The following is a 57671-nucleotide window of genomic DNA, read 5'->3' as shown; positions in this document are numbered from 1 at the left end:
CGAAGCAATGGGCTTTTCTGCAGAACGCGGCGATACATTAAATGTCGTTAATACGCCATTTATGGACAGCACCGACGGTTCTGGCGAACTCCCGTTCTGGCAAAAACAGGCATTCTTCGATCTCCTGATGGAAGCTGGCCGCTGGCTGCTGGTTCTGATCGTTGCCTGGATTCTGTGGCGTAAGCTGGTTCGTCCGCAATTGCAAAGAAAAGCACAACAGCAAGAAGCGGCACTGGCGGCGGCTGCCCTGTCTCAAGGTGCAGACAGCGATGTTATGGTCAACCTGAGTAGCTCGGAAGTTGAACAGCAGCGGAAATCGCAGCAACGCGTCAATGCAGAAATGCAAAGTAATCGCATACGTGAAATGGCAGAGAACGATCCACGCGTTGTCGCTCTGGTAATTCGTCAATGGATGAGTACTGAACTATGAACCTGACAGGAACAGAAAAAAGCGCCATCTTATTGATGACCATTGGTGAAGACCGTGCGGCAGAAGTGTTTACTCATCTTTCGACGAAAGAAGTACAACACCTTAGTTCTGCAATGGCGAACATGCGACAGGTCTCACAACAGCAGTTGCTCGAAATCCTGAGAGAATTTGAGGCTGATTCAGAGCAATATGCCGCGCTCAGTGTGAATGCGGGTGACTACCTTCGCTCAGTGCTTGTCAAAGCCCTTGGTGAAGAGCGAGCATCTAGCCTGTTGGAAGATATTCTGGAAAGCCGCGACTCTACGAGTGGAATGGAAACACTCAACTTCATGGAGCCGCAGATTGCCGCAGACCTTATTCGCGACGAACATCCACAGATTATCGCAACAATCCTGGTGCACCTGAAGCGTGCTCAAGCTGCAGATATCTTAGCCCTGTTTGACGAACGTCTTCGTCATGACGTTATGCTACGTATCGCGACCTTCGGCGGTGTTCAGCCTTCTGCACTGGCAGAATTGACAGACGTTCTGAATGGCTTGCTGGATGGTCAGAATCTCAAACGCAGCAAAATGGGTGGTGTTCGTACTGCGGCTGAAATTATCAACCTGATGAAAACCCAGCAGGAAGAAGCGGTTATCGATGCAGTACGCGAATTCGATGGCGAACTGGCACAGAAAATCATCGACGAAATGTTCTTGTTCGAAAACCTGGTGGACGTGGACGACCGCAGCATCCAGCGCCTTCTGCAAGAAGTCGAGTCCGAGTCTCTGCTGTTGGCATTGAAAGGTGCCGAAGAGCCTTTACGCGAGAAATTCCTGCGCAATATGTCTCAGCGTGCTGCGGAAATTCTTCGCGACGACCTTGCAACTCGCGGTCCAGTACGTATGTCGCAGGTCGAAAACGAACAGAAAGCCATTCTACTCATTGTCCGTCGACTGGCAGACAGCGGCGAGATGATTATCGGTGGCGGCGAGGATGCTTATGTCTAACGCCCCCAAAAACCTGGCCTGGCAGCCTTGGCAACTCAACGATCTGGCTGAACCCGTTTCAAAGCCCGCTCCGGCCTATCAGGTCAATAATGAGCCTGAATTGTCAGACGTGGAGCGTTTTCCTGAGGAAAACGCCCTTTCTGCCGCAGAGGACGAGCTTGCATCTCTGCGTGAAAGCACGATGCAACAGGCGCGAGAAACGGGTTTTACGCAAGGCCATCAGCAAGGTTATGACGCCGGCTATCAGGAAGGTTTAGCCAAGGGGCAACAGCAGGGTTTGCAGAACGCCTTACAGCAGCAGCAACCGATTATTGAACAGATGCAACAAATGGTCACCGAATTCCAACAGACGCTGGATACACTCGACAGCGTGATCCCAGCTCGCCTGATGCAGTTGGCTTTGACCGCAGCCAAGCAGATTCTGGGGCAACCTCCAGTATGCGATGGTAATGCGCTGCTTGGTCAAATACAGCAATTGATTCAGCAAGAGCCTATGTTCTCAGGGAAAACGCAGCTGCGCGTTCACCCTTCAGACCTGGAACGTGTTGAGCAATATTTGGGCCCGACACTCAGCTTGCATGGTTGGAGATTGCTTGCCGATAGCCAACTTCACCCTGGTGGTTGTAAAGTCAGCGCAGAAGAAGGCGATCTGGATGCCAGCCTGGCGACACGCTGGCATGAGCTTTGCCGTTTAGCCGCACCGGGAGAGCTATAATGACTTCACGCCTCGGACGCTGGCTTTCTTCTCTCGATTCATTTGAGAAGCGCATTGATGACACGCCTTCGGTGCGTCGTTACGGCCGCTTAACCCGGGCGACAGGTTTGGTATTGGAAGCAACAGGGTTACATATGCCACTGGGCGCCACCTGTCTCATTGAACGGCAGAATGGTTCGCAGGTTGAAGAAATCGAAAGCGAAGTTGTCGGTTTCAACGGGCAAAAACTCTTTCTTATGCCGCTGGAAGAAGTTGAAGGTATTACCCCTGGAGCGCGTGTCTACGCCCGCGTCGGCCAGGACAGCAGCAGTCAAGGAAAGCAATTGCCCTTAGGCCCTGAATTACTGGGTCGTGTGCTGGATGGTAGCGCAAAACCGCTGGATGGTTTACCTGCACCAGATACTGGCTATCGTGCCCCCCTGATTACGCCGCCGTTCAACCCATTACAGAGAACGCCAATCGAAAGTGTTCTGGACGTGGGTGTCCGAGCCATCAACGCCTTGCTTACCGTAGGTCGGGGGCAGCGAATGGGCCTGTTTGCAGGTTCAGGGGTGGGTAAAAGTGTGCTGCTGGGGATGATGGCACGCTATACTCAGGCTGACGTCATCGTTGTTGGCCTTATCGGTGAACGTGGCCGAGAAGTAAAAGATTTTATCGAGAATATCCTGGGTACCGAAGGACGAGCACGCTCCGTCGTTATTGCTGCGCCAGCCGATGTTTCTCCATTATTAAGGATGCAGGGTGCCGCGTATGCCACGCGTATTGCTGAAGATTTTCGCGATCGCGGGCATCACGTTCTGCTCATCATGGATTCGCTCACACGCTATGCCATGGCGCAGCGTGAAATTGCGTTAGCCATTGGCGAACCGCCGGCGACCAAGGGGTATCCCCCTTCTGTCTTCGCTAAATTACCCGCGCTAGTAGAGCGCGCAGGTAATGGTATTCATGGAGGTGGTTCAGTCACCGCCTTCTATACTGTTCTAACAGAAGGTGACGACCAGCAGGATCCTATTGCTGACTCCGCTCGTGCCATTCTTGACGGACATATCGTGTTGTCACGTCAATTAGCTGAGTCTGGCCATTATCCGGCAATTGATATTGAAGCATCGATTAGTCGTGCGATGACAGCGCTGATCGATGAAGGGCATTATGCTTCTGTAAGGCAGTTTAAACAGTTACTATCCAGTTACCAACGTAACCGTGATTTAGTCAGTGTTGGTGCCTACGCCGCAGGCAGCGACCCTATGCTTGACAGAGCAATTCGGCTTTACCCGCACCTGGAAGCCTTTTTGCAGCAGGGTATGTTTGAACAAAGTAACTATGACGAGTCCTGCCAGGCGTTGCACACTATTTTCCCTCGTAACGAGTAGGAGAGCAGATGAAAACCCAGTCACCGCTGGTTACACTACGCGAACTGGCGCAGAAGGACGTTGAGAAAGCCGCAGGCCAGTTGGGGCAAGTGCGTCAGGCACATCAACAGGCCGAGCAGCAGCTCAATATGCTGTTAAACTATCAGGATGACTATCGTCAAAAATTGAACTCGACGATGTCCTCTGGTATGGCGAATAATAGCTGGCAAAATTATCAGCAGTTCATCCGAACGCTGGACAGTGCAATTGAGCAACATAGACAACAGCTCTCGCAGTGGACATCACGTTTAGATTTAGCAATGAAGACCTGGCAAGAAAAACAGCAGCGCTTGAACGCATTTGAAAAACTGCAGGATCGCGAACTGACAAGACAGCTTGCCAAAGAGAATAAAATAGAACAAAAACAAATGGATGAATTTGCCCAACGGGCCTCACAGAGGAAAACAGAATCATGAATCTGTCCGCATTACCTATAGCTACCACTGCCAGTGATACAAGCAGTTCTTCTGCTTCATTACTGACACAGGGTGAGCTGCCAAAAGATTTTGTTGATCTGTTGAGCAAACGCATATCACAAGTAGCCGATACTTCGGGTAAAAAAACGCTCGATAAAGTAGACGAAGAAGCCCTGTTAAGCGCATTAGGGAAAGATAATGCTTCGCTTAACCGTGACGATTTAAATGCCCTGCTTTCTTCTTTCAGTTCTCTTACGGGAGCAACGATTACAGCAGGTAAGCAAAACCCAGAAATTGTAGGGCAGGCGAAGTTTAAGAATCTGGATAAAGAAGAGAGTGGCAGCAAGACAGATGACGCTATAGCCATGCAGGCACTGCTTGCCATGTTGCAGACAACGCCGCTTTCTACACAACCTGCCGCTGATAATATTGCAGCGAACGCCGTAAACGCAGGGTTAACGATTCCAGGACTCATTGACACTAAACGCCAGAATGAGGCATCCGCATCAGTACTAAACAATACGGGTGAAAGTGCTAAAGGCACACTGGCAAAATTGCTCGATGCTTCAGTGACCTCAGATAAAGATGCAGGCATATCACGCGATCTGCATCATGCAGCCAAGCAAACCTCATCAACCACAAGCGAGTCTGCTGATGAGGCTGCAAAATTTGCGCTAACGACGCCAAATTCCCTTGCGGGCGATCGCAATGTGTCTGAATCAGTCTCTGCATTGGGCAACAGCGCGTCTCAAACAACGCCACCGGTCGCACAGGCTATGCATATTCAGCCGGCATCAGTGGGCACAACCACGCCAGCCCCTCAGGCAGCAAGTGCTCAACTGAACGCGCCATTTGGTTCACCGCAATGGCAAGACACATTGGGCCAGCAAATCATTATGTTCAGCCGTAATGGTCAACAGACCGCAGAATTACGTTTGAACCCACAGGAATTGGGTGCCCTGCACATCAGTCTAAAAATCGATGATAACCAGGCTCAAATTCATCTGGCTTCAGCAAACAGCCAGGTTCGTTCAGCCCTGGAAGCTGCGTTGCCTCACCTACGTAATGCGATGGCAGAGAGCGGAATTAACCTTGGCCAGAGCAGCGTAGGCAGTGATTCTTCTGCCTGGCAGCAGCAAATGGCGGGTAATAACAACGATGGCAATAACCGTGGCCCGTCTTACCAACAACAATTTGGCCATTCATCAGAAAGCACAAGTGAATTATTAGACGTACCAGAACAGTTAAGATCAATGGCATCATCCGTCAACGGCGTTGATATCTTTGCCTGAAAGTGAAGTAAACGAATAAGTTAGCACGATTTTCCCTGCCTATTCTCTGTATTGAACATTGCAATAGGCAGGATAATCATCGACATTACGCATTTATTTATTGCTGGTTTCATCCGGCAGTAAATATCGATAAGTAACGGGAACTATCTTTGGCTATGTCTGATATGCAAGTTCGACCAGGACGTAAACGGTCTATTTGGCTAATACTACTGATTATCGTTGCTCTCGCTGCAACTGGTGCTGCGGGCGCCGCCTGGTGGCTATTAAATCAGAAAAACGCAGCAACGGCTGAGCAGGAAGCACCGCCGCCGCCAGAGCCTGTTTTCATGCCACTGGATACTTTTACCGTTAATCTCGTCAATGCAGATAATGACCCTGACCGCGTGCTGTATGTGGGATTCACGCTGCGTTTACCAGATGAAGCCACGCGTACACGGTTTACTAATTATCTGCCAGAAGTTCGCAGCAGACTGTTATTACTACTTTCTCGTCAGGACGCGATTGCGCTTGCCAATGAGCAAGGTAAACAGAAGCTGATAGAGCAAATTAAGCAAGTGCTAAGCCCACCATTAGTTCCTGGTCAACCTAACCAGGTCGTTACTGATGTTCTGTTCACGGCCTTTATACTGCGGTAACCATTATGGGCGATAGCATTCTTTCACAAGCAGAAATTGATGCATTATTAAATGGCGACAGCGGCGATAGCGACGCTGATGCGAATGCGTCGTCAAAAGCGGATGGGGGCGTCAAGCCCTATGATCCGAATACTCAACGACGTGTTATCCGCGAGCGTTTACAGGCATTAGAAATCATTAATGAGCGTTTTGCGCGTCAATTCCGTATGGGATTGTTTAACCTGTTACGCCGTAGTCCTGATATCACTGTAGGTGCAATCAAGATCCAGCCTTATCATGAGTTTGCCAGGAACCTTCCCGTACCGACAAACCTGAATCTGATTCACTTAAAACCGCTACGTGGTACCGCATTATTTGTATTTTCACCAAGCCTGGTATTTATCGCCGTAGATAACCTATTCGGCGGTGATGGACGCTTCCCGACAAAAGTTGAAGGGCGTGAATTTACCCACACAGAGCAGCGTGTCGTTAAGCGTATGTTGCGCCTTGCTCTGGAGGCTTATGGTGAAGCCTGGAATGCGATTTACAAACTTGACATCGAATACGTGCGTTCAGAAATGCAGGTCAAGTTTACCAACATCACGACGTCACCTAATGATATCGTCGTGACGACACCGTTTCATGTTGAGATCGGTTCGCTGACTGGTGAATTTAACATCTGTATTCCTTTTTCAATGATCGAGCCGCTGCGTGAACTGCTCGCGAATCCGCCATTGGAAAACTCGCGTCAGGAAGATCAGAGCTGGCGGGACACCTTAGCCAAGCAGGTACAGCATTCCGAATTGGAATTAGTTGCAAGCTTTGTTGATATTCCGCTGCGACTCTCCAAGATTCTGAAGCTACAGCCCGGTGATGTCTTACCGATCGACAAACCTGACAAAATCGTTGCTCATGTTGACGGCGTGCCCGTGCTGACCAGCCAATATGGCACATTAAACGGGCAATATGCCCTACGTGTTGAACATTTGATTAACCCTATATTGAATTCTCTGGATAACGAGGAACAGCCCCATGAGTGACACCAAGAAACCGTCCGACGACAAGGAATCAGTGGACGATCTGTGGGCTGATGCATTTAACGAGCAGCAGGCTGCAGAAAAACCGGCCGCGACAACGGAAGGCATTTTTAAGTCGCTAGACGGGCATGACCCGCTGGGTGCTCTGCAGGATATCGACCTGATTTTGGATATTCCTGTCAAACTCACCGTTGAGCTTGGCCGGACCAAAATGACGATCAAAGAGTTACTGCGGTTGACTCAGGGCTCCGTTGTTGCACTTGATGGCTTAGCAGGTGAACCGTTGGATATCCTGATCAATGGCTATCTGATCGCTCAGGGCGAGGTTGTTGTTGTATCTGACAAGTACGGTGTCCGTATTACAGATATCATTACGCCATCCGAACGTATGCGCCGCCTGAGTCGTTAATGGCAATAGCCTCGATATCATCTCCGGCCCCAGTAGCAAGTCAGCAGTCAACACTTGTTACTGAGCCACCACTTACCGGCAGCATGTTACTGACACAGGTTGGTAGCGTGCTAGCTGGTATTTTATTATTTATTCTGCTGATTGCCTGGCTGGCTCGCAAACTCGGTTTTGCTCCCCAAGCCAAGCAAAACAAGTTGTTAAAAGTCGTATCCAGTTGCCCTGTCGGGCAGCGTGAACGTGTCGTTATTGTAGAAGTTGATAATACCTGGCTGGTGTTAGGTGTTACGGCTCAGCAAATCACGCCGCTGCATACACTTCCAGCACAACCAACCAACGACAGTTCCTCAACTGGTGACATCAAGCCGGTAGATTTCAATCAACTGTTAAAGAAAGTTTTAAAGCGTCCGGAAAAATCGGAATGAGTGCCTTGCCTAATTATTTTCGTATCACCGCCCTGCTTCGCACACTGCGCTACGGTTTAGCCATCGGTTTATTATTCATGGCGCCATCGGTATGGGCACAGCTTCCCGGTATTGTGACGCAACCTCTACCTAACGGTGGACAGAGCTGGACGCTATCCGTACAGACGCTGGTTTTACTCACGTCATTAACGTTTATTCCTGCTGCATTATTAATGATGACCAGCTTCACCCGAATCATCATTGTACTGAGCTTGTTACGTAACGCGCTGGGTACCCCAACCGCACCACCGAACCAGGTATTACTCGGATTAACGCTTTTCCTGACATTTTTTGTCATGTCGCCCGTATTAAACCGCGTTTATGACGAAGCTTATCTTCCCTTCAGTCAGGATCAAATCAGTATGGAAGTCGCCATCGAACGTGGCGCAGAACCCGTGCGTGAGTTCATGCTGCGGCAAACCCGGGAAACCGATCTGGCGTTATTTACCCGACTGGCAGAAATCCCAGAGATTCAGGGACCTGAAGCGGTGCCCATGCGTGTACTTCTCCCCGCATTTGTGACAAGTGAGCTAAAAACTGCTTTCCAAATTGGTTTCACCGTGTTTATCCCTTTCCTCATCATTGACCTCGTTGTTGCCAGCGTATTGATGGCGCTAGGGATGATGATGGTTCCTCCGGCAACTATTTCATTGCCTTTTAAACTCATGCTTTTCGTATTAGTCGATGGCTGGCAGCTGCTACTCGGTTCATTAGCCCAGAGTTTTTATAGTTAGACGAATAGAGGAATGCGACTATGACACCAGAATCGGTGATGGCGCTTGGCTATGAGGCAATGAAGGTAGCATTGGCGTTGGCGGCGCCTCCGTTGATGGCAGCACTACTCAGCGGGCTGCTTATTAGTCTCCTGCAGGCAGCAACTCAGATAAACGAAATGACACTATCGTTTATCCCTAAGATCCTAACGGTCTTCTTCACCTTAGTGATCGCTGGCCCTTGGATGTTAAACCTCATGCTGGACTATATGCGTACGCTATTCGGCCAGTTACCTAACATTATTGGGTAAGCATGCTGACGTTTAACAGTTGGGACATGATGAATTGGGTTAGCCAGTTTTTTTGGCCCTTTGTCAGAATTCTTGCGCTGATCAGTACCGCACCTGTCTTTAACGAAAGAGCGATTGGTAATCGGGTAAAGATCGGTCTGGGCGCGCTGATTACCCTACTCGTTGCGCCTTATTTACCGTTAAACACTACGCCTATTTTTTCCGTCGCAGGTGTATGGCTCTTAATACAGCAAATACTTATCGGCGTTACGCTCGGTCTGTCAATGCAGTTAGCATTTGCCGCTATTCGCCACGCTGGCGAACTCATTGGCTTACAAATGGGACTCGCTTTTGCGACCTTCTTTGATCCCACTGGCGGCCCGAATATGCAGGTAGTCGCCCGTTTCCTGAATATTCTCGCAATCCTACTGTTCTTAACCTTTGATGGGCACCTCTGGATGATTTCGCTATTAGCAGATAGTTTCTATACTCTGCCCATCAGCGCCAACCCTATTAACAGCCATGCATTTCTCGCTCTTGCGCGTGCCGGCGGGTTAATTTTTATTAATGGATTGATGCTAGCGCTGCCAATCATAACCCTATTGCTAACCATTAACCTGGCATTAGGTATGCTTAACCGCGTCGCCCCCCAACTCTCGGTATTTGTCGTTGGCTTTCCGATTACCCTCACGGTGGGAATCATGACGCTAGGTTTATTACTTCCACTGGTCCCCCCCTTCGCGGAGCATTTATTCAGCGAAGTATTCGATTTACTCGCTGATATTCTCACTCAGCTAGCAAGTTCTTAGCCGTTCCCTATATAAACCCGTAGTGGTCGAAGTGAGGCCAATACGGATACCAGGCGCATATATTTATTCCCCATTTAACATCCTTACAGTTTGCTACTGTAGTTCGTCGGATGGCTATATGAAGCTGTAATTTTTGCCAGATCACGCCAGAAAGTGCATCAGGCTGCGATGTACTAAAACAGTCCATGCACTAAAACAATAGGTGTTATATAAAAGAGAATGTCAGAGGGAATTGAGGATGTTGGGGGAATAAAAAATGGCATGTCATCCATTCAATATAATGAAAGGAGTGACACGCCTAAAAAATACGCCCGGTTTAAGCGTATTCAAACCGTAAAGTAGTATAGAAAAATATCGTCTATGACTACTATCTCATCTGGAATAACGACATTCCTTGCATATTCTGGAAAGCCGTATAAGAGGCCTGCAAAGAAGACTGCTGCATGATGTAGGATGAAATCGCCTCATACCAGTCAGTATCTTGTAATTGCGACAGCGCTGTCTTATTCGCTACATCACGGTCTTTACCCACTGCATCGAGATTATCAATCTCATTGAGCTGGATACCCAACTCTGCACGAACGGCTGAAATATTATTAAATGAATTGTTTAAACCGCGGTTTGCAGTTTCTAACGCCGCTGCAACACTGGCTTTTGTTGTATCATTCGCACCATCGAGCGGGGTTTCAAGCGCTTTAATTGCAATGTCTAGTGTTTCAAATAAGTCGGACTGAATACTACCATCCGGCTCTTTCTTAGCATCGCCCGTCACGCCATTGAAGACCGTAGAGCCAACATGGCTAACCGTCATATCTCGAGCCGCATCGACACGCTGTGAAATGGCCTGATATCCACCCTTATATTCAATGCCCGCGGCACCTTCAACAAAGGGGACCTTATCCGTTTCATAGCCAGAAAAAATATAGTTACCATTACCATCAGTACTGTTAGCCATATTCAGCAATTCGGCTTTCATACCGCGAAGGGCAGTCGCGACCGATTTCCGGTCATCATCATTCAACACACCGCCACCTTTGATGACTTCGGTCAATGCGCTGCTAATGGTGTTAGTACTTTTACTCAGAATAGATTCTTCCAGAGACATACTTTGCTTGGCAAAGGTACGCGCCAGCGTGTACTGACCATTCTCCGACTGTGCCTGACCAAGCATAATCGCACTGGCCGCTGCTATCGGATCATCTGATGGATTTACAACGCGCTTGCCGCTTGACAGCTGCTCACCCGTTTTTTGCCACGTGGCCTGACCATTAATAATGCCTTGCATATTCTGCTGGTACATCATGCTAGTACTTAAGCGCATGGTATCAATTCCTCTTTCTTAAATGGTCAAACTAGCTACGGGCCGCTAAAAGGGCATCAAATATGGATTGTGCTGTTTTGATGACCTGAGCATTTGCCATGTAGTATTGCTGATAACGCATCAGATCGCCGTATTCTTCATCCAGGTTCACACCGGATACGGACTGTTGTTCTGCTGTCAGTTGCTTAACAACGTTTTGCTGAGATGTATTATTTATCTTCAGAGTACTGGTTTGGTTACCAATCGCACCGACCAGGCTGGCGTATGCCCCAGAGACGCTGGCCTTTCCACCCACAATTTTCTCATTTTGTAGGGCAAGCAGAGCCTTGGCGTTGGTATTATCACTCACACCGCCAAACACGGGATTACCACTTCCATCCAAAACTGGGGCACCATTTTCATCAAGCTTAACGGATGCCGCCGCAATTTTATTAGGATCGGAAACAGCCACTGCCATATCGATAATGACATCATTAACTGGCTTAAGCAGGAAGCTGTCATTCGTTGCAGGTGTGCCTGTGATAGCCATTTTGACGCCATCAAAGTTCAGGCTGTTATCAGAGGTATCCACCGCCGCCGTAAATTTTGAATTATCAGACAAGCGGGTTACTTGCCAATTAGCGCCATCGTATTTAATCGAATAATTAGTTGCCTGCACATCTTTAGTATCGGTGTAAGACGGAGTTAACACCGCGTTACCCGCATTTTTGCTGTCGTTCAGAACTACAGCCTTACCAAAGGAGAAGAAATCGCCGCCTTTAACACCATTACGATCATAACCTTGCTGATGCTGAGTATTAAACGCATCAGCAAATGCCAGCGCTAGCTGCCCTAACTGACCACGAGCTTCATCTAGCGTTTCAGTACGGAAAGAAAGCAAGCCGCCTAATGAACCGCCAGTTAACGTGCTCTCATTTAATGAGACCACATCGTTTGTCTGGTCTTTATATCCAATAGTCAGACGCGTTGGATCATTGCTTGAACCGATGGCTACCAGCTCATTGCTTGTTCCAGCCTGAACCAGGTTGGTACCATTTTTCAATGCTACGTTATAGACGATTCCATCCTGAACGGTAACCTCAACGCCGACCAATTTGTTCAGCTGATCGACAAGAACATCACGTTGATCAAGCAAATCATTAGGCATTGTGCCGCTATTCGCGCCCATTAGCTTCGTGATTTCATTATTTAAAGACGCAATCTGATCGGTATACGTATTAACTTGACCGACAATACTTTGAATCTGAGTATTCAGCCCGCTGTCCATGTCACGCAAATATTTATCTGTGACTTTAAATTGGTTTACCAACCCTTCAGCTTTACCCAGTACGGTCTGGCGAGTCGACGAGTCGCCCGCGTTGCTGGTAAGGTTTTGCAGGTTCGAAAAGAACCCCTGAATCGTTGATGACAGGCTCGTTGTGCTGCTAGCCAACAGGTTATCAATCTTGGAAATTTGCTCGTAGTAAGCAGAAACCGAGCTGCTTGTCGTTTGCGCAGCACGCAGTTGATTGGTGATGAATTCATTGTACTGGCGATTGATGCTAACAACATTGACACCGTTACCAATATACCCAGCAGATGTGCTGCTGCTAATAGCCTGCTCAAGTATCGCATTCTGCCGACTATAGCCAGTAACAGCCTGATTACTAATGTTGTTACTCACTGTACTCAGCGCAACCTGTGCACCTTTTAAGCCACTCATCGCGGTGTTAATTAAATTGGACATAGGGTGTTGTTCCTTTTACACAGGCTTTTTTCGCCCTGCGCGATTAACCAAATGCTGAAAGCAGCAAATACGCTACATAAGTTAATTACTTTATCGGTCAGGATGCGCAAATCTTGAATAAAAAATTAAAATAGCCGACTCAAATCGTGAGTGTAAGCTTTCGCCACTTTTTCACCAGAACTCTTCATTTGCTGGATCATACTAACCAGCTTCTGGGCATATTGTGGATCCGTTGCATAACCTGCCTTTTGTAAGGCATGAGCCGCTTGCTCAGCCGTTCCAGCGCTCATCACCGCAGAGTAGCGTGGGTTATTGGTGAGTAACTTCACATAGTCGCCAATAGCCTCAATATAGGAATCGTATACCCTGAAGCTGGCTTTTACTTTTTTGGCTACGCCTTGCTCATACTCTGTCGTCGTTATCTCCGTTGTCGGCCCATTCCAGCTACTGCCAGCTTTGATACCGAACAGATTATGACTTGGACGCCCGTCCTCGGTAGGGATTTCACGTTGGCCCCAGCCAGATTCAAGCGCTGCCTGAGCGATGATAAGGTGATGAGGTATACCGCTATGCTGGCTGGCAATCTGAGCAGGTAAGGAAATCTGAGACACAAAATTACTATTGGATAGCGGTAACGCTGAACCCGTAGTGGGCAATTTGGGCAGCGCTTTACGTACCATCTGTTCCACTGCAGCCGTTGGCATGCTTTTGAGTACATCACCATCAAATGTTAATGGAACAGACGGAACAGCAGCTTTAGCCGCCGTAGCCTCTGGGGATTGTCGGGTCAATTGTTCAACCATAACATCCGCGAGCCCAAGCCCCTTGCCCTTAGTTGAGATCTCTTGAGCAATTTGCTGGTCATACATTGAGGTATACAGACGCGTCTGATCGCTGTTGAAGAGCCCGTCCTGCGGAATCGCAGAACGCATGCTTTTCATCATCAATTGTACAAACACGCCTTCCATTTGTTGCGCAACCGCTCTAATACCCTCTTTACTTTGAGGATTACCTGAAACCTCACGTTTCAGTGTGTTTAGAGACTGCGCATCATAGGCCGCATTATTCAGCGTCTGTATATCACTCATCAGATAATTTCCAGTTTGGCACGCAAGCAACCTGCGCTTTGCATCGCCTGCAGAATAGACATCAGCTCCATCGGTGTCGCGCCCAGAGAATTCAGTGCACGCACGACATTGTTGAGGTTGGCGCTGGAATTGACTCGTTGTAAAGAACCGCCAGCTTGCTGAACCGAGATCTCTGTCTGCGGTGTTACAACCGTCTGACCACCACCAAATGGTGTATTAGGTTGGCTGACGTTGGCCTGCTGATTGATTGTCACAGAAAGGTTACCCTGGGCGATAGCACAGCTATCCAGCGTAACATCGCGATTCATCACGACAGAGCCGGTACGAGAATTAATAATGACCTTGGCATCCTGAATACCGACGTTGACTTCAATATTCTGGATATCGGCCAAAAAACGAACCTGAGAACTGTTGCCGTGTGGGGCAAGAACCTGAATAGTACGAGAATCAAGCGGGCTTGCGGTACCGCCGTATCCAGAACGGTTGATCGCGTCACTCACCTTCTGCGCCATCGAAAAATCGTCGTTTTTCAACTGCAGCATTATCGTATTTGACGTACCAAACGTGCTAGGCAACTCTCTCTCGATGACGGCACCATTGCTGATTCTGCCGCCGGCAAGCTGGTTAACCTGAACACTGCTTCCACCGGCAGAAGCGCCAGCACCACCAACCAAAACGTTACCCTGAGCAAGGGCATAGACCTGGTTATCGACCCCTTTCAATGGGGTCATTAACAGCGTTCCGCCGCGCAGGCTCTTCGCGTTACCGAGTGATGACACCACGACATCAATATTTTGGCCTGTTCTGCCAAAAGGCGGAAGTTCCGCCGTTACCATCACCGCCGCCACATTCTTCAACTGCATGTTGGTTCCAGCAGGAACGGTAATCCCCAACTGGGAAAGCATGTTAGTCAAGCTTTGCGTCGTAAACGGCGTCTGCATGGTCTGGTCACCAGAACCATCGAGACCAACGACTAAACCATAACCAATTAACGCATTACCGCGTACGCCCTGGATATTCACCAGATCGCGAATTCTCTCTGCCGACGCAGGGGCAATATTCAGCGTCAGTAACGTCAGCAGTACAGTGAAAAATGATGCAATCCGCATGGCAGGCCTCTTAAGCTTAGAACGGAGAAACATTGAGGAAGAACCGCTGTAACCAGCCCATGTTTTGCGCTTCGTTAATATAGCCATTACCGACATATTCAATGCGCGCATCCGCAACCTGGGTTGATGGTACCGAGTTGTTACCGCTAATGGTTCTCGGATTAACTACCCCAGAGAAACGGATAAACTCTGTTCCCTGATTAATTGCAATTTGTTTTTCGCCAACGACCTGTAGATTGCCATTAGCTAATACCTGACCAACCGTAACGGTAATCGTACCACTGAAGGTGTTGTTCGCATTCGCACCACCTTGCCCAGTGAAGTCATTCGTTCCTGTCGCATTCAGCGACGCACGATTATTACCCAACGGCCCGTCAAGATAACGCGGTACCACGGTTGCACCGAACGTTGACGAACCATTACGAGCAGCATTGGCTGACGAGCTTTTACTGGCACTCACATTTTCCTGCAGCACAATCGTCAATGTGTCGCCAATATTACGTGGGCGACGATCCTCAAACATCGGCTGGTAGCCATAATTCATCGGCTGTACAGTTTGGAAAATAGAGCCATTAGGACCCGCTAATACGGGCGATCCAGGCTGAGCAGTCGTAGGCCCAGTGACAACTTTATCATGCGGAATATAGGCGCAACCGTTAAGTGCTAACATCGCGAACAATGCCAACAGACGGTGTCGGCGGAGTGGTTTGATAACCGACTTTGCATTCATTATCACTGCGGATATCGCCTTAAATTAATCTATTTCACATATTCACGGGGTAAATCAAAACCATACTAGCCCACTCATCGTGTGCTTATGGTCATCATTACCCCGTTAAACACTGTCTACATTGCTACTATCAGGAGCCAGAACACCCGCTCCTGAAATTAGCGGGTTACCCATTACAGTTGGGTCAATTTCTGCAACATTTGGTCAGAAGAAGAAATTGCTTTACTGTTGATTTCGTAAGCACGCTGAGTCTGAATCATCGATACCAATTCCTCTGCCACGTTGACGTTGGAGGTTTCGACATATTTCTGATACAGCAGACCTGCGCCATTCAAACCTGGGTTCGTTTCATTTGGCGCACCAGAACTCGCCGTTTCCAGGTACAGGTTCTCACCAATGCTTTCAAGGCCGCTATCGTTAATAAAGGTTGTCAGCGTCAACTGGCCAATCTGGTTTGTTGCCGCCTGTCCCTGCACTTTAACGCTGACAATACCGTCACGGCCGATATTCAGTTCTGTTGCATTCGCCGGAACAGTAATAGCAGGCTGAACCTGATACCCGCTAGACGTTACTAACTGGCCGTTACCATCAAGCTGGAAGGCACCGTCACGCGTGTAAGCCGTTGTCCCATCAGGCAACTGGACCTGAAAGAACCCCTGGCCTTTAATCGCAACATCTTTAGAGTTGCCCGTTTCGGAAAAGGTCCCTTGAGTATGAATACGCTCTGTTGATACCGGACGAACACCCGTACCTAATTGCAAGCCGGACGGTAGCATGGTTTGCTCTGAAGATTGAGCTCCGGGCTGACGAACTGTTTGATACATCAAGTCTTCAAATACCGCACGCTGACGCTTGAAACCATTGGTGCTGACGTTTGCCAAGTTATTGGAAATAACGTCCATATTGGTTTGCTGAGCATTCAAGCCGGTTTTTGCAATCCACAAAGAACGGATCATTTATTCACTCCTGTGCGCACTCGGCGCTTAACCCATTGCTAATATCTGATTAGCGCGTTGTGCATTATCGTCGACGCTGCTAATGATTTTCATCTGCATTTCAAAGCGACGAGCATTGGCAATCATATCGACCATCGTATCGACCGTGTTCACATTACTGCCCTCGATCACACCCGGCATAATACGCACGGTAGGATCGTTTTGCAGAACATTACCACGTTGTTGCTGAGCCTGTTGCGTCAAGCGGAATAATCCGTCATCGGACCGCTCAACTTCTTGTCCGGTAGCCTTAACAAGCTTCAAACGCCCCAACTGGGCAATCGTATTCGGAGGATCCCCAGCATTAAGTGCAGAAATCGTACCATCAGGAGAAATGCTGATCTGAGCCTGTGGCGGCACATCAATCGGCCCGCCGTCGCCCATCACAACACGCCCCTGGATAGTCAACTGCCCATCAGCGTTGATCTCCATATTACCATTACGGGTGTACGCTTCACCGCCATCAGCTGTTTGTACTGCCAACCAACTCTCTTTCGGTAAAGCGACATCCATTGCACGGCCAGTATAATTCATCACGCCTTCAGTCATATCAGCGCCAGGCGTTGAAGCGACAACCAACGTTCGGGTAGGCAGTGTCAACCCATTTACCGGTACAGCACGCAGTGCGGAAAGCTGTGCCCGGAAACCCGGCGTTGAGGCGTTAGCCAAGTTGTTCGCAGTAATTGCCTGCTTTTCCAATGACTGACTCGCGCCACCCATTGCCGTATAAATCGCGTGATCCATGCAATGTCCCCGTTAGGATAATTAACGCAGGCTAACCAACGTTTGCAGAATGGAATCCTGCGTTTTGATAGTTTGTGCGTTTGACTGGTAGTTACGCTGCGCAACAATCATGCTGACCAGCTCTTTACTCAGGTCAACGTTTGAACTTTCGGTAGATTTGCCGATCAGTTTACCCAGACTTCCGGTACCTGCCAGGCCAATAACAGCCTGACCAGAGCTCGCAGTTTCAGACCAGGCGTTATCCCCTTCAGGCGATAAACCTTCTGGGTTGGCAAAGCTAGCCAGCAGGATCTGACCCAGCGCCTGCTTCTGACCGTTACTGTAGTTGCCTTCGATCGTGCCGTCGTCATTAATAGCAAAACCTGTCAGAGATCCTGGAGCGAAACCGTTCTGGGTTGGGCTCTTATAGCTGTATTCCGTGTTTTGCTGCACGCTACCAGTCAAATTGAGGGTGAATGTGCCTGTAGCAGCACCATTCGTCCCAACAAGGTTGATAGTAAAAGGCGTGTGGGCGGTCGCACCAGTAGAACTTAATGCACCATTCGCTCCAAAATTCAACGTCCCCGCATTTTGATACGTGGCTGGAGTGATGGAGTCATCCTTAGCATACGTCTGCCATGTATTGTTTGCCGTTTTAACAAAATACAGGGTGAAGTTATGCACGTTACCCTGACTATCGTAGGTTGTTAGTGCAGTTTTACTGTTGTAGGTGCCTTCCGCACCAGGCGTTGTAGCCCAAGCGTTTGTGGGAATTGGGTCTGAAGATTTCAGGTTAGCCTTAATTGATGCGACTGTCGTTGCGCTCGCCAGCATGTCTCCATCAGGAACAGTCAACGGTACTGGATCGGCACCCGTTTGCACCGTTGGCGGCGTGCCAGCGACTGGATAACCCGTCAGTTGCATACCTTGTGCGTTGACGATATTACGACCGTTCAGCATAAACTGACCATTACGGCTGTAATAAGTCGAGCCATTGGTGTCTTGCAGACGGTAAAAACCACCGCCGCTAATCGCAATATCCAGGTCTCGTGAGGACGAAGTCACAGTACCGTTACCAAAATCCTGCAATACCGATGCAACCTTCACACCCATACCGACTTTAGAGCCCGCAAACATATCAGCAAATGTGACGGTCCCGGATTTAAAACCCACTGTCGCTGAGTTAGCGATGTTATTACCAATAACATCCAGGTTATTAGATGCCGCGTTTAAACCACTGACCGCCTGAGAAAAACCCATGTCGCTCTCCAGAGAATTGATTAAGTCATATTCCAGATAGTGAGTTTTACTGGAATAACATGAAATTTATACCGTTACAGAATCTGCCGGACATCGTCCATAGTGGCTCTGCCGCGCAGTCCTAAATCCAGCAATGCACCGTTCTCGCCGCGAACGACACTATTTACAACCGCATAGCTCAGTGGCTGAACAACTTGCTGTGCGCCGCCGGTACTGGCAGCAACAGTGAAGGTATAAGCCCCATCAGGCGCAACCGTGCCATCAGAAAGTTTACTATCCCAGTTGAATGAGTGAACCCCAGCAGAAAGCGTCCCCAGTTCGATCGTGCGAACAGCTTTACCTGTTGCATCGTTAACGGTGACGGTAACCGTCTCTGCTGCTTTTTCCAGTTCCACGCCAAAGGGGGTACTGGTTTCTTTACCAACAAGAATGTCTTTTCCAGGGATCATGACACTGTGACCAATCAGCGTTGTTGCCTGCATGGATTGGTTGTTATTGATCTGACCAGAGATAGAGCCCAATGTGGTATTCAACTTCTCAATACCGCTGACCGTATTAAGCTGAGCAAGCTGACTTACAAGCTGATCGTTGCTCATCGGATTTGTCGGGTCCTGATTCTTCAACTGTGCAACAAGAAGTGTCAGAAACTGATTCTGTAGGTCAGCACCGCTGTTTTTCTCTACCGCCGTTGTCGGTGAAGTACTCGACGTGCTCTGTGTTCTCGTTGCCGAGGACGTATCATTAATTGTTACAGACACTATTTCGTCTCCCGATTATTGCCCGATCGTTAACGTCTTCAGCATCATCGATTTTGTCGTATTCAACACTTCGACGTTTGCCTGATAACTGCGCGATGCAGAAATGGTGTTTACCATCTCAGCCACTGGGTCAACATTCGGCATGCGAACGTATCCCTGCCCATCAGCCAGCGGATTGCCCGGTTCGTAAACCAGACGAGCAGGTGATGGATCTTCAATAACATTGGAAACGCGTACGCCACCTGTAGACTGCCCCGGAGCGGCATTCACTTCGAATACCACCTGTTTGGCGCGATAAGGCTCGCCATCAGGGCCCGTCACGCTGTCTGCGTTAGCCAGGTTACTGGCGCTCACATTCAGACGCTGAGATTGCGCAGAAAGCGCTGAGCCTGAAATTTCGAATATATTTAATAACGACATGAATCTTTACCTTCCTATCGCGCTACGATCACGAACCTGACTGCAGGACTGACATCATGCCTTTAATCTGTCCACCCAGAACGGTCAGGCTGGATTGATATTTCAGGCTATTATCGGCAAAATTAGTGCGTTCGCGGTCCATATCGACCGTATTGCCATCCAACGCAGGCTGATCGGGTACGCGATAAAGCAAATCAAGTTCCGGCGGCTGAAAATTCTGTGCCGGTATATGCCGTACAGATGTGGTCTTCAGCGCGATACCCGTACCGTTCACCCGCCCTTGCTCCATCGTTTTACTGAGCTGGCTGGCAAAATCGATATCCCTGGCCTGATAGCCTGGCGTATCCGCATTGGCAATATTCGCGGCCAGAATTTCCTGCCGCTGGGCACGCAAGTTCAACGCTTCCTGCTGAAACCGCAACGAGGCGTCTAATTTATCAAGCATGCTCCCTCCGCAAGTTAGAATTTGGAGTGAGTAGGATAATTCTCATGATGGCTATGCCATCGAACGAATAGACACCAAATGCAGCGCTATTTATTGCCTTAACCTCACGCTGACATCGTTACACTTAATGCCCGATATAATCAGGATCAGGAGAGCCGAACAGGAATGAAAACAATACATTATTACCTCTATCTGGCGGCGTCCTGTTTTATCACCCTTTGTGCCCCTGTCAATGCGAACGACCTTCCTGCACAGATCAATCAATTTTTTGCCTCACGCTTTCAGGGAAGCACGAATACCGTAAACGTTGTGGTAAAATCGCCAGAATCGCAATGGCCACAGTGCGAAGCGCCGCAAATCACACTGCCTGGAAATACAAAAATGTGGGGCAATGTGAGTCTGTCCGTGCGTTGCGGACAACAGCGTCGCTTCATTCAAACAGAGGTTCAGGTAACGGGGAATTATGTCACCAGTGCACGGCTTATAAATCGTGGAACCACGCTGACGGAAAAAGACATTCGTTTGACAAAAGGCAGGCTCGATTTATTACCGTTGCGCCCTATACTGACGTTACCAGGCGCAGAGGGCGCAGTCCTTTTGCGCGATCTTACACCCGGACAGGTTATTACCGCGTCGATGATCAGACGCGCCTGGGTCGTAAAGGCCGGTCAGTCAGTGCAAATTATCGCCCAAGGGGAAGGCTTCACAATTAATGGCGAAGGAAAAGCCATGAACAACGCAGCAGCCGGACAAGCGGTCAGAGTCAGAACGGCAAATGGACAAATAGTCAGCGGAATCACAAACGAAGATGGGATTATTCTGATCTCACAGTAATTCATTAAAGATTTGCTCATGTTTGCCGATGATAGTTACAGAGTCATTACTGATGACGTTTTAAAATTGAACACCGATGTGATGAAAATTCTGTAACACATTGATGATTAACCATTTATCCTCAAATCAGAGGGATGTATTATGAGTATCGATCGCACCCAGTCACTGAAGCCGGTCAGTCAAGTTCAGCAACGCGAATCTGCCGATGTCGCTAAAGCTAAACGTAAACAAGCTGAAGCTCAGTCTGAAGTTAGCGCAACACAGGTAAAACTGAGCGACGCGCAGGCAAAATTGATGCAACCGGGTACGCAGGACATCGACATGAACCGCGTTGAAACCTTAAAGCAGGCAATTCGCGATGGCTCACTTAAAATTGATGCCGGAAAAATCGCAGATGCGCTGCTTAAAGAGACGCAGGATTTTTTAGCAGGTAATTAATAGTTATGGAAAATCTGCAAGCGATTTTAGATCAACTGCTGAGCAACCTACGTGAGCTCGATGTTGTTATGTCCGAAGAGCAAACCCTACTTTGCGCTGGCCATATTAATAGCATCGCGCTGCAACAGGTAACAGAGAAGAAAACGTCTTTGCTGGCGACGATGCAGCATTTGGAAACGCAGCGTCATGCAACTGAATCGACTCTTAAGCTACAAGCCCCTTATGACGGTATTGAAAAGCTGTCGGCTTACTGGCAGCAAGTGCAAGAGTTAACCAGACGTTTGAATGACCAGAATCAGCACAATGGTCTTTTGCTTAGCCGGCATATTGCCTACACGAACGAAGCCATCAACATATTGAAGCCCCGCCATGGTCAGGGATTATATGGCCCAGATGGTCAGTCGAAAGGTGTAACAGTTGGCGGTAGGAAAATTACATTCTAAAAGTCTCTGCGCTTTAGGCAGAGACTTTTGTTTATCTAAACAGCCACTTAGAAAACTACTTATAATTCACCGCAATATCGATCGTACGCACACTGAAAGTGTGATTAAGACGGCCATTCCCTTCAATGTAGTAGACAAAACGAAACTCATTATTAGCCGCTAATCCGTCAAATGCTTGAGTTTGCCCGTCACCACTTCCGTCTAAGTCAACACAGCGCTGCGGGGATTGTGAACACAATTTCACAACAAGCCCTACTGGTATCGCTGAATCAATCACTTGCCGCCAATATATTGTCGTAATCATTTCATCTGGATTAACGGCTATGTTAGGAACAAAAGCTGACGTCGTAACCATTTCGCCACGATGATCAAGTTTTATTCCCGGCATACTTCCGTTCCAACTACCTGGCGTCGCGATAGCACAGAGCGGGAATGCCAGCACGACGGCAGCCAGAGAATGCATCGTCTTCCTCACTTCTGAGCTTCCCCTATCACTGATGTCATACGAATCTGGCGATGATCGCTGATTTCTAAATTAGAAAGTACGGCCATGTTTGGCAGACTACGGTGCAGGAATCGGGCAAGTAAAGCGCGCAAAGCATGGTTCACAAGCAGAACCGGCGGAGCACCCAACATTTCCTGCCGCTGTAGCGCTTGTTTCGCCTGTTCAAGCAAGCGATCGGCAAGACCCGGCTCGAGGCCACCGCCGCCTTGAAGCGCCTGTAACAGAAGGCGTTCCAATGAACCTTCCAAACCGATAACCTGAAGTTCACTGTCTCCTGGGAACCACTGCTGGGTAATCGCACGTCCCAGAGCAACCCTAACCACTGTAGTGAGTTCATAAGGATCTGGTTGCACCGGCGCATGTTCAGCCAATGTCTCCATGATGGTACGCATATCCCTAATCGAAACCCTTTCGCTAAGCAAATTCTGCAAGACCTTATGCAAGGTCGTTAACGTCACTACGCCCGGAATGAAATCTTCTGTCAGTTTTGGCATTTCCTGCGCAACGCGATCCATCAGCTGCTGAGCTTCCTGCCGTCCAAACAGTTCACTGGCATGCAATGCAATTAAGTGGTTCAGGTGCGTTGCTACTACGGTACTTGCCTCTACGACCGTGAACCCTTGAGCTTGAGCTTGATCTTTGAGAGCATTATCAATCCAGACCGCCGGCAGCCCAAACGCCGGATCCTGCGTGATATCTCCAGACAAAGAGCCAACCGCATTGCCTGGGTTGATCGCCATCCAACGACCAGGATGAGCCTCACCGCTACCCACCTCAACACCTTTCATCAATATGCGATAGCTGGCAGGCTGAAGTTCCAAATTATCCCGGATATGAACCACTGGCGGTAAGTATCCCATTTCCTGGGCAAACTTCTTCCTGATACTACGAATCCTGCCCAGTAGCTCGCCATCTTGCTGCGCATCAACCATTGGGATTAATCGATAGCCAACTTCCATACCCAGCGGATCTTCAAGCTGTACGTCAGACCAGCTGGCTTCAACAACCTGATGCTTCTCCATTGATGCTGGTATAGGTTGCATCACGGGTTCTTTCTGCTGTTCTCCACGCATCCACCAGGCAAGCCCTAACAGAGATGCTGTAAATAACAGAAAGACAAAATTGGGCATTCCAGGAACCAGACCAATAAGTCCAATAACCGCCGCACTCAGCACCATCACTCGTGGGTTATTGAATAGCTGGGTGACCATCTGCTGGCCAACGTCCTGATCGGTACTCACACGAGTAACAATGACACCCGCTGCGGTAGAAATAATCAGAGCAGGAATCTGGGCAACCAAACCATCACCGATAGTAAGCAGCGTATAGCTTTCTGCGGCCTGCCCTACCGGCATGTTGTGCTGAACAACACCGACGATTAATCCACCAACGATGTTGATGACCATGATAATCAGTCCGGCGACAGCGTCACCGCGCACAAATTTACTAGCACCGTCCATTGAGCCGTAGAAGTCTGACTCTTGGGTGACTTCAGCACGGCGCTTTTTCGCTTCTTCTTCACCAATGATCCCAGCATTAAGATCGGCATCGATCGCCATCTGTTTGCCAGGCATACCATCCAACACAAAGCGGGCACCGACTTCAGCAATACGTCCAGCACCTTTGGTGATAACCATGAAGTTGATTAAGACAAGGATGATAAAGACCACGATACCAATGGCAAAATTTCCGCCTACCAGAAAGTGACCAAATGCCTCAACAACTTTACCTGCGGCGGCCGTCCCCGTATGCCCTTCCAGCAAAATGATACGGGTAGAAGCAACGTTGAGCGAAAGGCGCAATAACGTAGAAAACAGCAGAATCGTAGGAAACGCAGCAAACTCCAGCGTCCGCTGCGTAAACATCGCAACCAGCAATACCATGATGGAAAGTGCAATGTTAAAGGTAAATAACAGATCCAGAATGAATGGCGGCAGCGGCAATACCATCATGGAAAGTATCAACAGGATCAGTATTGGTCCGGCTAATATTTGCCATTGGGTACCTTTCATATTACTCGGTAAACGAAGCAAAGAGGCCAAATTAGCCATCAGTAGTATTCTCTTTAGCAAAATCCAGTGCATCCGGCACTGGTAGATGTTTCGGTTTTCTAGGAATTAATCCACCTTCCCGCTTCCAGCGTTTCAGTTGATAAACCCAGGCTAAGACTTCTGCAACGGCGGCATATAGCGCAGCCGGAATATGCTGTCCGACCTCTGAATGGCGAAATAGCGCTCGCGCCAACGGAGGAGCTTCTAAAATAGGAACGCGATGTTCGGTCCCCAACTCACGAATACGCAACGCGATCTCACCAGCCCCTTTAGCCAACACTTTCGGCGCATTCATTTTTTTCTCATCATAACGTAATGCTACCGCATAATGCGTCGGGTTAGTGACTATCACATCAGCCTTAGGCACATCAGCCATCATTCTACGCTGAGCAATGGCTCTCTGCTGCTGACGAATACGGCCTTTAACATGCGGGTCACCTTCGCTCTGTTTATGCTCATCACGAATTTCCTGCTTGCTCATTCGTAACTTTTTGATGTGGCTCCAAACTTGCCAAAACACATCAAAAGCGACCATAGGAATGAGCCCCATGATGATAAGAAAACCACACATCACGGCCAGTTCCAGCGCATCCCCCATCGCCGCAGTCGGCGCTTCGGATACCAGATGCAATATCGTCGGCCAGTTATGAATCAAGAACAAGGTACTAATGATCCCGACCATGACTGACTTCAATATTGCTTTGAAGAGCTCAGCCAGCGATTGGGCAGAAAACAATCGTTTCAGCCCGGAAATAGGATCTAATTTTTTGAAGTCAACCTTTAATGATTTGGTGCTAAATAATATCCCACCAAGCAGTAAAGGCGCAGACAACGCAACCAACACAGCCCCTAGCATAATGGGTATCAGCGCCGATGCAGCCTGACGCAGTAATGAGCCAACATGCCGTAGCATTTGGGTGTCATCACCAATCGTTGCGTAATCAAAATTTAACGACTGTGAGACAATTCTGGCCAATCGGCCAGCCATGGCTTCGCCCCCCATCCACAAAATAGCCAGACCTGCGACCATCATCAGAACAGAAGTCAGCTCTCGCGATCGCGGGATCTGCCCTTCTTCACGCGCCTTCTCCTCTTTTTGGGGAGTGGGGGCTTCTGTTTTTTCTAGATCGCTATCTTCAGCCACTATGGCGTTCCTGTTACGACTTTCGGGATAGGAATTTGCTGCCTAGCATGACAAATACGAGAAAGTTTTATGGCTGGAACAACGAGAAAAACCCATGCTTCTTTAACGCATAGTAAGAATTAAGGGGAAGGGAAAAGCGAATTTAGCTATTTATGGCCATAAACCCTGGCCATAAATAACCGAGTGATGGTGTTCGTCATCTTTTCAAGAAAGAGAGTAACGTCCTTTCTTGAAGAAAGAGTCATTAGAACCCAAGACTATCCAGAAGATCATCAACCTGATCCTGATTGGCAACAATACCTGCGGCACCTTTATCCAACTGAGGTCCATTAAGCAGACCATCATTTGCGCGCTTAGGTGCATCTGGTTTTTCTGGAATATTTTCCAGCAATACCATCAGCAGTTGTTTTTCAATCTCCTGGACAACATCCATCATACGCTTGATTACCTGACCAGTAAGGTCCTGGAAATCCTGCGCCATCATAATTTCCAACAACTGAGCATTGGTAAACGAGGTATGCTGGGGTACATCCTCAAGATAGCTACGCGTATCCGTCACTAATTCACGCGCATCTGCCAGTTCAATTGGATTTTCAAACCATTCATCCCAACGGGTTTTCAGGGATTTAGCATCCGCTTCTAGTTGGTTTTGACGTGGTTGTGCAGCCTCTACGCAGCTCAGAGCACGCTCTGCCGCTTGCGCAGTCATCTGGACAACATAGTCAAGACGATCGCGGGCATCAGGAATAGCCTCTGCTGCTTCAGCTATCGCATTATCCAGACCCAACTCTTTCAAACTGTCGCGCAGCATACGAGTCAATTGGCCGATACGCGAAATGATCTCGGTTGCTGAAGCTGTGTCGTTCACGGACGGCATATGTGGCGTCATAAGATCCCCTTACATACCCAGTTTTTCGAAAATCTTACTCAGTTTTTCTTCAAGGGTAGCTGCAGTAAATGGTTTAACTACATAGCCGCTAGCACCTGCTTGTGCCGCAGCGATAATGTTCTCTTTCTTCGCTTCTGCCGTTACCATCAGCACGGGAAGGCTGGAAAGCGCGCCGTCAGCACGAATAGTCTGTAATAGCTCCAGTCCATCCATGTTGGGCATATTCCAGTCAGAAATGACGAAATCAAAAGCACCAGCGCGCAGTTTGTTCAGTGCATCTGCGCCGTCTTCTGCCTCTTCTACGTTATTAAAGCCCAGTTCCTTCAGCAGGTTACGGACAATTCGGCGCATCGTCGAAAAATCATCCACTACTAGAAATCTGAGTTCTTTATCGGCCATACCTACTCCTAAAATATTTATTGCTCACCGAGAGCTGCTTATATACGTAATGCCTGTCCGGCAGAGATTTGTGCCAACATACGCTGGCTCACCTGGTGCAAATCCACCACTTCATCGACGCCACCCATCGCAATCGCTTCACGTGGCATCCCGAAAACCACACAACTTGCTTCATTTTGGGCCAGAGTATAAGCACCAGCCTGATGGAGTTCCAACATGCCGGCAGCCCCATCATTCCCCATCCCAGTAAGGATTACCCCTACAGCATTTCGCCCGGCGTATTGCGCAACCGAACGGAATAACACATCGACTGATGGACGATGCCGATTGACGGGAGGTCCATCATTTAAGCGTACTTGATAGTTTGCCCCACTACGAGCCAGTTCAAGATGGCGTGCGCCTGGTGCAATGTATGCATGGCCAGGAAGAACACGTTCCCCATCTTCTGCTTCTTTCACCGTAATCTGACATAACTTGTTCAAACGCTCGGCGAAAGACTTCGTAAAGCCAGGTGGCATATGCTGTGTGATCAGTAATGCAGGGCTTGTCGGCGGCAGGGGCTGTAATACATGCCGTATCGCTTCCGTACCCCCCGTTGACGCACCAATCGCAATCAATTTCTCACTACTTAACAATGGCGTATGCTGAATAATTTTTGTCGGCTCTGCCCCAGCGCTACGTTGCGGCAGACGCGCCTTCGCGGCCATACGAATTTTTTCCGCAATCAGTTCGCTGTATGCCAGCATCCCTTCACGGATACCTAACTGAGGTTTGGTGACAAAATCAATCGCACCAAGCTCCAGCGCACGCAACGTAATTTCTGAGCCTTTTCCCGTCAGGGACGACACCATGACAACTGGCATCGGGCGCAAGCGCATAAGCTTCTCAAGAAAATCCAACCCATCCATACGAGGCATTTCAACATCCAGTGTTAATACCTGGGGATTGAATTTTTTAATCAAATCACGAGCAACTAATGGATCTGGCGCAGTTGCGACAACTTCCATATCAGAATGGCTATTAATTATTTCAGTCATGATCTGACGCATTAGGGCAGAATCATCAACACATAATACTCTTATCTTGCTCATTATCTTTCCTTAGCCAGCCCATATACAGTTTGCCCACGCAAATAGAACTCACGACTGATCTGGCTGAAATTCTCTGAATGCCCGGCAAATAACAATCCTCCCGGTTTAAGCATCGGGACGAATCGACGGAGAATACGCTCTTGAGTTTCTTTATCGAAATAAATCATTACATTACGACAAAAAATAGCATCAAATGGCGCGGGAACGGACCAATCAGGTGCGAGCAGATTTAATTGTTGGAAATGCACCATTGACGCAAGCTCAGGGCGAACACGAACCAAACCACTATGTGGCCCAGTACCGCGTAAAAAAAACCGCTGTAGTTGCTGTGGAGAAAGAGAGCGCAGCTCTTCCTGACGATAGATACCAGCCGTTGCCTTTTCTAATACCTGAGTATCAATATCGCTGGCCCATACCTGACATCCGCTCGCTTTATTACCTAAGACTTCTGCAAGTGTCATCGCCAGCGAATAAGGCTCTTCCCCTGTAGAGGCGGCCGTACTCCAGATGGTGTAGCCATTTGGACGTTTTCTGGCATGCTCAGCCAATATGGGAAAGTGGTGAGCTTCACGGAAAAACGCTGTCAGGTTAGTGGTTAACGCATTAACAAAGGCTTGCCATTCTGCACTGTTAGGATCTGACTCTAACAATGCTAAGTACTGACCGAAATCATTGATTCCAAGCAAACGGAGACGTCTAACCAAACGGTTATAAACCATTTCACGTTTGTGATCGGCCAGAACAATGCCGGCACGCTGATATATTAGTTGACTGATCCGCCGGAAATGAGTGTCCGACAACGGCAATCTGTCAACCATCTGCGTCAGAATAGAGGCAGATTCAGGGCGATTTTGTGACGGTGTACTTTTCATATCAAACCGCTCGAATAGTGTTTTTTGCTATGGTTTTTTTCAATCTGAACTTTCCTTTACAGCTAACGCAGGTTTTTATTGTCATTCGTCAGTTACTCATCGCATTAAGATTAAAAACTGACACTGTATTGGTAATACACCCCGCAAGTTCTGCAAACTGAACAGGTCAGTGTGTTCGTTCTACCAAAGCCACATGCTGTTGGGTGGCGTTGTCCCTCTCATCACAGCTGTGCTACCTGCTTTATTATTTGGCTTTAATACCAAAACCAGCCTCACCCCATCATATCCATAACATAAGTTACAGATTGAACAATATCATGAATTACCCTGCTTCAAAGCACCAAGTGCTGTATTACTCACCAACCTCAAGTGTGCACTGATCAATTACTCGCATCTTCATTCTTCTAAATTATGGCGAGTCAACAATCACCCAGCGGCCTACATATCAGCAGCTGGGGATTAGCTCAGTGTCCCTACAGCTTGGGTTACTTATAGCCTATATCAAGATTCTGATCAGAACGTTTCCCAATTATCATTTGATGAACCTTCTTTTGCTTTCTTACCGCTATTCGCTGATGAAGCTAGCAATGCAGGTTTTTGGCCCGCTGTCGCTGGTGTCGTCCTTCTAAACGAACCTGCATCTTCAGAGAGGCGGAATACGGCAACAGCCTGATTCAGCACTTTCACTTGTTCTTCCAATGCAACAGCCGCAGCGGCAGACTCTTCAACTAAGGAGGCGTTTTGCTGCGTAACCCGATCCATCTCAGTTACAGCCTGGCCGACCTGATCAATACCTTTGCTTTGCTCATCAGAAGCCGAGGCAATTTCACCCATAATATCCGTTACACGAGTGACAGCACTGACGATTTCTCCCATCGTCTCGCCCGCACTTTCAACCAGTACAGAACCTTCATCGACTCGGCTGACAGAATCTTCAATCAAACTTTTAATTTCTTTCGCAGCCTGAGCACTACGCTGTGCCAAATTACGAACTTCACCCGCAACAACCGCAAACCCACGGCCTTGTTCCCCTGCTCTGGCTGCTTCAACCGCCGCGTTCAGCGCAAGAATGTTGGTCTGGAAAGCAATACCATCAATCACACTAGTAATATCGGCAATTTTTTGCGAACTTCCAGCAATATTGTGCATGGTTTTGACGACATTATCGACGACCTTGCCACCCTTCTGCGCCGTCTCTGAGGCACTCAGTGCCAACTGGCTGGCCTGACGAGCATTTTCCGCATTCTGTTTAACTGTTGCGGTCAACTGTTCCATGCTTGCTGCCGTTTCTTCTAATGAAGCAGCCTGTTGCTCGGTACGCGATGAAAGATCGTTATTACCAGCGCTAATTTCTGTAGCACCAGTATAAATGGCATCAGCACCTTGTCGAACCGCACTAACCGTTGAAACAAACTCACTTTGCATATGGCGAATACTGTCAGCCAGAATGCCCATTTCATTGCTGCTGTGAAAGTGAGTCGTTTTTGTCAGATCGCCTTTCGCAATATGACGAATATGTTCAACAATATTATTTAGCGGCCTTATTAATAGCTGTTGAATACCAACCCAGGAAATCAGCGCTAGCGCAAAAACCAACACGATAATGAAGCCAAGGATCCAGAGCGCCGAGTCGTAAGCTGCATCATTTTTAGCTATACCAGCCTGATAAAGTTTATCGCTTTCAGCTTTATAGGCGTAATACGCTTTTTCAAAGTTGTCTTGAAAACTTTGTGTTGGTTGCTCAACGAACTTCTTAAATTCCCCTGCATTCAAAAACTGAATTAATTCAGTTAATGCGCCATTCAGAGCCACGTAATTCTCTTTTACGCCCCGAGTAACGCTTTCATCCTGACGTGCATCCTGCGGTACTTTTTCATAGCGAGAGAAAAAATCGTTTGCGACAGAGAGTTGCCGTTGAGCAGAGACCAGAAGCTCTTTACCGCCAGCACCCGCCCCCGTACCGCTTGCATCGAGTGCAAAACGCGTCCCCGCGCGGTTAAGCGTATTACGAGTCTGTAATAAATATGACCATGCTGAATCCAGCTCGGAACGCTTTTGGTTAATAACCTGCGTTGAACTGAAGATATCCTTATCATTTTTTAATGCACTAAAGAATAAACCACCAGAAATAAGCTGAAGTGCTCCAAACAGCACCAGTACAAGCATCAGACCTGTAACAACTTTGATACGGTTAAACATATAACGCCTTTTGAGTAGACCAACCACCGATGATATCGGCATTATTCTGGATATCTTTACGAATTTCTGAACTGACAAGGATATGACTAAGGAAGGTTTTCGGGGCCACTTTCGTAGCCCCTGGAGGCCGATAGATTAGACTTTCAATACGCTATCAACCAGCGCCATTTCTTCGCTACTCAACAGTTTCTCGATATCAACCAGAATCAGCATTCTCTCACCCAGAGAACCTAAACCAGTCAGGTACTCTGTTGACAGCGTTACAGCAAACTCCGGTGCGGGACGAATTTGGTCTGTGGTCAATGACAACACATCAGACACGCCATCTACAACAATCCCGACAACACGCTGACCAAGGTTGAGAACAATAACAACCGTGTTGTCATCGTATTCAACATCCTGCTTGGCGAATTTAATGCGCAAGTCAACGATCGGTACAATGACACCGCGTAGGTTGGTGACACCTTTAATGAAGGAAGGTGTGTTGGCAATACGCGTTACCTGGTCATAACCGCGAATTTCTTGTACTTTTAAAATATCAACGCCGTACTCTTCGTCACCCAGCGTAAAAATCAGGAATTCCTGTCCTACTGTTTCGCCAGTTAATTTCGTGACGCTTGCAAGTCCAGTCATGTTTTCCACCCTTTATTAACGATCTGTTTTATTAAGCAGCAGTTTCAACCGCACGCTTTTCACGATTAAGCGCTTGTAACGCTGAAACATCCACAATCAGCGCAACGCTGCCATCACCAAGGATAGTAGCGGCTGAAACGCCTGGCACCTTGCGATAATTACTTTCCAGGTTTTTGACAACGACCTGATGCTGCCCAATCAGCTGATCGACCAGCAAGGCATAACGTCGACCCGCACTTTGCAGAATCACGACAATACCCTGAGTAGCATCCGTCTTAGCACCATCCACATCAAAGATATGGAACAGTTCAACGAGAGGTAAATATTCACCACGAACCTGCAATACCCTTTCTCCGCCAGCTAACGGATACAGGTCTTCCGACTGCGGCTGCAAGGATTCCATCACAGCGTTAAGCGGTAGAATAAAGACTTCGTTGTTAACTTTAACGGACATGCCATCAAGGATCGCAAGCGTTAATGGCAACAGGATTCTGATCGTCGTGCCTTTTCCAGCCTGGAAGTGGATTTCGACATGACCACCCATTTCCTGAATATTTCGCTTCACCACGTCCATGCCGACACCACGGCCAGAAACGTCCGTGACTTTCTCAGCGGTTGAAAAGCCTGGAGCAAAGATCAACATGCCCACTTCTTCATCAGACATCGAGTCATTCACAGCCAAACCTTGAGACAAGGCTTTAGCCAGAATTCTCTCGCGGTTGAGCCCTGCCCCATCGTCGATAACCTCAATACAGATGTTACCACCCTGATGTTCTGCAGAAAGCGTCAAGTTACCCACCGCAGACTTACCTGCAGCTACGCGTTTATCTGGAGATTCGATACCGTGATCGAGGCTGTTACGCACCAGGTGCGTCAGAGGATCGATAATACGTTCAATCAAACTCTTATCCAGCTCAGTCGAACTCCCCATCAGCGTTAGTTCAACCTGCTTATCCAATTTCGCAGCCAGGTCACGAACCAATCGAGGGAAACGGCTAAATACATATTCCATCGGCATCATACGGATAGACATAACCGATTCTTGCAGATCGCGGGCGTTACGTTCCAACTGCCCCATACTGTTGAGCAGATCGCCGTGTGCTACAGGATCGAGTTCGCTTGAGCGCTGCGCCAGCATGGACTGCGTAATCACTAACTCGCCAACGAGGTTGATAAGCTGGTCAACCTTCTCAACTGCTACACGAATACTGGTATCACCGGTTTTTGCTTTATTTTTTCCATTTTCCGGTGCAGCTTGCGGTTTTGCAGCAACTGGCGCAGACGGGGCCACTGGAGCGGCGACGACGGGTGCTTCAACTACAGCCAATGTCTCTACGGCTTCAGCGACAACAGGTTGGCTGGCAACAGCAGATTTGAAGCTGATTTGCTCAGGCTCAAGTACAAAACACAGTACTGCGCTAATATCGTCTTCGCTTTCAGACGTGACCAATGTCACTTCTACGCTAGTGTCAGTCTGGTGAGGATCTTTAACCGTCCCCAGATTGCCAAGCTCTTCCAGCATCTGAGGTATTTCCTGAGACTTCAGGCCAGTTAATGCGATACGCATTTCACCTTTACCTACACCGTTAGATGCTGGGCTAGCAGAGGGCTGTGTTGCAACCGACGCATCAGGCTGTGCTGCATCACCATCGGCTTTAGACTCCAGAGCAAGCTGGCGCAAGGCCTGACAGATATACTCAAAGCTTTCAGCATTGGGTTCCTGTGCGGTTTTATAAGCGTCCAACTGATCCTGCATAATGTCTTTTGTTTCCAGAAACAGGTTGATGATATCAGTGCTAAGACGCATTTCGCCACGTCTTGCCCCATCGAGTAGGTTTTCTAACAGGTGCGTAGTTTCCTGCAATACTTTAAAACCGAATGTGCCAGCGCCTCCTTTTATGGAGTGGGCTGCACGGAAAATCGCATTCAATTGCTCGGTGTCGGGTTCTGACGGATCTAACAACAATAAGTGTTGTTCCATATCGGCCAGTAATTCATCTGCTTCATCAAAGAATGTTTGATAGAAAGCACTCATGTCCATGCTCACGTGGTCACCTCTGCTGTGAATCGCGGCTTATTGAGAAGGCGTCGCCTGGCTATCGGGCGCAGCAGGCAACGCGGTGGTTGGCTGCTGACGCTCTGGAGCAGGAACTCCATTAATTGGTTGTGGCGATGCCCCACCACTTCCACTCGTATTGTTGTTATCACTATTTTCGGCAGCCGGAGTGGTAGGTTTAGGCTTATCCAACTCCATATTTTGTAAATTTTCCACCTTGTCTATATTTACAGCAGAGCTTTCTGCATTTTCTTCTTCAATATCCTTTTGAGCTTGTCTGCTCAATACCAGCAAACTGATGCGTCTGTTAATCGCATCGTTTCCACCTGTCGCCTGTTTGAGGTTCATTGTCGCAGCCATACCCACAACGCGCAAAACTTTTCCATCAGACAAGCCCCCAAAAATAAGCTCTCGACGTGATGCATTAGCACGATCTGCGGACAATTCCCAGTTACTATAGCCACGTTCCCCTGTCGTATACTGAACATCGTCGGTATGGCCTGAGATACTCAGCTTATTAGGGAAATCGTTCAGGATAGGGGCTATCGCACGCAGGATATCTCGCATATAGGGCTCAACCTGCGCGCTCCCGGTTTTAAACATGGGGCGATTTTGACTATCGATGATTTGGATGCGTAACCCTTCATCAATCATTTCAATTAACAAATGTGGACGAAGTGCGCGTAAGCGAGGATCGGCCTCAATTAACTGATCCAGACGTTCACGCAATCTATTGAGTCGAACCTCGTCCAGTTTCTTTTCTACATTATCTGTCTTGATGGCCTTTTTCACTTCACCATCTTGCTGAGTAGGGTCATTCCCCCCGCCGGGAATCGGGCTGGAACTGTCGCTTGATTTAGAACCTGAAGTTAATGCAACCTTCAATGGAGTACGGAAGTACTCTGCGATTTGGGCTAGCTGCATTGGCGTAGAAATTGCGATAAGCCACATTACAAGAAACAATGCCATCATTGCTGTCATGAAGTCAGCGTAGGCAATCTTCCAGGAGCCACCATGGTGGCCCCCATGTCCAGACTTACGCTTTTTGCGAATAATGGGATGCTGATGTTTCATGCGTTACTGTCCGACGCTTGCTGAGTCGGCGATTTCACACGACGAATGTGTTCTTCCAATTCAGTAAAGGAAGGACGCTCCGTTGAGTACAGCGTTTTACGACCAAATTCAACGGCAATTTGCGGAGCGTAGCCATTAAGGCTCGACAGTAAAGTGACTTTAATGCACTGCAATACTTTGATTTTTTCTGCATTTTTTTGGCGCAGCAACGCGGCCAATGGGGAGACAAAGCCGTAAGCAAGTAAAATCCCCAGGAAGGTACCCACCATGGCGTGAGCGATCATCATCCCCAACTCAGCTGCAGGCCGGTCAACATAAGCCAGTGAGTGAACAACCCCCATCACGGCAGCGACGATACCAAATGCAGGAAGACCGTCACCCATCATCGTCAAGCTGGACGCTGGCACTTCACTTTCATGTTCAATAGTCTCGATCTCTTCATCCATCAGCGTTTCAATCTCAAACGCATTCATGTTGCCGCTGACCATCAAACGCAAATAATCGGTAATAAACTCAACAACGGTGTTGTCAGCAAGAATATTCGGATAGCTCGAAAAGATTTCACTCTCACGAGGATTATCAATGTCAAACTCCAGGGAAAGCATGCCTTGCTGGCGGGATTTGGCCATCACTCTAAAGAGTAAGGCCATGAGGTCCATATACAGTGCTTTATTGTACTTGGAACTTTTGACCAAAAGAGGTAGTGCACGTAGCGTTGCTTTTATCGCCTTTCCATTGTTACCAACGATGAAAGCACCTACCGCCGCACCACCGATGATCAGCAGCTCCGAAGGTTGATAAAGCGCACCCAAGGCCCCACCGACCATGAGATAACCGCCGAGTATCGAGGCCACAATTACGATATAACCCAATATAACCAGCACAAGAAATCCTTATAATAAAAAAGGTGGGCGGAAAGAGAGATAAAACTGCGGAGCCGTAGCCAGGACGTTCTAGAGGAAGAAATCTATCACCGCCTTCACAACCAACAGTGATAGATTCACAAATCGCTACAGGCTCAGACTGCGTGTTTTACCTGTTCATCCAGCAGTTGAGGTATTATATCGGCAAGATTTTGCGAAAGTTTACGCCTTTTTACCGCTCTGGAAGGGGGTTGGCACAAACTACAAACAAAACTGTTTTTAGGTTGATGAGCGTGAGTAATGAACATCCCTTTGCAGCAATTGCATGACGATAGTTGCAGCATACCGCTGTCAACAAAACGGACTAATGTCCAAGCCCGCGTCAATGCCAACAGTGGAGAATCGCTCTGAGGCGCACACTGTTCCAGGTAAAGTCGATAAGATTTAATAACCGCTTCAACACCGCTGCACTGCCCATTCTTGATTAAAAAACTGTAAGCGTTGTAGAACATTGATGAATGAATATTCTGTTCCCAGGTCATAAACCAATCCGTTGAAAAAGGTAGCATTCCCTTGGGCGGCGGACTTCCTCTAAGTTCTTTGTACAGTTTAATCAAACGTCCGCGACTTAACTGAGTTTCACTTTCCAGCATCTGTAAACGAGCACCGAGCGAAATGAGCTCCATCGCCAATTGGATGTCTTTCGCCTCCTGAACAATACTTTTCTCCGCCATTACTTATGCCCTTTTCTTAGGCAGGTTTTCTTCTTTCGAAGTTAACTGTTGTAATAAATGACTCGACAACAAAATCCCCGTATGGATTTGTTGTAAATCATCCACACGTGATTCCTGAGTCAAGACTTTGATTGTATTGTGATCGTTAAAACGAAAATGACATATCAGTTGGTTAGTTTCTGCCAATTTCACCATCTGCGGTAAAGTCAGTTGCATCAAGATATCTGCCATCTCGTCATTGATTCCAAGACGAAACATCGCAGAAGCTTTTTCATCATTAATTAAGCGTTGCGCCAGTAACAAATAAGACAGATTAATGTCATAAATGTGTTTGAGTAATTCAGAGGTACCCATATTTCCCATCCCGACAGGCTATGTTTAAAACATAAGTTAGGTGATAGACCATATCGCCCAGTTCGAAAATCACTCTCCATTGATGGCATAAAAAACTATCGGTGCCAGATACTGCGAGTTACTACTTTATCATTTCTTATTCGGGCAATCGTTACTTGCCAACTTTGCGCATCACGCTGAGAATCCGTTCATCCGTTGCTTTTTAGTTCCACCCTGAAGACTCGCTTCAACCAAAGCATAGGATTAATCCTAAAACAGCGCAACTGTACCGCCTAATCCATAGCACATACAACGCGACGGAAGAATGATTTTGGCCATTATGTGACACAGATCACGCAAATGAAAGCATTATGAGCTAAACCCTGTCTGGTCAGATCACTTTTATGCCTATTTTTCCGCCAAAATCGCACACTAAACGTTACAAAAAAGAGCATTGAAAATAATAAAAAAGAAACAATTTGCTTGCTATATAAATGATAGATATACAAAAAATCCCTTGCGCCCAGAACACACTCCGTTATGTAAGTTTATACCTTTCACGAAAAACTTACACTTTTTACCCAAAAAACTCTTAACCACATGTTATGAAGCAACATTTATCTATCCTCTGCCAGTACACAGTCGCAACGACAACAAAGCATACCGCTCTCGCCGCAAAAGGTGGTTAAACATTACTGTATTGATATTAAAGAAATTAGTGATTGTCTGGGATTCAGTACAGGCACTGCAGCATGACGTTACTCGCAGCTTCAACGATCTCAAACATCACGCTACAGACAGTACCTTCAGGGGGATAGGTGAGTTGGGGCACAGAGGCATTTACCGATCGCTTTTAACAATTCGATTAACCAGCCAAATACCTGAGCATACCAGGACCAGTGCAAAGAAATATTTCCACTCCAGAATGCTTTCATTAAGAAACAGTGCTGACAACAGCGTACCAGAGACTGGGATAAGGAAATTAAATGGTGCGACCATACCGACCCGATTATATTTCAGCAATTGGCTCCATAATGAAAAAGCGACTGAAGAAAGCAAAATAAGGTAGCCTAGCATCAGTACAGCTTTCCAATCAGGTATGATGAGTGTCCCGCCAGTGCAGTACCCTGATATCGTTAAAATGATCCCGCCAATAGCCAGTTGGTAACCGGTCATTACGGTTGGATCCATCGTTTGTGATATACGCTTACCATATATAGTAGATGCAGACAAAATAAATGCGGCAATAACAACGAACCCATCACCTAACAGCGTAAAACCAATATTCATTCCGTTGCTGTTGATATTAACAACCATTACACCGGCAAAACCTAATATACAACCAATTAGCTTGTTGATATTTAATTTATCATTTTGGTATAAATAATGAGCAAGCAGTACGCTGAAAAAAGTACTGGTTGCATTCATGATCGAACCTTTAACGCCGGTGGTATAAGCCAGACCGATGTAGAAAAAAACATATTGCAACGATGTCTGGAATATTCCCAGTGTGGTCAACTGAACTAACTGCCCACGCTGAAACCGCCCGATGGAGCGTCCGCTTAACACAGCGAGTACCAAAAGCAACAGCCCAGCGAACGCGAACCGGTAGCCTGCAAAAACGAGTTTCCCAGGAATATCATTATCTGCAATGTGAAACAGCTCATAGCCATTTTTAATTGCTGGATAAGCACTTCCCCAGAGCAAACAGCATAATGTGGCGATAAAAAAAACAACTTTTTTATCAGAAAAAAAATGCGTGCGCTTTTCCAAGAAAAATCCCTCCGAAGATAGATTCGCCATAATAGCGTTGAACCTCAAACAAATAAAGTTAGGAGGTAGACTCTTTATTTTTTATTATCAATCTGTATGATTTCGCATCACGTATTTCTCTTTTCTTTTTAAAGAGTTAAAAACGTGATCGGGATCGCATCGAATTTGATTAAGGTTTCTCAATATATGCCGATTATCTTTTACATTGGTTGTTTAGCTAATGAATTGTCATTAATGTAGACACTAAAACCTAAACGCCAATGCCGCAGCGAGTGGCATGGTAAATCATAAATTCCTGAGAATGAGCGAATGGATATGAAAATAACGTCAAGGTCTGAGCAGCACGCCGAGGCCGGCATGCTGAGCAATTTACGGCTAGTTCCCTTATTCATCATTATTCTGGGTGGTATCATGCTGTTATTTGCAGCATCTATCGGCACATCCAGCTATTTTCTACAAAGCAGCAATCAATCATTAGACGACGTCACACAAGAAATCGATACCCGAATGGGGATCTCAAACAGTTCCAACCACCTTCGCACCGCACGTCTGCTGCTCATTCAGGCCGCAGCGGCTGCTCGTATTGGCGACTCTCAGGTCTTCAATGACAACCTGAAACAGGCTGAGCAGCGTCTGGAACAATCAAAAAAAGCCTTCCTTGTCTATGAACAACGCCCAGTTAAAACACCTCAGGATATGGCGTTGGACGGCGATCTGCGTAAATCCTATGATGCTTATGTCAATCAAGGCCTTATGCTGATGCTCACAGCAGCAAAAGAAGGGCTATTTGAAGAGGTCATCACTCTCGAATCCGAAGAAACCCGGGTTTTAGATTTGGCCTATAACAAATTTTTGCTAGAGGCTGTCGCTTACCGCACGCAAAGAGCGAAAGAGTTAAACGAAACAGCGCATAAAAATGCACTGCTTGGATATTCGTTGATGGGCGGCAGCTTTGCGCTGGCCACCATTTTAACGCTTCTGACGTTCTTCCTGCTGCGCAGTATCCTCATCAAACCAATAAATCAATTGGTCCTGAGAATTCAGCGTATTGCGCAAGGCGATTTGACTCAAATATCGGACCGTTATGGCAGGAACGAAATTGGCACGCTAGCCAGCAACGTTCAACAAATGCAGTCTTCGCTGGTCACTACCGTCACTACCGTTCGGGAAAGTGCAGACTCTATTTATCAAGGTTCTACGGAGATTTCATCCGGTAACACCGACCTTTCCTCGCGAACCGAACAGCAAGCCGCAGCGCTTGAACAAACTGCGGCAAGCATGGAGCAATTAACCGCAACCGTGAAGCAAAACTCGGAAAATGCACACCATGCCAGCCAGCTCGCGGCAAATGCTTCAGGAAAGGCCAAACAAGGCGGTGAGATCGTTGCAAACGTTGTGAACACGATGAACAGTATTTCAGGTAGCTCAAAGAAAATATCTGAAATTACCAGCGTTATTAACAGCATTGCTTTCCAAACGAATATTCTCGCACTCAATGCGGCGGTTGAAGCAGCCAGAGCAGGAGAACAAGGTCGCGGTTTTGCCGTCGTAGCGAGTGAAGTTCGCAGCCTCGCACAGCGCAGTGCACAAGCCGCAAAAGAGATAGAAACGCTGATTTCTGAATCGGTAAATCTGGTCAACAGTGGCTCTGTTCTGGTTGATAACGCGGGTCAAACCATGAAAGAGATCGTCGATGCCGTCACTAATGTCACCGACATCATGGGAGAGATTGCTTCTGCTTCTGACGAACAAAGTCGGGGAATTACTCAGGTCGGTCAGGCGATATCCGAAATGGACAGCGTGACACAGCAGAATGCATCGCTCGTGCAGGAAGCCAGTGCTGCAGCGGCATCGTTGGAAGAGCAAGCAGCATTGCTTACGCGTGCCGTTGCGACATTTAAGTTATCCAGCCATTTATCAAATAGCCATTCAGCTCCTGTTCGGCCAAACGTTCCCGCCGCTAAGGACCGTTCATCACTCGCCCTGCCCCGCCAGGCTAATACAGAAAACGGTAACTGGGAAACGTTCTAATACTGGGGAAAGCAACAAGCGCATGCCCCGGAAGCTGACTCAAGTAGGTGACTGGGGTGAGTAAGAGAAGCCAACGCACATGCAGCTTGAAGTATGACGGGTATAACAGCGAGCATTGTTCATCTGGACAATGCTCGTATATCGGCATGTTTCCCTTTACTCTTTTTCTGGCAAGATCTTTGGCTCAACAAACGTCCCGTCTTTGCTGTCAACCTCATTGAAAAACCAGATACCAGCTGGGTAATCTTTTAATGCAACTAAATACATAATCCCTTCCTGAAACGTTTCTACAGCAAGAATCGTCCCTTCTCTGCGCGTCTTTCCATCAGTTTTAACCGTAACCAGATCATTAACTTTCATAAATTTATCTCAAAATAGCTTCTAACATCAAAAAAACAGCATTATCATTTACGACTACGGTAGGAATAGTACCTGCATAAAATGATTAATTTTATTTGTTTTTAACAACGCCATATTGACCCTCTCTGTCATTACATATCAATTATTCAGGCAAAAATTGATCGTTTCTATCCTAGTACATCCGACATACTCGCAAAAGAGATTAAAAGTTGAACGAACTATTGAACGTTAATGAACAGAGAGATAACGGTGAGTCAGACTACAATCAAGTCATAACATCAGAATGGATGCAATTGATAGCCACAACCTCACAAAAATCTTTTAATCTACTGCGAACCCTCGCCGATCAGAAAGCCTCCGACTTTGCTGACGCCTTCTACTCCTACATGCTCCAAGATCAAGAAGCTTCCCTGTTTCTTTCCAGCCAGCAAGTCCACGATCGACTCCATGGTTCGATGAGCAAATGGATAGTGGATATTTTAACGAATACCGGAGATCGTCTGGCTGACCTGATTAATCATCAAAAGAAAATTGGTCAGATTCATGCGCGTATCGGTATTCCCGTCGATCTGGTTGAGCGTGGAGCCCGACGTCTAAAATGGCACCTTTATGAAGACATCGCACAGGTGGCAGAGGATAAAACGCTATGCTTTGATGCCATGCGTTTTGCCTCCATCTCTATGGATATTGCCATAGAGATAATGAGCAAAACCTATTCACAGTCGCACGATCTGGCAGCCAAAAATGAAGAATCCTATAGGCTATTTTCTATTCTGGAAAATGCCAGCATGGAGAGAGAGCGTCAAAATGCATCGCTGCTAAATTGGGAAAATGCCTTTATTTTTAGTGTTGCCACTGGTACGCCTCTTTCCAGTATCCAGGATCTGAGTGATTCGGAGTTTGGCCTGTGGTTTAACCATAAGGGGAAATCCAGCTTCAGTAATATTCAGGGTATACGCACTATCGCCTCAATCATAACGGAAACGGATGACTACATTCGCGGCCATAGTACTACCACACTACTGACACAGCAGGATTACGCCCCGATACTTAAAACGGTCAGAAGCAAAATTTATAAAATAAATATGCTGCTGGGATCGCTATTTGACGAAGTCCAAAAACTGGAAAGCGGTAAGGATACGTTGACCCTTCTGTTAAACCGTCGCTTCCTGCCAACCATTCTTAGACATGAAATATCGCTGGCAATGCACTCAAACACCTCGCTCAGCATCGCCATGATTGATATTGACCATTTTAAAACCGTGAATGACACATATGGCCATGCCGCTGGCGACAGTATCCTGAAAAGGATTGCAGAAGTGCTCTATGAGAGCACGAGGAACAGCGACTATGTTTTCCGTTACGGCGGCGAAGAATTCATGATCGTGCTTATTGAAACGCCTAAAGTTGCCGCCCACACCATCATCGAGCGGCTGAGAAAGAAAATTCAGGATCACCCTATTTATCTTCAAAACGGTGAAAGCGTTACAATGACCATAAGCGCAGGCATCGCTGTCTATAGCGGTCATCCCGATTATGAATGCTTGATAAAAGCAGCAGACGATGCGCTCTATCAGGCCAAGGCCAACGGCAGAAACAGGATCGAATACGCGCCGGAAGAATAATCATTTTATCTCGTTGCAAACCTGCGCTTCAGGCCATAGCTGAAAAGAATAGCCCGCTATTCATCATCGCAGGTTTGCACTATTCCCTCACCAAACAGATGAATTCCCCTTCATTGAACAAATTCACAGCATGAAAATGATAAACCAACGATTTTACTAACCAACCCGCCAAAAATTTGATACATATTCAATAAATAAGCATGATCGTCGACAATATGTCATGCAGTGAATCTTTTTATAGTCTGATCTTATTTTGCACAAGGGAGGAACGAGCATTGCAGCGACAGCAGGTTTTATCGTCACGAATTTATTCCATTGGGTACGATCCAAAGACGCACAACCTTGAGATAGAATTTCATAATAAAGATATCTATCAATATGTTGGCGTGCCTGAGTCTATCTATAAAAAATTTATTTCTGACGCTGTCGTCTCTAAAGGCCGTTTCTTTGATGGCGTGATAAAAGATAAGTTTTTGTGCCGTAAAATCAGATAGATAAGAAATAACCAATAACAACGCTGGGATTTGTCGCCGTTCCTTAACGGCGATGTAAAACGTCGCTTTACGCCACATCGATTTGCTAGTTAAACCCTCGCCGCCTTCCGGTTCCAGTATCACAACTAATCCGGTGAATTAAACATACATCCAGGTGGTATCTTTTCGATAACATCCCTTCAGACTATGTGAGTATCTATCCTGTCTAACTATGGAGAGTTCATATGATCACATCGGATATTCAGGGGGCTAATCTTTTATTTGCCCAGGCCAGTAAGCACGCTATTGCGCCAAGTGAAGATACTTTCAAAATGGCACTTGAGAAAGCAAAGGATAGCGGGCAGATCTCCAGACACGAACCCAGCGCTAAAGTTGAGCCTCAACGCTCAAAAGCAGCACAGGAGTTTATGGACTGGGTCTCCATGTCTCATGAAGAAAGATTATTCTTCTCCGTACTCGCCTCCATGGGAATATCCAAGGAGCAATACGAGGCAATGCCAGTAGAAGAACGCATGGCGTTAGATCTCAAAGTGCAAGAACGTATAAAAGAAATGGCGGAACAAGGTCAACAGCTCGCGTAATGACAACAAACACGCCTGTTACAGAGATAGGGTTATCCTCTTAGCACTATAAATCTAGCCGCTCGACAAGTCATTAAGCAAAAAATCCAGTAACGTACGTGTGCTGGTAGGTAAGTATTTGCGTGAACAATATAACGCATAGACCCCCAACTCAGGCAATACGTAGTCTGTCAGAACGCGAACCAGTGCGCCGGTACGAAGGTAAGGATCCGTCGTAAAAGCGGGTAAATGAACGATGCCCTCGCCCGCGAGCGCGGCATGCAGAAGCACCATACTATCATTCGCGGCAAAGTTGCCCGTAACGCCCACGTCATCCATTACCAGATCTACACCGTCAGCCGATGGGGCTTGGAATCGCCAGACACGACCAAAACGCGTGTGGTACAAACAGTTGTGTTGCCTGAGATCGTCTGGCCGTTGGGGCGTTCCGTTTCGTGCCAGATAATCGGGCGCTGCGCAAACGACAGAAGCACAGCGGCTCAACTGGCGTGAAATTACCGTCGGATCGAGTTTGTCACCAACATGAATAGCCAGATCAATACGCTGTTCCACCAGATTCACTGACGCATCCTTTAACACCATCTCGATGGAAACTTTAGGATATTGGGCGGAATAACGCCTCAGCGCATCGGCCAGATAGGATTGGCCGAATGAAATACTGCTAGCAACCCGGATCAAGCCATTAGGCTCTTGGCTTTTACTCTCAAGGGCAGCGCCAATATCATCATTCAACGCTAAAATTTGTCGACAATAGGACAAAATCTCGCTCCCAGCACTCGTCAATCCCAAACTGCGACTGGAACGATGCAATAGACGAACGCCGAATGCTTTCTCCAATGACGCGATATAGCGCGTAGCCATGGCACGAGAGATGTCCAGCTTGTTCGCTGCGGCAGTAAGGCTCCCTAACTCAACCACATCTACAAATACCTGCATGGCAACAAAGCGGTCCATAAATCCTCGTATTGTTCGAAATATGCAACGTTAGTTTGCATTTCCTCGTATTTATTCGTCCGAATTTCGCAACTATAGTCTGGGCTTTACTATCCAGACAAGAGATAAAGAATGAAGAACCAACGTCTTACACCTCTGGCTACTTTCTTACTTTTATTCAATATGGCTGCTACGGCTCACTCGCTCCCTTCACCGGATGCAGAAATAAATAGCACCACCATCCCCACACTTACAGGATGCGGTCCATCATCAACCATCAACCAACTTTTCAGCCAATTTGGCAGCAGTGGCAAAATGCCTGCGGAACTTGGACGTTGGCTGAATGATACAAAGGCACAGACTGTCGAGCCCTACCAAGCCTTCGACAATGTTTATTATGTCGGCATTTGCTGGGTCTCAGCCTGGCTTATCAAAACCAGTGAGGGCCCAGTACTTATTGATACGCTGTATGGTGAATTTACGGATCAGCTAATCGATAATATTAAGAAAATCGGCGTCGACCCGGCAGAGATCAAAATGGTACTGCTGACACACGGGCATTTTGATCATGTAGGTGGCGTTTCTAAACTCAAAGCGCTAACCAATGCACGATTTGTCATGTCTGAGGAAGGTTGGAAGGAAGCACAGTTGGATGCGAAAAATACACAGGGAAAACCTAACGCGTGGACGATGCCTGCTCCTGCTGCCACAGATATTTTGGTGAAAGATGGTAGCGCGTTGACCATTGGTGATACGACATTTCACGCCTACATGACGCCCGGTCACACTTGGGGAACCACATCTTATGTATTCGATGTCAAAGAGGGAAATAACACTTACCGCGCAATTACCATTGGTGGATTAGGTCTAAACGCTATCGATAGTCCACAGCAGGTTGAAGCCTATATTCGAAGCATCGATCGCATCAAAGCAATGGTAAAAGACACCAAACGCCCCATTACAGTCCATCTCACCGCACATCCTTTCAGTAACGGTCAAATTGAAGTGCAAAATCAGCTAAAAGTACGTCAGCCTGGCCAGCCTCACCCTATGGTGGATGCAAAAGGGCTACTCGAACAGCTCGCTACGCTCCGCGCTAATGCTGTAGGCAGACTCGCAGTTGAACAAGCTCAGATTAAAAAGTAAAACGTCCCGATAATGTGAGGGCGAATCGTACTGAAACGCCCTCATTTTTTAAGCAAAGGATTTCTTCTTAATTTTAATTATAAATTTTTCCTCAACAAAATAATAAGACACCGCCGCCAGTATAAGATTTAACGCACCGAAAACCACCCAGACTTGATAGTTTTCCATCCCTAAAAAAACACTTGGGTATTTTAAAAAAAACAATATTATTGGTATTTGCATAAGATAAAAAGAGTAACTTATCTTACCTAGCCAAATAAATGGCCGCGTGAAAACATTCATTTCAACCTTTGAGCAAGCAAAAACAAAAACCAAAGAGGCAGTTGCTAATACTGTGGCGAAATTTCTTTTCATGTAACCATCGTTACTGATTGGAGATACAAAAAGTAATATCAACAAAGAGAAAGCAACCAATAATAATTGATACCTTTTCATAGTCAATTTAAAACCATTCGTATACATAACGCCAAGTGCTATCCCAATGATAAACTCTGGTAGCCTATGTATTGGACTTATATAAAAATATGGCATATTGCTTGAACCGCTAAACGCCATTGAAAATGGGATAATTAGCGAGGTGATAACATATGCTATTAGTAATGATGACTTGGGATTTTTATTAATTAATGGAAGAATTAAAGGAAAAACCATATAGAAAAAAAGCTCAGTGGATACAGACCAAGATCCAATAAAGTGCCAAGAAGAGAAAGAGTCAGGTATCCATGATTGCATCCCAGAAAAATACAATACTAAAGATGGGATTAACTTTTCATTTTCAATATCAAACAAAAAAGGTAATGAAATAATCCCCATTAAAATATATGCTGGATAAATCCTTGAAATTCTGGCCCTTAAATAATCACTTCGTATGCCATTTCTGGCAGACCAAGCCATAACGAAACCTGATAGAATGAAAAAAAATGACATACCGATCGCACCATTATTTAGTGCTCTCGTAACAAAATTTGGTACATCAAGAGGGTATCTAATTTGACAATGAAAAATGAAAACATAAAAGGCTGCAATAAACCTAAAAATAGTCAAACCATGTAGTTGATTGTTATTTAACCCATTTTGGATTGAGGGGTTTTCCATATTGCTATCCCTGTATAATTTTCAGTGAGCCGTCGTTATCGGTATCTTTTTTAGTTTCTTTAAGTGATTATCAAATTTTCTAGGTTTTCCGGTTTATTTATAGCCTATTGTCAGTGAGAGCAGTTAAAAATGACTGTATTATCAGGATAAGCCGACATCCATATTGCCCAGGATTTCCCGCCTCCTCGCTAACCCGTTCTAGTCTCAACGTAAATGAGATATGCAACGCTTTGTCGTCGTTAAAAAACTCGGAACGGGTTTCATTGATGTTGGTAATCATGTACATACCGTAGATATTACCCGTCCCTTCGATCAGCGGCTAGGCTTTTCCTGTGTAGGGCATCGTTTGCAGCACGTTTAATGACACTGCACCGCTTCGCCCGTGGCTTCATCCTGATACGAACCTGCAAAGCGCATTTACATACCGTCCGCAGTGGAGGCGCCCCACTTTTTCAACAAGCCAGCATCCAACCCACCGAGGGTGATTTCCATATCCAGCGCACCTGTATCAAAACCGAAGTCAATCGCGACAAAGTCAGGCATACTACCCGCCTGATTAGATTGTTCAATCCGGCTTAACAAAAGCAGTTAAATTCTTGGCTGCTTTTTTCATGCATAAAATCAATGCTGCCACTTGCCATTTTTTAAATACAAAAAAACCGCCTCTCGGCGGTCTACGACATTGCACGCAATGTGCTTATTTTAATTCGTTTTAAATCAATGGTGCCCGGGGCGGGACTTGAACCCGCACAGCGCGAACGCCGAGGGATTTTAAATCCCTTGTGTCTACCGATTTCACCACCCGGGCTTAAATATTGGAGGCGCGTTCCGGAGTCGAACCGGACTAGACGGATTTGCAATCCGCTACATAACCGCTTTGTTAACGCGCCAAAATATTCAGGTCTTAGTGACCAACATCCGCAATTGCCGATGTTTTAAATTGGAGCGGGAAACGAGACTCGAACTCGCGACCCCGACCTTGGCAAGGTCGTGCTCTACCAACTGAGCTATTCCCGCAACACAGAACTTACTGATTATCTTAACTTCTTACAAACCAGCGTTGCTGTTGATGCGGTGCATTCTACTGACCTGACGCAATGAGTCAATAAAATTATCAAGCAACTGCGTTCGTTTGCTGGTTTTTACGGCGCTTCGATCAAGGTTCAAGCAGATCGTGTCTTGCGGCGTTCAAATATTGAAACATGGACCAGAACGTCAGTACGGCGGCGATGTACAACGCCACAACGCCAACGCCTTCAACAATGCGTTCTGGGCGCCACAGCAAAGCAAAAAGCGCCATCATCTGAGCCGTGGTTTTAACCTTCCCTATCCACGACACGGCAACGCTACTTCTCTTACCAATTTCAGCCATCCACTCGCGCAATGCTGAAATGATGATTTCCCGCGCGATCATTGTCGCGGCAGGCAGCGTAATCCACCAGGAGTGATAGTATTCCGCAACTAGCACCAACGCGACAGCCACCATCACTTTATCCGCAACAGGATCGAGGAAGGCACCAAAACGCGTGGTCTGTTTCCAGCGGCGGGCAAGGAAACCATCAAACCAATCCGTAATGGCAGCAAACACGAAAATCAACGCACAGAGCAGCGGTGCCCAGACGAATGGAAGATAAAACGCCAGCACAAAAAACGGAATAAGAGCAACACGAAACAGGGTAAGCAACGTCGGTATATTAAATTGCATAGCGCTTAGGTAACTATCTGGCTGGAGTGGATACTAAGAGTATGTTGCAACATTGTCCCTAGTGTTTCAATGCATGGAAGATTTTTTCTGCCAATGCATGCGAAATTCCTGGAACATTTGCAATCTCCTCAATACTGGCATTCATCAAAGGTTGCAGCCCCCCCATGTATTTCAACAGGGTTTGACGCCGTTTAGGGCCGACACCTTCGATAAGCTCCAGCGTACTGGTATTTCTTACTTTTGCTCTCTTCTTACGATGTCCGCCAATTGCATGGTCATGCGAATCATCGCGAATATGCTGGATAACGTGCAATGCGGGAGAATCAGGCGGTAGTGCCATGCCCTCGCCCGTCGACTCAAAAAACAGCGTTTCCAGCCCAGCTTTACGATCGCTGCCTTTCGCGACACCAAGTAGCAGAGGCTTGTTTTTATCCCACGATACCTGCAGCGAGTCAAACACGTCCTGAGCCTGGCCGAGCTGCCCTTTTCCGCCATCGATCACAATGACATCCGGTATTTTGCTGTCATCCAGCGCTTTACCATATCGACGTCGGAGGACTTGCGCCATGGCGGCATAATCATCGCCTGGCGTAATGCCACTGATATTATAGCGGCGATATTCCGAACGTAACGGGCCATTGGCATCAAATACTACGCAGGATGCCACAGTCTGTTCGCCCATCGTATGACTGATATCAAAACACTCCATCCGATGGATTTCTGGCAACTGCAACACGTTAGCTAACGCCGCCAGTCGCTGGTGAATTGTGGACTGCTGAGACAGTTTTGTGACCAGCGCCGTCGCAGCATTTGTCCGCGCCAGTTTTAAATAACGCGCACGATCGCCGCGGGGTTTCGTTTGAATCTGTACTTTTCTTCCTGCAACTGCCGTTAGAGACTCCGTCAGTAAATCTTTATCGGGCAGAGTGAAGTCGAGCAGAATTTCTGTAGGAAGCGTTCGGCCTAAGCTTCCCTGCAAATAGAATTGCCCGACAAAAGTCTGCACGACCTCCCCCAATTCCGTACCGCCAGGCACTTTTGGGAAATAGCTCCGGCTGCCAAGCACTTTTCCCTGTCGGATGAAAAGGACATAGACGCAAGCCATGCCGGCATCAAAGGCAACACTGATAACATCCAAATCTTCGCCGTCGCCGGAAACAAATTGTTTTTCCGTCACACGCCGAACCGCCTGGATCTGATCGCGTATCCGAGCTGCATCTTCAAAATGCAGATCGCGACTGGCCGCTTCCATCCGGGAGATGAGTTGATTCAGTACTTGCTGGTCTTTACCAGACAAAAACAGGCGAACATAGTCAACCTGCTGTTGATAATCTTCTTCGCTAACCAAACCGCTAACGCAAGGCCCGAGGCAGCGACCAATTTGATATTGCAGGCAAGGACGAGAGCGATTGCGATAGACGCTATTTTCACACTGGCGAACCGGAAACAGCTTTTGCAGCAATATTAGCGTTTCGCGCACGGCATTGCCGTTGGGAAATGGGCCGAAATATTCGCCCTTCGCATGCTTAGCGCCACGGTGAACAGCCAAACGTGGATGCGCATCACCGCTCAGGAAAATCATGGGATAGGATTTATCGTCACGCAACAAGACGTTATAACGCGGCTGATAAAGCTTGATGTAGTTGTGTTCCAGCAGTAGGGCTTCAGTTTCCGTATGCGTGATCGTGACATCAATATGCTTGATGCTTTTGACTAATGCCTCGGTTTTACGGCTGGCGACATGACTGCGGAAATAGCTGGCAAGTCGTTTTTTTAAGTCTTTTGCCTTACCGACGTAGATGACCGTATTACCGGCGTCATACATCCGGTAGACGCCAGGCTGGCTCGTTACCGTTTTTAAAAATGCCGAAGCATCGAAACTCTCACTCACTACTTAACAATGTCTCCGCGGTAAAAAGCCCATGCTTGATAGCCAGATGAGTCAACTCTACATCGCCGTTGATATTCAGCTTGCTGAACATACGGTAGCGATAGCTGTTCACTGTTTTAGGGCTAAGATTAAGCTGATCTGAAATTTCAGTCACTTTCTGTCCCTTCGTTATCATTAGCATAATCTGTAATTCGCGTTCAGACAAACACTCAAGCGGCGCATCCATCTGCGGCTCCAACTGGCTTAATGCCATCTGCTGAGCAATATCAGAAGCAATATACCGTTTACCAGCATGTACAGCGCGAATGGCGGAGATCACTTCCTGAGGAGCGGCAGCTTTACTCACATATCCCGCGGCACCGGCCTGCATCACTTTAGCAGGTAGCGGATTCTCAGTATAAATAGTGAGCATGATGACTTTTATATCTGGCGTAAAACGCAGGATCTTGCGCGTTGCTTCAAGCCCACCGATGCCCGGCATGCTCATGTCCATGAGGACAACATCTACATCATTGCTTCGGCACCATTTGACAGCATCTTCACCGCAGCATGCCTCACCAACCACTTTCAGACCTTTGATATCGTCAAGAATGCGTCGTATCCCTGCCCGCACCAGTTCATGGTCATCAACAAGAAAAACGCTAATCAAAGAATAATTCTCCAAAAAAGGGAGTAACACTTACATAAAAAGTTGCTTGCAGGTGATACTACGTTGGTTTCAAAAAATAATGAACACAGATTTATATGAATATGTATTTTAAAATATACCGAGAAGGAATAAAGCACGTTCCCGATCATAACAATATATCGTTAACCTGATGGTGTATGTTGATCACATTCTTAACATTTCAAATACGCCACACAGTATAAACACGTCAGTGGCACAAAATGTATAAAAAACAATGCAAATCAAATGGCATGCAATTGGCTTTACATCTTGAATGTCAATAAAAAGTCACTATTGTAATCAGGATGTGGTTAGAAATTTTATCATCGTCTGCCACGATATTATATAAATAATATATTCAGTGAAAAACGTCCATAGTGAACATCATATGTATTAAACAAAACACATCTATAGCCTTTACCTCCCAAAAACATCCAAAATATAGACGCTATTTAAATAAGTTAAATGCATAAAAAACAGTCACTAAAATGGCTTTATCCGCGAATAATATCAATCCACAATATGCTTTATGTTATACTCCCGCCATCTGGTTCTGCCTGTCGCGTCAGCGGTAACGCCCGCAGCAGGCGAAGGAAAACATCTTTTTCTTGTTGAGGACAAAACATGAGCAACGCAGATTTTTCTACTACTGCATCCGCTGAAACACTGGCCCACGAGGTTACCTGCCTGAAGGCTATGGTTACGCTGTTATTAAAAGCAATCGGCCAGGCAGATGCCGGTAAAGTTATCATCAATATGGAAAGATATATTGCTCAATTGGAAGATGCTGAGCAAGCCGCTGTCTTTGATAACACGATTAAACAAATCAAAACCAGCTACCGTAAATAGCACTATTTGCTACACCGCCATCTTAATAATTTGATCTGGCGGTGTAGTAATATTTAGCATTGTCTTCCTGATTTAAAAAATAGAGACGCTCGTCTATTTATTCCCGATGCTGATGAGTTTCAAAAGCAGTGCCTCTTCTTTCTTTTTATAAAGCGTTAATTCCATCACCAACGCTTTATCCAGGAACTGTTTTCTGGAAAGTGCTTTTCTTTCATCAACCAGCTCCCTCAGCTCAGTGAAGCATTCATTTATTTTGTACTCTTTTGAACTTTCCGTACAAATTATCTCATGGATTGCCTGGCTCAGTTCAGACAATGAGATAACCGATTTTGGATCCTGGTGACTTTTTTCTATGACAGCCAGTAATTTTTCGAATCCCATATGAACCTCCGAAATCAAGCAGAAACTTGCTTATGGCTAACCAGGAAACTCCAGCTACCTCTAAACGCCGCCCCAGTGGATATGAACACAACCCTGTGCAAACAACTCGTCACATCATAAACGATCTGTCAACGATTCCATCTGCTAAGCATAGCACCTTATCGCCACTCTTCAGGACGATTGAGGCACATTCTCGCCATCAAAAGTGATAACGTTCAGCGATATCATCAGACACCTTATGTCTCCACCTGGCATGACAGCAGAATACCAGTAAAACATGATCGAAAAGTCACGACTATTAAGCGAGGGGATTTGTTATGAAAGTGATAAAAATAGAATAAAATGGGGAAAACCAACGCAGAAAATACGGTTAGCATTAAGAACGGATATAATTAAAAATAAATTAACCAAAGAAAACAGAAATAATAACAAACTGAAATTAATATCATAACTCATTGAAATTGTTGGTGGGTCGTGCAGGGTTCGAACCTGCGACCAATTGATTAAGAGTCAACTGCTCTACCAACTGAGCTAACGACCCAACGGCGAGGATTATTCTCCTACCCGGCGTGTCTGTCAAATACTTCATATTAATTTTTTATGCCTAATAATAGGATTGTTAGCAATTGGTAATTTTGTTAACCTGCTCAGCCTATTTATCTCTAGCCTCTCATCATTTTATATCCTCTTCATTTTAGGGCGAAAAACATACAGCGTCATCTTACATCATTAGCTGCCCTCTTTATGCCTGGCTATCTCAGACATCCGCTGTAATAAGTACTGCGGTTGCGCTATCTTATTCGTTTCGATTTTCGTAAACGAGAGCCGCCAAAGAGCTCAAAAAAACATCACAGACAGAAACAGGAAAGTGTACTTACATGGTCGAACAATCAAAAGAAGCCGCAGACCTTGCCTCTGAACAGGGAGAGGGACTGCAACGGAATCTGACTAATCGTCATATTCAGCTCATCGCCATCGGCGGAGCGATCGGTACCGGGCTATTTATGGGCTCGGGCAAAACAATCAGCATGGCGGGTCCTTCGATCATCTTCGTTTATATGATCATTGGTTTTATGCTGTTTTTTGTCATGCGCGCAATGGGAGAACTATTACTCTCCAACCTCAACTATAAGTCATTCAGCGATTTCGCTGCTGACCTCCTTGGGCCATGGGCAGGTTTCTTTACCGGCTGGACGTATTGGTTCTGCTGGGTCGTAACCGGGATCGCCGATGTCGTAGCCATTAGTGCCTACTCACAGTTCTGGTTCCCTGATTTATCGCAGTGGGTCTCTTCCCTGCTTTGCGTTCTGTTATTACTGACGCTAAATCTGGCAACCGTGAAGCTGTTTGGCGAGATGGAATTCTGGTTCGCGATGATCAAAATTGTCGCTATCGTTGCGTTAATCGTGGTCGGTGTCGCGCTGGTGATGATGTAATTCTCTTCCCCATCAGGAAACGTCGCCTCCTTTACCAACCTTTGGAATGACGGTGGCATGTTCCCTAAAGGGATAAGCGGATTCTTTGCCGGATTCCAGATCGCCGTATTCGCATTTGTCGGTATCGAGCTGGTTGGTACAACGGCCGCTGAAACGAAAAATCCGAAAGTCGTGCTGCCCCGTGCAATTAACGCCATACCGATTCGCATCATCATGTTTTATGTTTTTGCGTTAATTATGATTATGTCCGTCACCCCGTGGAGCGCAATTACTGCGGATCGCAGTCCTTTCGTGGAAATGTTCGTACTGGTTGGCCTACCTGCAGCCGCCAGTATGATCAACTTTGTCGTACTGACGTCGGCGGCATCCTCGGCGAATAGTGGCGTATTCTCCACCAGCCGTATGCTCTTTGGCCTGGCGAAACAAGGCGATGCACCGAAAAGTTTCGGCGTGCTCTCTAAACGCGCGGTTCCGTCGACTGGGTTGATGTTCTCCTGTATTTGTTTGCTTTCGGGCGTGGTGCTGATCTACCTGATTCCGAACGTGATGACGGTCTTTACGCTGGTGACCACCGTCTCCGCGATTTTATTCATGTTTATCTGGAGCATCATCCTGTGCTCTTACCTGACATACCGTAAAAAGCGCCCTCAGCTACATGCCGAGTCATCTTATAAAATGCCGTTGGGTATTTTCATGTGCTGGATATGTTTGGCCTTTTTCGCTTTTGTTATTGTACTGTTAACATTACAGCCAGATACACGGCAGGCGCTTATTGTCACGCCGCTGTGGTTTATTGTTCTGGCTATTGCTTATCAGTTTATTCGTCGGAAAAAGCAGGCTGTTGATGTGAAGTAAAAGGTATAAACGCAAGAAAGGCGCGGACAGACGTCGGCGCCTTCAATTTTTTTCAGCAAAATCACGCATAGCACAAGTATTCTCTATTATTGGATATAAACAATTCTCAATTGGATATACGAAAATTAATATGCGAACAATTAATGTCGTCACCATTGATATATAAGAAAGTTATTCCCGCAATGAAACGGTTGTGATTCGATTGATGTTTTTTGCCAATAGTTCGAGAGCTAAGTAATTATGTTCATCCTGCCGCTGTGAAGCATCAGCAACGACACCTTCTATCTTTCTATTTAACTCATTGATTTTACTGTCATCAAGTGTTGAAACAATGGCAGAAATCAGCATCTCTAACGATTCAATCTTCGCGTTAAGCGCTTTTTCTCCAACTTCTTTTTCTGCCAACTTTATTAAAAGATGAGAGAGGATATTATTCATTTGAACTCCTTAATCAAAAAAATAACCGTCATACACCCATAAGGCAACACCTGTTCTTGGTGCACAGGATTAGAGAAAACATAACGAAGATTAATGTAACACTGTGAATGGCCTGACCGCTAGTGTCTATTATCATTTTAAGGAAATCATATTCACACGGCAGCAATAAAATGAAGTTGCAGATAAACAAACCAAATAAATAAAAAAACTAAAAAACCATTTTATTTTTAAGAGCAAAAATCCCTGCGTTGAGGAAGCCAGATAATGCTATGAGTTGTGATAGTCTTCACAAAAAAATAAGAAAGAGTGCCATTTTTATCGAACATCTGACACAAAAATCTGATGAGTAGCCAGCCATCGAGAAATGGCTGGCTCTATGGCTAACGCTTACGCACTCATTGATTGTCGTGCGCCACTCACCGCATCCTTTGCCTGTTCGCACTGTGACAATATCGTCTGTGCATGAGAATAAAGAATTTTCCCCGCCTCGGTGGGCGTCACACCACGCCGGCTCCGTACCAGCAGCTGTTTTTCGAGTTCACTCTCCAGCGTCGCGACCTGCTGGCTCAGCGCCGGTTGTGCAATATGCAACAACTCAGCAGCCTGTGTCAGGCTACCGATATCAACGATTTTCACAAAATACTTGAGCCGTCTAAGATTCATGTCTGCCTCCTGAGTAGTTACCCTAAAGAGGTAGCAAAAAGCGCGCCATATTATGTTTCTATGCCTAAGAAAAAGTGATACCTCATTGATAAGCCACAGGTAAAATAAGGAAAAGCAATGATTCTGCTAACCAAAACACCTGATTCTGTCTGGAAACCCCGTCATCAAGCCCATACCAACCTGCACCATCTTAAAGCAACCCCTGCTATTTTAGGGTGCAAACCCGCCCGCGACTCAGCTTATTTCATTGCTTTCCAGTGCTCAACTTGAGCAATAATTTCAATATGTTGGTTATTAGTTCGGCAATCAAACGCACCAAGCGATAACAGCCTTTGACAACCCGAAACGCTCCCGCTATTATCCATCGCACTTAACCGATTCCTCTGTAGTTCAGTCGGTAGAACGGCGGACTGTTAATCCGTATGTCACTGGTTCGAGTCCAGTCAGAGGAGCCAAATTCTTGTTTTCATGCCTCTTTGCGAATCCCTATGTGATTTAGATTCAATAGGTTAGCGTGAAAAGTCTTCCCGATGCATTTTCAGTTTACCCTCCGCATCGGGAGAATTTGGTGGTCAGATTTGGGGTCTTTCCGGTTCGATAATGGAGTGACCCGCATATGTCCCTTAATGACACTAAAATCCGCAACTTAAAACCACCTGTTACCCCCATAAAACTGTCCGATTCACACGGTCTGTATCTTCACGTTAAACCTACTGGTTCACGTCTCTGGTACTTCAGATACTATTTTTGTGGCAAAGAAACCCGCATAGCATTGGGCGCTTATCCGTTAATCAGTCTGTCAGAAGCGCGCCAGAAACGCGATGAACTCCGCAAACTTCTGGCACAGAATATCAACCCGGCGCAGCAACGCGCCGCTGAAAAGGCGGCTCGTTCTCCTGCAAAGAGTTTCAAGACCGTGGCATTGAGCTGGCATAAAAGCAACCGAACCTGGTCAGAGAACCATGCCGCCCGTCTGCTTGCCAGCATGAATAACCATATCTTCCCGATAATTGGACACCTGCCAGTCACAGAACTGAAAACTCGCCACTTCATCGACCTGCTGAAAGGGATTGAGAAAAAAGGTTTGCTGGAAGTGGCGGCACGAACCCGACAGCATATGTGCAACATCATGCGTCATGCCGTGCATCAGGAATTAATAGAGCACAATCCGGCGGCAAATTTGGATGGCATTATCGCCCCTCCAGTTAAACGTCACTACCCTGCCCTTCCGCTGGAGCGACTACCGGAGCTGTTGGCTAGCATTGAGGACTACAAGCAAGGGAGAGAATTAACCCGCTTGGCAGTCTCACTCACCCTGCACCTGTTCATCCGTTCCAGCGAATTGCGTTTTGCCCGTTGGTCTGAGATCGATTTCAGAAACAAAATCTGGACCATTCCAGCCACCCGCGAAGCCATCCCCGGAGTGCGTTATTCCGGGCGTGGGGCCAAAATGCGCACGCCGCATATCGTTCCCCTATCCCGTCAATCCGTCGCTATTCTGAAACAGATACGGGAAATTTCCGGGCATCAGGAACTAATATTTCCCGGTGATCATAATCGGTATAAGCCGATGTGCGAAAACACAGTCAACAAGGCGCTACGCTTGATGGGTTATGACACGAAAGATGAAATTTGCGGTCACGGATTTCGGGCAATGGCCTGTAGTGCGCTGATGGAATCTGGCCTGTGGTCACAGGATGCAGTTGAGCGTCAAATGAGTCATCAGGAACGCAATAGCGTTCGAGCAGCTTACATTCATAAAGCAGAATATCTCGAGGCCCGTAAAGCGATGATGCAATGGTGGTCGGATTATCTGGATACCAACCGAGAAGGATATGTTGCGCCATACATTTATGCTCAACAACATAAGACGGCTGGAGCGGCCTGATCGATAACGCTCCTAAGAGCAGATCCTGATAACAGGATCTGCTTTTCAGACAGCGAGAAAGTTTTTACCTCAGCATTTCACAAAAAATCGTGAAACGTCAGGAAATTACTCAGGCCGGATACATGAATGAAGGTCTATTGCGG

General features: G+C 46.9%; 60 protein-coding genes, 5 tRNA genes and 2 pseudogenes (2 of these 67 cut by a window edge). 25 read left to right on the top strand and 42 right to left on the bottom strand.

The window, feature by feature from the left end; genetic code table 11:
* The 13 genes from fliF to fliR form a co-directional block, all read left to right on the top strand.
* Nucleotides 1–430: the 3' portion of a flagellar basal-body MS-ring/collar protein FliF gene (gene fliF, locus ACIPUG_RS13720; RefSeq protein WP_039528699.1), read on the top strand. 1295 nt of this gene lie to the left of the window's left edge; only the last 430 of its 1725 coding nucleotides appear in the window; the start codon falls outside the window, past its left edge; its stop codon occupies nucleotides 428–430.
* A complete protein-coding gene (gene fliG / locus ACIPUG_RS13715; protein ID WP_014915894.1) occupies nucleotides 427–1419 on the top strand; it encodes a flagellar motor switch protein FliG in 993 nt (330 codons plus the stop codon). The genes fliF and fliG overlap by 4 nt, the downstream gene beginning before the upstream one ends.
* The gene (fliH, locus tag ACIPUG_RS13710; protein ID WP_100016637.1) at nucleotides 1412–2134 is read left to right on the top strand and encodes a flagellar assembly protein FliH; all 723 of its coding nucleotides are present in this window, start codon (nucleotides 1412–1414) and stop codon (nucleotides 2132–2134) included. The genes fliG and fliH overlap by 8 nt, the downstream gene beginning before the upstream one ends.
* Entirely contained in the window at nucleotides 2134–3504 is a 1371-nt protein-coding gene (fliI, locus tag ACIPUG_RS13705) for a flagellar protein export ATPase FliI (protein WP_014915896.1), read from the top strand. The genes fliH and fliI overlap by 1 nt, the downstream gene beginning before the upstream one ends.
* Before the next feature lie 8 nt (nucleotides 3505–3512).
* Nucleotides 3513–3959 carry a flagellar export protein FliJ gene (fliJ, locus tag ACIPUG_RS13700; RefSeq protein ID WP_014915897.1) on the top strand — a complete coding sequence of 149 codons (447 nt, stop codon included), beginning with the start codon at nucleotides 3513–3515 and terminating at the stop codon, nucleotides 3957–3959.
* A complete protein-coding gene (locus ACIPUG_RS13695) occupies nucleotides 3956–5251 on the top strand; it encodes a flagellar hook-length control protein FliK (protein WP_400338780.1) in 1296 nt (431 codons plus the stop codon). The genes fliJ and ACIPUG_RS13695 overlap by 4 nt, the downstream gene beginning before the upstream one ends.
* 155 nt (nucleotides 5252–5406) lie before the next feature.
* On the top strand, nucleotides 5407–5886 hold the full coding sequence (fliL, locus tag ACIPUG_RS13690; RefSeq protein ID WP_010279620.1) for a flagellar basal body-associated protein FliL: 480 nt from the start codon (nucleotides 5407–5409) through the stop codon (nucleotides 5884–5886).
* Between the two features lie 5 nt (nucleotides 5887–5891).
* Complete coding sequence (fliM, locus tag ACIPUG_RS13685) at nucleotides 5892–6905, top strand: flagellar motor switch protein FliM (RefSeq protein WP_010301682.1); 1014 nt, start codon at nucleotides 5892–5894, stop codon at nucleotides 6903–6905.
* Entirely contained in the window at nucleotides 6898–7311 is a 414-nt protein-coding gene (fliN, locus tag ACIPUG_RS13680) for a flagellar motor switch protein FliN (protein WP_010279616.1), read from the top strand. The genes fliM and fliN overlap by 8 nt, the downstream gene beginning before the upstream one ends.
* Nucleotides 7311–7733, top strand: coding sequence for a flagellar biosynthetic protein FliO (fliO, locus tag ACIPUG_RS13675; RefSeq protein ID WP_039464778.1), 423 nt, complete (start codon nucleotides 7311–7313; stop codon nucleotides 7731–7733). Before fliN ends, fliO begins: the two co-directional genes overlap by 1 nt.
* A gap of 77 nt (nucleotides 7734–7810) precedes the next feature.
* Nucleotides 7811–8506 carry a flagellar type III secretion system pore protein FliP gene (gene fliP, locus ACIPUG_RS13670; protein ID WP_172645005.1) on the top strand — a complete coding sequence of 232 codons (696 nt, stop codon included), beginning with the start codon at nucleotides 7811–7813 and terminating at the stop codon, nucleotides 8504–8506.
* Nucleotides 8507–8526: 20 nt separating this feature from the next.
* Complete coding sequence (fliQ, locus tag ACIPUG_RS13665) at nucleotides 8527–8796, top strand: flagellar biosynthesis protein FliQ (protein WP_010279609.1); 270 nt, start codon at nucleotides 8527–8529, stop codon at nucleotides 8794–8796.
* A 2-nt stretch (nucleotides 8797–8798) separates the two neighbouring features.
* Entirely contained in the window at nucleotides 8799–9584 is a 786-nt protein-coding gene (gene fliR, locus ACIPUG_RS13660; protein WP_400338778.1) for a flagellar biosynthetic protein FliR, read from the top strand.
* Between the two features lie 367 nt (nucleotides 9585–9951).
* Here fliR and flgL read toward each other — a convergent pair whose 3' ends face one another.
* The 11 genes from flgL to flgB form a co-directional block, all read right to left on the bottom strand.
* Nucleotides 9952–10905, bottom strand: a complete 954-nt coding sequence (gene flgL, locus ACIPUG_RS13655; protein ID WP_014915902.1) for a flagellar hook-associated protein FlgL — start codon at nucleotides 10903–10905, stop codon at nucleotides 9952–9954.
* Nucleotides 10906–10936: 31 nt separating this feature from the next.
* Nucleotides 10937–12631, bottom strand: coding sequence for a flagellar hook-associated protein FlgK (flgK, locus tag ACIPUG_RS13650; protein WP_010279584.1), 1695 nt, complete (start codon nucleotides 12629–12631; stop codon nucleotides 10937–10939).
* A 125-nt stretch (nucleotides 12632–12756) separates the two neighbouring features.
* Nucleotides 12757–13719 carry a flagellar assembly peptidoglycan hydrolase FlgJ gene (gene flgJ, locus ACIPUG_RS13645; protein WP_010279581.1) on the bottom strand — a complete coding sequence of 321 codons (963 nt, stop codon included), beginning with the start codon at nucleotides 13717–13719 and terminating at the stop codon, nucleotides 12757–12759.
* Complete coding sequence (locus ACIPUG_RS13640; RefSeq protein WP_010279578.1) at nucleotides 13719–14828, bottom strand: flagellar basal body P-ring protein FlgI; 1110 nt, start codon at nucleotides 14826–14828, stop codon at nucleotides 13719–13721. Before ACIPUG_RS13640 ends, flgJ begins: the two co-directional genes overlap by 1 nt.
* Before the next feature lie 16 nt (nucleotides 14829–14844).
* Complete coding sequence (locus ACIPUG_RS13635) at nucleotides 14845–15558, bottom strand: flagellar basal body L-ring protein FlgH (protein WP_203450552.1); 714 nt, start codon at nucleotides 15556–15558, stop codon at nucleotides 14845–14847.
* 173 nt (nucleotides 15559–15731) lie between these two features.
* Nucleotides 15732–16514, bottom strand: a complete 783-nt coding sequence (gene flgG, locus ACIPUG_RS13630; RefSeq protein ID WP_010279572.1) for a flagellar basal-body rod protein FlgG — start codon at nucleotides 16512–16514, stop codon at nucleotides 15732–15734.
* Between the two features lie 27 nt (nucleotides 16515–16541).
* On the bottom strand, nucleotides 16542–17297 hold the full coding sequence (locus ACIPUG_RS13625; RefSeq protein WP_014915906.1) for a flagellar basal body rod protein FlgF: 756 nt from the start codon (nucleotides 17295–17297) through the stop codon (nucleotides 16542–16544).
* Between the two features lie 21 nt (nucleotides 17298–17318).
* Nucleotides 17319–18536, bottom strand: a complete 1218-nt coding sequence (gene flgE / locus ACIPUG_RS13620; protein WP_014915907.1) for a flagellar hook protein FlgE — start codon at nucleotides 18534–18536, stop codon at nucleotides 17319–17321.
* A 74-nt stretch (nucleotides 18537–18610) separates the two neighbouring features.
* Nucleotides 18611–19294, bottom strand: coding sequence for a flagellar hook assembly protein FlgD (gene flgD / locus ACIPUG_RS13615; protein ID WP_039464781.1), 684 nt, complete (start codon nucleotides 19292–19294; stop codon nucleotides 18611–18613).
* Between the two features lie 15 nt (nucleotides 19295–19309).
* A complete protein-coding gene (gene flgC, locus ACIPUG_RS13610; RefSeq protein WP_010279553.1) occupies nucleotides 19310–19714 on the bottom strand; it encodes a flagellar basal body rod protein FlgC in 405 nt (134 codons plus the stop codon).
* A 28-nt stretch (nucleotides 19715–19742) separates the two neighbouring features.
* Complete coding sequence (flgB, locus tag ACIPUG_RS13605) at nucleotides 19743–20159, bottom strand: flagellar basal body rod protein FlgB (RefSeq protein ID WP_010279550.1); 417 nt, start codon at nucleotides 20157–20159, stop codon at nucleotides 19743–19745.
* A gap of 165 nt (nucleotides 20160–20324) precedes the next feature.
* On the opposite strand from flgB, the gene flgA reads away from it, so the two are divergent.
* The 3 genes from flgA to ACIPUG_RS13590 all read left to right on the top strand — a co-directional run bounded on the left by flgA (nucleotide 20325) and on the right by ACIPUG_RS13590 (nucleotide 21874).
* Nucleotides 20325–20993, top strand: a complete 669-nt coding sequence (gene flgA / locus ACIPUG_RS13600) for a flagellar basal body P-ring formation chaperone FlgA (protein WP_231051660.1) — start codon at nucleotides 20325–20327, stop codon at nucleotides 20991–20993.
* Nucleotides 20994–21134: 141 nt separating this feature from the next.
* A complete protein-coding gene (gene flgM, locus ACIPUG_RS13595; protein ID WP_014915911.1) occupies nucleotides 21135–21431 on the top strand; it encodes a flagellar biosynthesis anti-sigma factor FlgM in 297 nt (98 codons plus the stop codon).
* A 5-nt stretch (nucleotides 21432–21436) separates the two neighbouring features.
* Nucleotides 21437–21874, top strand: a complete 438-nt coding sequence (locus ACIPUG_RS13590) for a flagella synthesis protein FlgN (RefSeq protein WP_039498632.1) — start codon at nucleotides 21437–21439, stop codon at nucleotides 21872–21874.
* A 55-nt stretch (nucleotides 21875–21929) separates the two neighbouring features.
* Here ACIPUG_RS13590 and ACIPUG_RS13585 read toward each other — a convergent pair whose 3' ends face one another.
* From ACIPUG_RS13585 to ACIPUG_RS13515, 15 genes are all read right to left on the bottom strand, one after another.
* Entirely contained in the window at nucleotides 21930–22337 is a 408-nt protein-coding gene (locus ACIPUG_RS13585) for a flagellar protein FlhE (RefSeq protein WP_400338773.1), read from the bottom strand.
* 8 nt (nucleotides 22338–22345) lie between these two features.
* Nucleotides 22346–24430, bottom strand: coding sequence for a flagellar biosynthesis protein FlhA (gene flhA, locus ACIPUG_RS13580; RefSeq protein WP_039285772.1), 2085 nt, complete (start codon nucleotides 24428–24430; stop codon nucleotides 22346–22348).
* Nucleotides 24423–25574 (bottom strand): flagellar biosynthesis protein FlhB, encoded by a 1152-nt coding sequence (gene flhB / locus ACIPUG_RS13575; protein ID WP_039557998.1) that lies wholly within the window; start codon nucleotides 25572–25574, stop codon nucleotides 24423–24425. Before flhB ends, flhA begins: the two co-directional genes overlap by 8 nt.
* Nucleotides 25575–25818: 244 nt before the next feature.
* Nucleotides 25819–26463 carry a protein phosphatase CheZ gene (gene cheZ, locus ACIPUG_RS13570; protein WP_014915916.1) on the bottom strand — a complete coding sequence of 215 codons (645 nt, stop codon included), beginning with the start codon at nucleotides 26461–26463 and terminating at the stop codon, nucleotides 25819–25821.
* Nucleotides 26464–26472: 9 nt separating this feature from the next.
* Entirely contained in the window at nucleotides 26473–26862 is a 390-nt protein-coding gene (gene cheY / locus ACIPUG_RS13565; protein WP_010279519.1) for a chemotaxis response regulator CheY, read from the bottom strand.
* A gap of 38 nt (nucleotides 26863–26900) precedes the next feature.
* On the bottom strand, nucleotides 26901–27953 hold the full coding sequence (locus tag ACIPUG_RS13560; protein ID WP_039273419.1) for a chemotaxis response regulator protein-glutamate methylesterase: 1053 nt from the start codon (nucleotides 27951–27953) through the stop codon (nucleotides 26901–26903).
* Nucleotides 27953–28825 carry a protein-glutamate O-methyltransferase CheR gene (gene cheR / locus ACIPUG_RS13555; RefSeq protein WP_014915918.1) on the bottom strand — a complete coding sequence of 291 codons (873 nt, stop codon included), beginning with the start codon at nucleotides 28823–28825 and terminating at the stop codon, nucleotides 27953–27955. Before cheR ends, ACIPUG_RS13560 begins: the two co-directional genes overlap by 1 nt.
* A gap of 513 nt (nucleotides 28826–29338) precedes the next feature.
* Nucleotides 29339–31024 carry a methyl-accepting chemotaxis protein gene (locus ACIPUG_RS13550; RefSeq protein WP_039498636.1) on the bottom strand — a complete coding sequence of 562 codons (1686 nt, stop codon included), beginning with the start codon at nucleotides 31022–31024 and terminating at the stop codon, nucleotides 29339–29341.
* A 135-nt stretch (nucleotides 31025–31159) separates the two neighbouring features.
* Nucleotides 31160–31657 carry a chemotaxis protein CheW gene (gene cheW, locus ACIPUG_RS13545; protein ID WP_014915920.1) on the bottom strand — a complete coding sequence of 166 codons (498 nt, stop codon included), beginning with the start codon at nucleotides 31655–31657 and terminating at the stop codon, nucleotides 31160–31162.
* 31 nt (nucleotides 31658–31688) lie between these two features.
* Entirely contained in the window at nucleotides 31689–33692 is a 2004-nt protein-coding gene (cheA, locus tag ACIPUG_RS13540) for a chemotaxis protein CheA (RefSeq protein ID WP_174442306.1), read from the bottom strand.
* A 39-nt stretch (nucleotides 33693–33731) separates the two neighbouring features.
* Nucleotides 33732–34787: a flagellar motor protein MotB gene (motB, locus tag ACIPUG_RS13535; protein WP_400338770.1), complete on the bottom strand. Its 1056-nt coding sequence runs from the start codon at nucleotides 34785–34787 to the stop codon at nucleotides 33732–33734.
* Complete coding sequence (gene motA, locus ACIPUG_RS13530; RefSeq protein WP_014915923.1) at nucleotides 34784–35671, bottom strand: flagellar motor stator protein MotA; 888 nt, start codon at nucleotides 35669–35671, stop codon at nucleotides 34784–34786. Before motA ends, motB begins: the two co-directional genes overlap by 4 nt.
* 134 nt (nucleotides 35672–35805) lie before the next feature.
* Nucleotides 35806–36384, bottom strand: a complete 579-nt coding sequence (gene flhC / locus ACIPUG_RS13525) for a flagellar transcriptional regulator FlhC (RefSeq protein WP_005970730.1) — start codon at nucleotides 36382–36384, stop codon at nucleotides 35806–35808.
* Nucleotides 36385–36387: 3 nt separating this feature from the next.
* Nucleotides 36388–36738: a flagellar transcriptional regulator FlhD gene (flhD, locus tag ACIPUG_RS13520; RefSeq protein ID WP_014915924.1), complete on the bottom strand. Its 351-nt coding sequence runs from the start codon at nucleotides 36736–36738 to the stop codon at nucleotides 36388–36390.
* Between the two features lie 819 nt (nucleotides 36739–37557).
* On the bottom strand, nucleotides 37558–38490 hold the full coding sequence (locus ACIPUG_RS13515; protein WP_039520120.1) for a DMT family transporter: 933 nt from the start codon (nucleotides 38488–38490) through the stop codon (nucleotides 37558–37560).
* A 309-nt stretch (nucleotides 38491–38799) separates the two neighbouring features.
* On the opposite strand from ACIPUG_RS13515, the gene ACIPUG_RS13510 reads away from it, so the two are divergent.
* Nucleotides 38800–40521, top strand: a complete 1722-nt coding sequence (locus tag ACIPUG_RS13510; RefSeq protein ID WP_400338768.1) for a methyl-accepting chemotaxis protein — start codon at nucleotides 38800–38802, stop codon at nucleotides 40519–40521.
* A gap of 156 nt (nucleotides 40522–40677) precedes the next feature.
* On the opposite strand, the gene dsrB is transcribed toward ACIPUG_RS13510, so the two are convergent.
* Nucleotides 40678–40881 carry a protein DsrB gene (gene dsrB / locus ACIPUG_RS13505; protein WP_014915927.1) on the bottom strand — a complete coding sequence of 68 codons (204 nt, stop codon included), beginning with the start codon at nucleotides 40879–40881 and terminating at the stop codon, nucleotides 40678–40680.
* 209 nt (nucleotides 40882–41090) lie between these two features.
* Here dsrB and ACIPUG_RS13500 point away from each other — a divergent pair, with 209 nt between their 5' ends.
* From ACIPUG_RS13500 to ACIPUG_RS13490, 3 genes are all read left to right on the top strand, one after another.
* The gene (locus ACIPUG_RS13500) at nucleotides 41091–42506 is read left to right on the top strand and encodes a diguanylate cyclase (RefSeq protein ID WP_400338766.1); all 1416 of its coding nucleotides are present in this window, start codon (nucleotides 41091–41093) and stop codon (nucleotides 42504–42506) included.
* Between the two features lie 275 nt (nucleotides 42507–42781).
* Nucleotides 42782–43000: a KTSC domain-containing protein gene (locus tag ACIPUG_RS13495; RefSeq protein ID WP_010279476.1), complete on the top strand. Its 219-nt coding sequence runs from the start codon at nucleotides 42782–42784 to the stop codon at nucleotides 42998–43000.
* Between the two features lie 224 nt (nucleotides 43001–43224).
* Complete coding sequence (locus ACIPUG_RS13490; RefSeq protein WP_052238125.1) at nucleotides 43225–43581, top strand: hypothetical protein; 357 nt, start codon at nucleotides 43225–43227, stop codon at nucleotides 43579–43581.
* A 54-nt stretch (nucleotides 43582–43635) separates the two neighbouring features.
* Here the strand turns inward: ACIPUG_RS13490 and ACIPUG_RS13485 are convergent, their stop codons facing one another.
* On the bottom strand, nucleotides 43636–44535 hold the full coding sequence (locus tag ACIPUG_RS13485; RefSeq protein WP_039528726.1) for a LysR family transcriptional regulator: 900 nt from the start codon (nucleotides 44533–44535) through the stop codon (nucleotides 43636–43638).
* Nucleotides 44536–44646: 111 nt separating this feature from the next.
* Here ACIPUG_RS13485 and blaCAR point away from each other — a divergent pair, with 111 nt between their 5' ends.
* The gene (gene blaCAR / locus ACIPUG_RS13480; RefSeq protein ID WP_039528728.1) at nucleotides 44647–45660 is read left to right on the top strand and encodes a CAR family subclass B3 metallo-beta-lactamase; all 1014 of its coding nucleotides are present in this window, start codon (nucleotides 44647–44649) and stop codon (nucleotides 45658–45660) included.
* Nucleotides 45661–45708: 48 nt separating this feature from the next.
* Here the strand turns inward: blaCAR and ACIPUG_RS13475 are convergent, their stop codons facing one another.
* The 9 genes from ACIPUG_RS13475 to uvrY form a co-directional block, all read right to left on the bottom strand.
* Nucleotides 45709–46755: an acyltransferase gene (locus ACIPUG_RS13475; protein WP_039520128.1), complete on the bottom strand. Its 1047-nt coding sequence runs from the start codon at nucleotides 46753–46755 to the stop codon at nucleotides 45709–45711.
* Nucleotides 46756–46852: 97 nt separating this feature from the next.
* Nucleotides 46853–47035 carry a phage tail protein gene (locus ACIPUG_RS13470; protein ID WP_234812616.1) on the bottom strand — a complete coding sequence of 61 codons (183 nt, stop codon included), beginning with the start codon at nucleotides 47033–47035 and terminating at the stop codon, nucleotides 46853–46855.
* A 137-nt stretch (nucleotides 47036–47172) separates the two neighbouring features.
* Nucleotides 47173–47337, bottom strand: a complete 165-nt coding sequence (locus ACIPUG_RS13465; RefSeq protein WP_272938247.1) for a phage major tail tube protein — start codon at nucleotides 47335–47337, stop codon at nucleotides 47173–47175.
* Nucleotides 47338–47476: 139 nt separating this feature from the next.
* Nucleotides 47477–47563, bottom strand: a tRNA-Leu gene (locus tag ACIPUG_RS13460).
* 8 nt (nucleotides 47564–47571) lie between these two features.
* A tRNA-Cys gene (locus ACIPUG_RS13455) sits at nucleotides 47572–47645 on the bottom strand.
* A gap of 51 nt (nucleotides 47646–47696) precedes the next feature.
* Nucleotides 47697–47772: transfer RNA gene (locus ACIPUG_RS13450), tRNA-Gly, on the bottom strand.
* A gap of 139 nt (nucleotides 47773–47911) precedes the next feature.
* Nucleotides 47912–48460: a CDP-diacylglycerol--glycerol-3-phosphate 3-phosphatidyltransferase gene (gene pgsA, locus ACIPUG_RS13445; protein WP_039285745.1), complete on the bottom strand. Its 549-nt coding sequence runs from the start codon at nucleotides 48458–48460 to the stop codon at nucleotides 47912–47914.
* Nucleotides 48461–48518: 58 nt separating this feature from the next.
* Nucleotides 48519–50351: an excinuclease ABC subunit UvrC gene (gene uvrC, locus ACIPUG_RS13440; protein ID WP_010279371.1), complete on the bottom strand. Its 1833-nt coding sequence runs from the start codon at nucleotides 50349–50351 to the stop codon at nucleotides 48519–48521.
* A complete protein-coding gene (gene uvrY / locus ACIPUG_RS13435) occupies nucleotides 50344–51000 on the bottom strand; it encodes a UvrY/SirA/GacA family response regulator transcription factor (RefSeq protein WP_400338762.1) in 657 nt (218 codons plus the stop codon). Before uvrY ends, uvrC begins: the two co-directional genes overlap by 8 nt.
* Before the next feature lie 642 nt (nucleotides 51001–51642).
* On the opposite strand from uvrY, the gene ACIPUG_RS13430 reads away from it, so the two are divergent.
* Nucleotides 51643–51867: a DUF2594 family protein gene (locus ACIPUG_RS13430; protein WP_014915936.1), complete on the top strand. Its 225-nt coding sequence runs from the start codon at nucleotides 51643–51645 to the stop codon at nucleotides 51865–51867.
* 93 nt (nucleotides 51868–51960) lie between these two features.
* Here the strand turns inward: ACIPUG_RS13430 and ACIPUG_RS13425 are convergent, their stop codons facing one another.
* Both ACIPUG_RS13425 and ACIPUG_RS13420 read right to left on the bottom strand, forming a co-directional pair.
* The gene (locus tag ACIPUG_RS13425) at nucleotides 51961–52248 is read right to left on the bottom strand and encodes a hypothetical protein (protein WP_014915937.1); all 288 of its coding nucleotides are present in this window, start codon (nucleotides 52246–52248) and stop codon (nucleotides 51961–51963) included.
* A 465-nt stretch (nucleotides 52249–52713) separates the two neighbouring features.
* Nucleotides 52714–52789: transfer RNA gene (locus tag ACIPUG_RS13420), tRNA-Lys, on the bottom strand.
* A 337-nt stretch (nucleotides 52790–53126) separates the two neighbouring features.
* Here ACIPUG_RS13420 and cycA point away from each other — a divergent pair.
* A pseudogene (cycA, locus tag ACIPUG_RS13415) lies at nucleotides 53127–54539 on the top strand (D-serine/D-alanine/glycine transporter).
* A gap of 171 nt (nucleotides 54540–54710) precedes the next feature.
* Here the strand turns inward: cycA and iraP are convergent.
* Complete coding sequence (gene iraP, locus ACIPUG_RS13410) at nucleotides 54711–54977, bottom strand: anti-adapter protein IraP (RefSeq protein WP_039285735.1); 267 nt, start codon at nucleotides 54975–54977, stop codon at nucleotides 54711–54713.
* A 393-nt stretch (nucleotides 54978–55370) separates the two neighbouring features.
* Nucleotides 55371–55640, bottom strand: a pseudogene (locus tag ACIPUG_RS13405) (LysR family transcriptional regulator); the annotation flags it as partial.
* 379 nt (nucleotides 55641–56019) lie between these two features.
* Here ACIPUG_RS13405 and ACIPUG_RS13400 point away from each other — a divergent pair.
* Nucleotides 56020–56095, top strand: a tRNA-Asn gene (locus ACIPUG_RS13400).
* Between the two features lie 161 nt (nucleotides 56096–56256).
* Entirely contained in the window at nucleotides 56257–57528 is a 1272-nt protein-coding gene (locus ACIPUG_RS13395) for a tyrosine-type recombinase/integrase (RefSeq protein ID WP_400338760.1), read from the top strand.
* Between the two features lie 134 nt (nucleotides 57529–57662).
* Here ACIPUG_RS13395 and ACIPUG_RS13390 read toward each other — a convergent pair whose 3' ends face one another.
* Nucleotides 57663–57671, bottom strand: the 3' end of a protein-coding gene (locus tag ACIPUG_RS13390) for a helix-turn-helix domain-containing protein (protein WP_025918867.1). 306 nt of this gene lie beyond the right edge of the window; only the last 9 of its 315 coding nucleotides appear in the window; its start codon lies off the right edge, out of view; its stop codon occupies nucleotides 57663–57665.

Origin of the sequence: Pectobacterium sp. CHL-2024 (genome assembly GCF_044751765.1) — a bacterium.
Classification (GTDB): Bacteria; Pseudomonadota; Gammaproteobacteria; order Enterobacterales; family Enterobacteriaceae; genus Pectobacterium; species Pectobacterium brasiliense.
The sequence above is the reverse complement of the archived record's forward strand: the minus strand, read 5'-3'. Positions and strand labels throughout refer to the sequence as shown.

Coding starts and splice junctions, on each gene's coding strand:
- fliG (WP_014915894.1), top strand. CDS start 427: ATGAACCTGACAGGAACAGAAAAAAGCGCCATCTTATTGATGACCATT.
- fliH (WP_100016637.1), top strand. CDS start 1,412: ATGTCTAACGCCCCCAAAAACCTGGCCTGGCAGCCTTGGCAACTCAAC.
- fliI (WP_014915896.1), top strand. CDS start 2,134: ATGACTTCACGCCTCGGACGCTGGCTTTCTTCTCTCGATTCATTTGAG.
- fliJ (WP_014915897.1), top strand. CDS start 3,513: ATGAAAACCCAGTCACCGCTGGTTACACTACGCGAACTGGCGCAGAAG.
- ACIPUG_RS13695 (WP_400338780.1), top strand. CDS start 3,956: ATGAATCTGTCCGCATTACCTATAGCTACCACTGCCAGTGATACAAGC.
- fliL (WP_010279620.1), top strand. CDS start 5,407: ATGTCTGATATGCAAGTTCGACCAGGACGTAAACGGTCTATTTGGCTA.
- fliM (WP_010301682.1), top strand. CDS start 5,892: ATGGGCGATAGCATTCTTTCACAAGCAGAAATTGATGCATTATTAAAT.
- fliN (WP_010279616.1), top strand. CDS start 6,898: ATGAGTGACACCAAGAAACCGTCCGACGACAAGGAATCAGTGGACGAT.
- fliO (WP_039464778.1), top strand. CDS start 7,311: ATGGCAATAGCCTCGATATCATCTCCGGCCCCAGTAGCAAGTCAGCAG.
- fliP (WP_172645005.1), top strand. CDS start 7,811: ATGGCGCCATCGGTATGGGCACAGCTTCCCGGTATTGTGACGCAACCT.
- fliQ (WP_010279609.1), top strand. CDS start 8,527: ATGACACCAGAATCGGTGATGGCGCTTGGCTATGAGGCAATGAAGGTA.
- fliR (WP_400338778.1), top strand. CDS start 8,799: ATGCTGACGTTTAACAGTTGGGACATGATGAATTGGGTTAGCCAGTTT.
- flgL (WP_014915902.1), bottom strand. CDS start 10,905: ATGCGCTTAAGTACTAGCATGATGTACCAGCAGAATATGCAAGGCATT.
- flgK (WP_010279584.1), bottom strand. CDS start 12,631: ATGTCCAATTTAATTAACACCGCGATGAGTGGCTTAAAAGGTGCACAG.
- flgJ (WP_010279581.1), bottom strand. CDS start 13,719: ATGAGTGATATACAGACGCTGAATAATGCGGCCTATGATGCGCAGTCT.
- ACIPUG_RS13640 (WP_010279578.1), bottom strand. CDS start 14,828: ATGCGGATTGCATCATTTTTCACTGTACTGCTGACGTTACTGACGCTG.
- ACIPUG_RS13635 (WP_203450552.1), bottom strand. CDS start 15,558: ATGAATGCAAAGTCGGTTATCAAACCACTCCGCCGACACCGTCTGTTG.
- flgG (WP_010279572.1), bottom strand. CDS start 16,514: ATGATCCGTTCTTTGTGGATTGCAAAAACCGGCTTGAATGCTCAGCAA.
- ACIPUG_RS13625 (WP_014915906.1), bottom strand. CDS start 17,297: ATGGATCACGCGATTTATACGGCAATGGGTGGCGCGAGTCAGTCATTG.
- flgE (WP_014915907.1), bottom strand. CDS start 18,536: ATGGGTTTTTCTCAGGCGGTCAGTGGTTTAAACGCGGCATCTAATAAC.
- flgC (WP_010279553.1), bottom strand. CDS start 19,714: ATGTCGTTATTAAATATATTCGAAATTTCAGGCTCAGCGCTTTCTGCG.
- flgB (WP_010279550.1), bottom strand. CDS start 20,159: ATGCTTGATAAATTAGACGCCTCGTTGCGGTTTCAGCAGGAAGCGTTG.
- flgA (WP_231051660.1), top strand. CDS start 20,325: ATGAAAACAATACATTATTACCTCTATCTGGCGGCGTCCTGTTTTATC.
- flgM (WP_014915911.1), top strand. CDS start 21,135: ATGAGTATCGATCGCACCCAGTCACTGAAGCCGGTCAGTCAAGTTCAG.
- ACIPUG_RS13590 (WP_039498632.1), top strand. CDS start 21,437: ATGGAAAATCTGCAAGCGATTTTAGATCAACTGCTGAGCAACCTACGT.
- ACIPUG_RS13585 (WP_400338773.1), bottom strand. CDS start 22,337: ATGCATTCTCTGGCTGCCGTCGTGCTGGCATTCCCGCTCTGTGCTATC.
- flhA (WP_039285772.1), bottom strand. CDS start 24,430: ATGGCTAATTTGGCCTCTTTGCTTCGTTTACCGAGTAATATGAAAGGT.
- cheZ (WP_014915916.1), bottom strand. CDS start 26,463: ATGACGCCACATATGCCGTCCGTGAACGACACAGCTTCAGCAACCGAG.
- cheY (WP_010279519.1), bottom strand. CDS start 26,862: ATGGCCGATAAAGAACTCAGATTTCTAGTAGTGGATGATTTTTCGACG.
- ACIPUG_RS13560 (WP_039273419.1), bottom strand. CDS start 27,953: ATGAGCAAGATAAGAGTATTATGTGTTGATGATTCTGCCCTAATGCGT.
- cheR (WP_014915918.1), bottom strand. CDS start 28,825: ATGAAAAGTACACCGTCACAAAATCGCCCTGAATCTGCCTCTATTCTG.
- ACIPUG_RS13550 (WP_039498636.1), bottom strand. CDS start 31,024: ATGTTTAACCGTATCAAAGTTGTTACAGGTCTGATGCTTGTACTGGTG.
- cheW (WP_014915920.1), bottom strand. CDS start 31,657: ATGACTGGACTTGCAAGCGTCACGAAATTAACTGGCGAAACAGTAGGA.
- cheA (WP_174442306.1), bottom strand. CDS start 33,692: ATGAGTGCTTTCTATCAAACATTCTTTGATGAAGCAGATGAATTACTG.
- motB (WP_400338770.1), bottom strand. CDS start 34,787: ATGAAACATCAGCATCCCATTATTCGCAAAAAGCGTAAGTCTGGACAT.
- flhC (WP_005970730.1), bottom strand. CDS start 36,384: ATGGCGGAGAAAAGTATTGTTCAGGAGGCGAAAGACATCCAATTGGCG.
- flhD (WP_014915924.1), bottom strand. CDS start 36,738: ATGGGTACCTCTGAATTACTCAAACACATTTATGACATTAATCTGTCT.
- ACIPUG_RS13510 (WP_400338768.1), top strand. CDS start 38,800: ATGGATATGAAAATAACGTCAAGGTCTGAGCAGCACGCCGAGGCCGGC.
- dsrB (WP_014915927.1), bottom strand. CDS start 40,881: ATGAAAGTTAATGATCTGGTTACGGTTAAAACTGATGGAAAGACGCGC.
- ACIPUG_RS13490 (WP_052238125.1), top strand. CDS start 43,225: ATGATCACATCGGATATTCAGGGGGCTAATCTTTTATTTGCCCAGGCC.
- ACIPUG_RS13485 (WP_039528726.1), bottom strand. CDS start 44,535: ATGGACCGCTTTGTTGCCATGCAGGTATTTGTAGATGTGGTTGAGTTA.
- blaCAR (WP_039528728.1), top strand. CDS start 44,647: ATGAAGAACCAACGTCTTACACCTCTGGCTACTTTCTTACTTTTATTC.
- ACIPUG_RS13475 (WP_039520128.1), bottom strand. CDS start 46,755: ATGGAAAACCCCTCAATCCAAAATGGGTTAAATAACAATCAACTACAT.
- ACIPUG_RS13470 (WP_234812616.1), bottom strand. CDS start 47,035: ATGATTACCAACATCAATGAAACCCGTTCCGAGTTTTTTAACGACGAC.
- pgsA (WP_039285745.1), bottom strand. CDS start 48,460: ATGCAATTTAATATACCGACGTTGCTTACCCTGTTTCGTGTTGCTCTT.
- ACIPUG_RS13430 (WP_014915936.1), top strand. CDS start 51,643: ATGAGCAACGCAGATTTTTCTACTACTGCATCCGCTGAAACACTGGCC.
- ACIPUG_RS13425 (WP_014915937.1), bottom strand. CDS start 52,248: ATGGGATTCGAAAAATTACTGGCTGTCATAGAAAAAAGTCACCAGGAT.
- iraP (WP_039285735.1), bottom strand. CDS start 54,977: ATGAATAATATCCTCTCTCATCTTTTAATAAAGTTGGCAGAAAAAGAA.
- ACIPUG_RS13395 (WP_400338760.1), top strand. CDS start 56,257: ATGTCCCTTAATGACACTAAAATCCGCAACTTAAAACCACCTGTTACC.